Genomic DNA, 56,452 nt, shown 5'->3' on the forward strand with positions numbered 1-56,452 from the left:
CCAGCCAGTCGAACACGTCGGTGAGGACGTTGCGATAGCCGGGGCGGGCATGGCCCCCGCTTTGCGGGTCGGGCGAGTGCATCAGCACCACCGGGCAGCCGGCGCGCGCCACCACCTCCAGCGCGCGGGGGTCGAACAGCAGCGCCGCCACGTCGTTGACGATGTGCGCGCCCGCGGCGAGCGCCGCCTCCATGACTGCGGCCTTTCGGGTGTCGATCGAGACGGGGGTGCCGCTTGCCGCCAGGCGTTCGATCACGGGCACCACGCGGGCGATCTCGTCCCCTTCCCAGACGGTGGCGGCGCCGGGACGGGTCGACTCGCCACCGACGTCGATCAGCGCGGCGCCGGCCTCGGCCATGCGGTGGCCGGCTGCGGCGATCGCTTCAGGATCGCTGCCGTGCGTGCCGCCGTCGGAGAAACTGTCGGGTGTGCAGTTGAGGATGCCGGCCACCAGCGGCTGGTCGAGGCGCAGCACGCGATTGCCGCAGGCGATGGGCGCGCGGGGGGCGGTGATGCGGGTGTGGAGCAGTTGCAGGCGGTCGGCCTGGGCGCTCGATACCCGCTCCAGCAGGGCCGGGAAGTCGGCCAGCGGTACGGTCGTGCGGAGCTTGGGCGCCAGTAGCTCGTAGGCGGCGAACCATTGCATACCCCCCGCCAGCCGTGCGGCCTGGCCGTCGAGGCCGACCGGCGTGTCCACAAGCTGGACGGGCCGTAAGTGGAAGTGGGCGTCGGGCGGGGGCAGGCTCATGTCCCTGCTTTCGCGCAGTGGCGAGCGGGCTGCAACCGGGAGGACGCCATCCATGATCGTGCTCCTGCGCAAGCAGGAGCACTGCTCTACCGGGAGAAGCCTTACGGCTGCGTCGCCAGCAGGTACGTCTGGCGCAGCGTGTCGATCGCCTGGAGCCGGCCCTCATGCTCGTGGTGCCAAAAGGTCCAGCCGTTGCACGAGGGCGCACCCTGGAGGGTGGCACCCAGCTTGTGGATCGAGCCGCTTTCCACGCCGCAGGCGAGCGAGCCGTCGGCGCGCACCACCGCCTGGAAGCGGCGCTTGGCATCGGTCAGCACCATGCCGGGTGCTACCATGCCGTTTTCGACCAGCGTGCCGAACGCGACGCGCGGCGTGCCCTTGGGGGCCTGCATCGTGCGCAGCGAGGATTCGTCGAGCGGCAGCGCCTCGGCGATGCGCTGGGTGGCGGCGTCGATGTAGACGCCCTCGCGCTCGATGCCGATCCAGCGCCGGCCCAGGCGCTTGGCGACCGCACCGGTGGTGCCGGTGCCGAAGAACGGGTCGAGCACCACGTCGCCTGGATGGGTCGCGGCCAGCAGTACGCGGTAGAGGAGCGCTTCCGGCTTCTGGGTGGGATGGACCTTGTGGCCGTCCTTCTTCAGCCGCTCCGGCCCGCCGCAGATCGGGAATTCCCAGTCGGAGCGCATCTGGAGCTCGTCGTTGAGGGTCTTCATGCTGCGGTAGTTGAAGGTGTACTTCGACTTCTCGCCCATCGACGCCCAGATCAGCGTCTCGTGCGCGTTGGTGAAGCGGGTGCCGCGGAAGTTCGGCATCGGGTTAGCCTTGCGCCAGACGATGTCGTTGAGGATCCAGAAGCCCAGGTCCTGGATCGCAGCACCCACGCGGAAGATGTTGTGGTAGCTGCCGATCACCCAGATCGTGCCGTCGGGCTTCAGGATGCGGCGCGCCTCGGCCAGCCAGTCGCGGGTGAAGCGATCGTAGCTCGCGAACGAATCGAACTTGTCCCATGCGTCGGTGACCGCGTCGACGTGGCTGCCGTCCGGACGGTTGAGGTCGCCCCCCAGCTGGAGATTGTAGGGCGGGTCGGCGAAGATCATGTCGACCGACGCGGTCGGCAGCGCGCGCATGTGCGCGATGCAGTCGCCTTGCAGGATGGTGTCGAGCGGCAGCGCCGCGCGCGGTTCCGCCGCCGTCTTCGGCGACCGCGCCCGCACTTTCTCCAGCACCCCCATCGATTCACGCCCCCTTGTTGTTGCGCGCGATCCTGCGGATCGGCGGAGTCGGGTCAAGCAAACATTTGTTTACCAGATTCCCCCGCGATTCCGCGGAGATGCGCGGCAACGCGCCCCGACCGAAGATGTTGAGTCCATATCCGCCGCCACGCCCCACCACTGGTGGGTGTGGCGCAAAGGACTCAGCCGACGCTTTCCAGCGGCAGCCAGGCCTGAGCCACCGGCGCGAACGAGCGGCGGTGCAGCGGCGTGGGCCCGAGCGCCTTCAGCGCCTCCAGGTGCGCCTTGGCCGAATACCCCTTGTTCGACGCCCAGCCATAGCCGGGATGGCGGGCGTCGGCCTCGATCATGATGGTGTCCCGGTGGTGCTTGGCGACGATCGAGGCAGCCGCGATCGACAGGCACAGCGCATCGCCGCCGACCAGCGCCCGCGAGGGGTGCGGCCAGTCGGGGCAGCGGTTGCCGTCGACCAGCACCATGCCGGGCGCGACCCCCAGCGCATCCACGGCGCGGTGCATCGCCAGCATGGTCGCCCAGAAGATGTTGATGCTGTCGATTTCCTCGACGCTGGCGATGCCGATGCCGACCTTGGCGCAGGCGAGGATTTCCGCGCACAGCCGTTCGCGGCGCAGCGCCGTCAGCGCCTTGGAATCGTCGATGCCGTCGGGGATGCATTCGGGGTCGAGCACCACCGCGGCGGCGACGACCGGGCCGGCGAGCGGGCCGCGGCCGGCCTCGTCCACGCCCGCGACGGGGCCGGGATGCAGGCGTTCATGAGAGTAATCAGGCATTTGCGATGCGCCATGGCGGAAACCGCCGCATCTCGCCAGCCTGGTAGAGACAGACGGCATTGCCCGCGGGATCGGTGAGGCGCGCCTCGCGCCAGCCCCAGGGCTGCTCGACCGGTTCCTGGGTGAAGGCGATGCCCTGCTGGCGCAGGTAGCGCACGGCGATGTCGAGGTCGCCCACCTCGAAATAGACGGTCGGGCGGTCGGTGCCCTCCGCCATCTCGATCGAAAAGGTCGCGCCCCCCTCGCTCTCGAACCGGGCATAGCGCCGGCTGGACCGGACGATCTGGCGGAGGCCGAGCATGCGGTAGAAGCGCTCGCTTGCCGGAAGATCGGTGGCGGGCACCGTGACCTGGTTGAGCATCGGCGACCAGCGGCTGGCGTTGAGATCGAGCCGGACGCCCTGCTGCGCCATCGGGCCGTGGCCGTCGCCCAGCGGCTCCGCCCCCAGCATCGCGATCCGCACGAAGCGGCGGGCGCGCGCGACCGATTCGGCAAGGTTCCACTCGCCGGCGAGGCCGCAGGCGATGGCGGTGGAGAGGGTGCAGCCGGTGCCGTGCGTCGCAGTGCTGTCGATGCGGGGATCGCTCCATTCCAGCACCGGCGGGGCGCCGCTTTCCGCCGGGTACAGCCGGTCGATCACCGTCGGCCCGTTGTCATGGCCGCCCTTGGCCAGCACGGCACAGCCGTGGGTCGCCGCGAGCCGGCGCGCGGCGTCCGCCCGCGTCTCAACGGTCGGGAGGGCCGCGCCGGCGAGCGCTTCCAGCTCGGGGATATTGGGTGTGACCACCGTGGCGCGGTCCATCAGCCGCTCGAACGCGGCGATGGTTGCGGTGTCCGCCAGTCGGGCGCCGCTGCTCGCCACCATGACGGGGTCGAGCACCACCGGCACGCCGGGCAGCTGCTCGAGCCGTTCCGCGAGCGCGAGCGCGGTGCGGGCCGAGCCGATCATACCGATCTTGATCGCGTCGACGCCGATGTCGGCAACGACCGCGTCCATCTGTGCGAGCACCATCTCGGTCGGGATCGGGTGGACGCCGTCGACGCCGAGCGTGTTCTGGGCGGTGATCGCGGTGATCGCGGTCATGCCGTGGCCGCCGAGCATGGTGACGGTCTTCAGGTCGGCCTGGATGCCGGCGCCGCCGCCCGAATCGGAACCGGCGACGATCAGGATGCGTGGCATCGTCACGCGCGGTGCCGCCGCTCGGTGGAGGCAGGATTTTCCTTCAGCGCCCTGCCGACGCGGGCGGGCCGGTCGAGCAGCTCGCCGCCGCAATTGGGGCAATGCTCGTCCAGTGCGTCCGCGCATTCGGCGCAGAAGGTGCATTCGAACGAACAGATGAACGCGCCGCCCTGGTCGGCGGGCAGGTCCGCGCCGCAGCGCTCGCAATCGGGGCGCATCTCCAGCATCAGGCGGCCGCCTTCTGCACGGCGTCGCAGATGCGCGTCACCACCGCCTCCACCTGCGCGCGATCGTCGCCTTCGGCCATCACCCGGATCACCGCTTCGGTGCCCGACGGGCGGATCACCAGCCTGCCGCGACCGGCCAGTTCGGCCTCGGCCGCGGTGATGATGTCCGTGACGCGCACGTCCTCCAGCGGCTTGCCGCCCGCGAAGCGGACGTTGCGGAGCAGCTGGGGCAGCGGGTCGAAGCGGTGCAGAACCTCGCTGGCCGGGGCGCCGGCGCGGGTAACCTCGGCGAGCACCTGGAGCGCTGCCACCAGCCCGTCGCCGGTGGTCGCATAGTCGGACAGGATGATGTGGCCGGACTGTTCGCCACCGACATTGTAGCCGGATGCGCGCATCTTCTCGAGGACGTGGCGGTCGCCGACCTTGGTCCGCACCATGCCCAGCCCCTGTGCGGCGAGATGGCGTTCGAGGCCGAGGTTGGACATGACGGTGGTGACGAGGCCGCCGCCCTTGAGTCGGCCCTGGCGCGCCCAGCCGGCGGCGATGGTCGCCATCAGCTGGTCGCCGTCGATCACGCGCCCGGTCTCGTCGACCACGATCAGCCGGTCGGCATCGCCGTCGAGCGCGATGCCGATCGCGGCACCGGACCCGATCACGGTTTCGCTGAGCGTGGCGGGTGCGGTCGAGCCGACGCCGTCGTTGATGTTCTTGCCGTTGGGCGTGACGCCGATCGCCACCACCTCGGCCCCCAGCTCCCACAGGGCGGAAGGGGCGACCTGATAGGCGGCGCCGTTGGCGCAATCGACCACGACCTTCAGCCCGTCGAGGCGAAGTTCCTCGGGAAAGGTGGACTTGGCGAAGTGGATGTAGCGGCCGCGCGCGTCCTCGACGCGGCGGGCGCGGCCGATCTCGGCCGAAGGCGCGAGCGGGACCTCTCCGTCGATCAACGCCTCGATCGCCGCCTCGTCGGCGTCGGAGAGCTTGAAGCCGTCCGGTCCGAACAGCTTGATGCCGTTGTCGGCGTAGGGATTGTGGCTGGCCGAGATCATCACACCCAGGTCGGCGCGCATCGAGGTGGTGAGCATCGCGACGGCCGGCGTCGGCATCGGCCCCACCAGCACCACGTCCATGCCGACCGAGGTAAAGCCCGCGACCATCGCGTTTTCGAGCATATAGCCCGACAGCCGCGTGTCCTTGCCGATCACCACGCGGTGGCGGTGGTCGCCCCGGCGGAAGTGCGCGCCGGCGGCCATGCCGACCTTCATCGCCATCTCGGCGGTCATCGGCGACCGGTTGGTGGCGCCGCGAATGCCGTCAGTGCCGAAATATTTTCTTGCCATCGGCTCAGCTGCCCTCAGGTTGTGCCGCTCGTGATCGGCGTGGATAGCGCGCGTTTTGACGAAGGGCGAGCATGTCGCAAGCGGCGCGTATTCTGACCGGACTGGTGGCGGGGCTGGCGCTGGGGGTGATCCTCGCCGCCCAGGCGCCCGGCACCGCGGTCGCGGGCATCGCCTGGGCGGAGCCGATCGGCACCGCCTGGCTCAACGCGCTGCGCATGACGATCGTCCCGCTGGTGGTCGCGCTGCTGGTGACCGGCGTCGCCCAGACCGCCGAGGCGGCGCGCGCCGGCCGGATCGCAACCCGGTCGATCCTGCTGTTCGTGGTGATCCTCTGGACCTCCTCGGCACTGGGCGCAGGCGTCACCCTGGGGCTGCTCGACTGGTTCCCGCTGTCGGACACGGCAGCCGGCGCGTTGCGCGGCACCTTCGGCCAGGCCGGCCCCACAGCGGAGGTTCCGCCCTTCACCCAGTTCCTGGTCGCGATCGTGCCGACCAACCCGATCGCGGCCGCGGCCAACGACCAGTTCCTGCCCCTGATCCTCTTCACCCTGGTGTTCGCCTTTGCGCTCACCCGGCTCTCGGGCGATCCGCGCCAGCTGCTGGTGCGGCTGTTCCAGGGGCTGGCCGACACGATGCTGATCGTCATCCGCTGGGTGCTGTGGCTGGGGCCGCTCGGCGTATTCGCGCTCGGCTATGTCGTCGGCGCGCGGGCGGGTACCGCCGCCTTCGGCGCGCTGGTGCACTATGTGCTGATCGTGATGGCGGTGGGAATGGTGGTGTGGCTGCTCGCCTATCCGCTGGCGATGCTCGGCGGACGCGTGTCCCTGGGCCGCTTCCTGCGCGCGACCGCGCCGGCGCAGGCGGTGGCGATCAGCACCCAGTCGTCGCTCGCCTCGCTGCCGGCGATGCTGCGCGGATCCGAAGAGGCGGGGGTGCCCGTCGCCACCTCCGGCGTGGTGCTGCCGATGGCGGTCGCGCTGTTCCGCGCGACCGGCCCGGCGATGAACGTCGCGGTCGCGGTCTATGTCGCGCACGTCTTCGGCGTGCACCTGGGCGCCGGGCAGATCGCCGCGGGCATCGCCGCCGGAGCGATCACGACCATGGGTGCGGCGAGCCTGCCGGGCCAGATCAGCTTCGTCTCGTCGATCGCGCCGATCGGCATCGCGATGGGCGTGCCGGTCGAGCCGCTCGCGCTGCTCGTCGCGGTGGAGACCTTCCCCGACCTGGTCCGCACGCTCGGCAACGTGACGATGAACCTGGCCGTCACCAGCGTGATCTCCGAGCGGGTCGCCGGCGGTGCGGTGCGGACGGAAGCGGACGCGCTGCTCGCCGGCGAGGTGGTTTCGGGGCGGTAGCACCCAGGCAGCTTTCCGTGCTTCCGCGAAGGCGGGAGCGCGGGGCTTCAGGATCCGGCCGTGGTTCTGGCTGGGCGCTGGATCCCCGTCTGCGCGGGGATACGGTAGCGGGCCAGGAGGCGCCGCCTCAGCGCATCAGCACCAGTTCCTCGGCCATGCTGGGGTGCAGCGCGACGGTCCGGTCGAAGTCGTCCTTGGTCAGCCCGGCCTTCACCGCGATGGCGGCCGCCTGCAGGATCTCGGGGGAGTCCGGGCCGATCATGTGCAGCCCCACGACCCGGCCGGTCTCGCTCTCGCAGATCATCTTGTAGAGCGCCCGCTCGTTGCGGCCGGCGAGCACGTTCTTCATCGCGCGGAAGTCCGACTGATAGACCTTTACCGAGCCGAGCTTGGTCTTGGCCTGTGCCTCGGTCATGCCGACGCCGGCCATCGGCGGATGGCTGAACACGGCCGCCGGGATGTTCTCATAGTCGACGCGGTGCGGCTTGCCGCCGAACTGGGTGTCCGCAAACGCCTGCCCCTCGCGGATGGCGACCGGGGTCAGCTGCACGCGGTTGGTAACGTCGCCCACCGCATAGATGCTGTCGCAGGTCGACCTGCTGTCCTCGTCGACCTTGATCGCCCCCTTGTCGTCCAGCGCGACTCCGGCCGTTTCCAGCCCCAGCCCGTCGGTGTTGGGAACGCGGCCGGTGGCGAACATCACGCAGTCGACGGTGATCGGCTCGTGGTTGGACATGGTGACGGTGAGGCAGCCGTCCTCGCCCTTCTCGATGCCCTCGAACTCGGCGTGGAAGCGGAAGTCGATGCCCTTGAGCATCGAGATCTGGAGCAGCCGGTCGCGGATCGACTCGTCATAGCCGCGCAGGATCACGTCGGTGCGGTTGATCAGCGTCACCTTGCTGCCGAACTCGTTGAAGATCCCGGCGAATTCGTTCGCGATATAGCCGGCGCCCGCGATCAGGATGCGCTTGGGCACCGCATCTAGGTGGAACGCCTCGTTGGAGGTGATGCCATGCTCATGGCCGGGGCAGGCGGGGATCGCCGGACGTGCTCCCACCGCAATCAGAATCCTGCCCGCGGTGACGGTACGGCCGGACGCGAGCGTTACCTGGTTGGGGCCGGAGACCGTCGCCCGCTCCTCGAGGATCTCGACGCCGTGATTGGTCAGCGTGGCGGTATAGGCGCCGTTGATCCGGTCGACCTCGCGCAAGACGTTGTCGCGCAGCCGCGGCCAGCTGAAGTTGCACGGCTCCGGCACGTCCCAGCCGAACTGCTTGGCATCGCGCAGGTCCTCGGCGAAGTGCGCGCCATAGACCAGCAGCTTCTTGGGCACGCAGCCGCGGATCACGCAGGTGCCGCCGACGCGATACTCCTCGGCGATCGCCACCTTGGCGCCATGGGCGGCGGAGACGCGCGCGGCGCGCACGCCGCCGGAGCCGGCACCGATGACGAAGAGGTCGTAGTCATAGTCTGCCATGATGATCGCCTGCAGGAAGGTGCGCGCAAGGGCGCGAAGAAACTGCCTCTATAACGCGGGATCGGCGCAAGGGTGGCGCAACGCCTCCCTCACGCCGATCGCCTGGTTCGATCAGTCGGCGAGCCCTGCGCGCCGCAGAAGATCGGTGGTCGAAGCGTCGAACGCCTGGCCGCCCTTGTCCGCCGCCTTGGCCATTTCCTTGCCGAGCTCGACACCGAACTGGTCGAACGGGTTGATGCCCAGCAGCGCCGCGCTCACGAAGGTGCGGTGCTCGTAGAAGGCGATCAGCGCGCCCAGCGTGCGGGCGTCGACCCGGTCGAGCAGCAGCGTCGACGACGGACGGTCGCCCGGATAGGCGCGCGCCTGGTCCTCGTTGTCGCGCCCGGCCATCAGCGCCGCACCCTGGGCGAGCGCGTTCAGCAGCAGCTGGCGGTGGTGCGCCTCGCTGAGCGCATCGCCCGGCTCGATCGCGGCGACGAACTCGACGGGCACCAGGTGGGTGCCCTGGTGGAGCAGCTGGAACACCGCATGCTGCGCATCGGTGCCGACGCCGCCCCAGGTGATCGGCGCGGTCGGGCGGGTGACGGGCTGCCCTTCCGCGGTCACGCGCTTGCCGTTCGACTCCATCTCAAGCTGCTGGAGATAGGCGGGGAGCAGGCGTAGCCGCTCGTCATAGGCGAAGGTGGCGCGGGTCTCGGCCTTGCGGACCTGGCTGTAGTAGAGGTCGGCGAAGGCCGCGAGCACCGGGGCATTGCGCAGCGGCTCGGCCAGGCGGAAGTGGCGGTCCATCTCGGCCGCGCCCTCCAGCAGCTCCTCGAACACGTCCCATCCAAGGCCGATCGCGGCCGGGAAGCCGATCGACGACCACAGCGAATAGCGGCCCCCGACGCTTTCGGAGAAGGGCAGCACGCGGGTCTCGTCGACACCCCATTCGATCGCCTGCTCGGGATTGGCGGTCAGCGCGATCACCTTGCCATAGGGGTCGGCGACGCCACTCTCGGTCATCCAGCCGATCGCGCTCTCCGCGTTGAGCATCGTCTCGGTGGTGGTGAAGGTCTTGGACGCGATCACCAGCAGGGTCGCATCGGGATCGAAGTCCTCGATCGCTTCCTCCAGCGCCACGCCGTCCACGTTCGAGACGATCGCCACGTCGTAGCGGTCCGAATCGCGGCCGAGTGCGTCCATGAGCAGGTCGGGACCGAGCGCCGAGCCGCCGATGCCGATGTGCAGCACGTGCCGGATCGGCCCCAGGGCATCCGCCTCGATCGCATCGATCAGCGCGCGCATGCGGGCGTGGAAGCCGCGGGCCTGGGCGACGCTCTCCGGATGGCCTTCTCCGCGTTGTGCTGCGTGTTCGGCGGCGCGGCCCTCGGTCACGTTGACCGGCTCGCCCGCGAACAGCGCGTCCCGGCGCGCGGCCAGGCCCGCGGCGTCGGCCAGCTGTGCGAACGCCTGCAGCCCCGCTGCATCGAGGTGGGTCTTGGACCAGTCGAAATGAATGCCGGCGACGTCGAGCGTCAACGCCTCGAGCCGGTCGGGCTCGGCCGCGAACAGCTCGCTCAGGCGCTTGGGCGCCAATGCCTCCACGGCCTGCCAGGCGGTGTCCGTCATGCGTTTTCTCCTTCAAGCCGTACGTGTCGCGCGACCTAGCGCGGCACAGGCCGCTCCGCTACTCCCCAACAGCCTGGGTTGACGTGGGCAGGAGTCGCCCGCAGAGCAGGCGCCATGGCCAGCAAACCCGCCGCCCGTCACCAGCGCTCCGAACTGCGCGAGACGGTGCTGTTTTTCGTGAAGCTCGCGATCTTCGTGTTCGTGATCCGCAGCTTCTTCTTCTCGCCCTTCAACATCCCGTCGGGCTCGATGCTCCCGCGGCTGCTGATCGGCGACTATCTGTTCATCACCAAGTGGAACTACGGCTATTCGCGCCACAGCCTGCCGTGGAGCCTGCCGCTGATCCCGGGCCGCATCTTCCCGAGCACGCCCGATCGTGGCGACGTGGTGGTGTTCAAGGCGCCGCCGACGGCCGAGGACAATTGGGTCAAGCGCGTGATCGGCCTGCCCGGCGACCGCGTGCAGATGCAGCACGGCCAGCTGTTCCTGAACGGAAAGCCGGTCCCGAAGCAGCGCATCGCCGACTTCGTGCTGCCGGTGTCGCCGAACTTCGGCTGCCAGTTCGAGTTCCAGGACGAGGACGCGGCCGGCAAGCCGATCTGCCGCTTTCCGCAGTTCGAGGAGACGCTCCCCAACGGCAAGCGCTATCGCGTGCTCGATCAGGCGGAGACACCGGCCGACGACACCGGCGTCTACACCGTTCCTGCGGGACATGTCTTCCTGATGGGCGACAACCGCGACGACAGCGCCGACAGCCGCTTCCCCACGATGCCCAACCAGGGCATCGGCTTCGTGCCGATGGAGAATCTGGAGGGCAAGGCGGTGGTCAACTTCTGGTCGACCGACGGCAGCGCGCAATGGCTGCTGCCCTGGACCTGGGTCAGCGCCGCGCGCTTCGATCGGATCGGGGAAGGCTTCTGAGCACGCCCCCGCTCGCCCCCTGGATCGCCGCCACCTTCGGCCGCGACGACCTGCCGCTGCCGCTGTTCGAACGGGCGGTCACGCATGGCAGCCATGCCGGCGAGAGCTACGAGCGGCTGGAGTTCCTGGGAGACCGCGTGCTCGGTCTGCTGATGGCGGAGTGGCTGTTCGAGCGGTTCCCGGACGAGCCGGAGGGCAAGCTGTCGCGGCGGATCAACGCGCTGGTGACGGGTGCCGTATGCGCCGAACTGGCGCGCGAACTGGGCACGGTGCCGCACCTGCGGCTGGGCAAGCAGGCGCGCGACGACGGCGCGACGCAGAGCGACAACGTGCTGGGGGACGTGATGGAGGCGCTGATCGGCGCCTTCTACCTGGAGGCGGGGCTGGAGGCGACGCGCGGCTTCGTGCGCCGGATCTGGGCCGATCGCATCGAGACGCAGGTGCGGGCGCCCAAGCACCCCAAGTCCGCGCTTCAGGAATGGGCCGCCGCAAACGACCGGCGCCCCCCGGAATATACGGTGGTCGACCGCTCGGGACCCGGCCACGCGCCGCGATTCACGGTCAAGGTGTCCATCGGCAAGCTCGCCGAGGCATCCGCGCAGGGTACGTCCAAGCAGGAGGCGGAAACCGCCGCCGCCAAGGCGCTGTTGCGCCAGCTGGAGCGTTGACACGACAGCGGCGGCTTGCACGGCCCGGCCTTGCGGCCCACAATTTCTCTCTTAGCATTTAGGCTCGCATATGAACTCCTCCACCCAACGCTGTGGCCTCGTTGCCGTGGTCGGCGCCCCCAATGCGGGCAAGTCGACGCTCGTCAACGCGATGGTCGGCCAGAAGGTCGCGATCACCAGCGCCAAGGCGCAGACCACGCGCACCCGCCTGATGGGGATTGCCATCGGGGGCGACACGCAGCTGCTGCTGGTCGACACGCCCGGCATCTTCGATCCCCGCCGCCGCCTCGACCGCGCCATGGTCGCCGCCGCCTGGGAAGGCGCGGAAGGTGCGGATGCTATCGCCTTCGTGGTGGATGCGAAGGGGGGGCTCGGCCCCAAGATCACCGACATCGCGGAGCGGCTCGCCCATCGCCGCGAGCCCAAGCTGCTGATCCTCAACAAGGTCGACATCGCCGACAAACCGCGCCTGCTGACGCATGCCGCGCGGCTGAACGAACAGCTCGGCTTCGACGAGACCTTCTTCGTGAGCGCCCAGACCGGCGACGGCGTGCCGGAGCTCAAGGCGGCGCTCGCCGCGCGCATGCCGGAAGGGCCCTGGCATTTCCCGGAGGACCAGGTCTCCGACGCGACCGATCGGATGCTGGCGGCGGAGATGACCCGCGAGCAGATCTACCACCAGCTCCATGCCGAGCTGCCCTATGCGATCGCGGTCGATACCGAGCTCTACAAGGAGCGCGACGACGGCTCGGTCGAGATCCACCAGCAGATCCTGGTCGGCCGCGAGAGCCAGCGCGCGATCGTGCTGGGCAAGGGCGGGACCCGCATCAAGGAAATCGGCGCCAAGGCCCGTGCCGAGCTCCAGACGCTGATGGGCGTGCGCGTCCACCTCTACCTCCACGTCAAGGTCAAGCCCGACTGGGAGGAGGACCGCACCCTCTACCGCGACATCGGCCTCGACTGGGTGGAGTGAGGCTCAGCGCCCGGCGAGCACTTCCTCCACCCATTCGGGCACCAGCCGCGTCGCCGGGCCGCGGCGGCTTTTCTCGAACCAGTGGCTGCCGGACGAGGGCTCGAGGTTGAGCTCCAGGGTGGCGGCGCCGAAGTGCGCGGCCATCTGGACGAAGCCGGCGGCGGGATAGACCGCGCCGGAGGTGCCGATCGAGACGAACAGGTCGGCGTCCGCGAGCGCCGCCTCGATGCGATCCATGCCGTACGGCATCTCGCCGAAGAAGACGATGTCCGGGCGCAGCGCCGCCGCCCCGCAGCTCGGGCAATCGGTGCCCGGAGGCAGCGAGCCGGCGTGCGGCATCCGCGTGCCGCAGGCGGCGCACAGGGCAGAGCGCAACGCGCCGTGCATGTGGAGCAGCCGTTGCGCACCGGCGCGCTCGTGCAGGTCGTCGACGTTCTGGGTGACGATCAGCAGCTCGCCCGGCCATCGGGCATCGAGCCGTGCCAGCGCCTGGTGCGCGGCGTTGGGCCTCACCGTGTCGAGCGCCTCCCGCCGCATGTCGTAGAAGCGGTGGACCAGCGTCGGATCCTGCGCCAGCGCCTCCGGCGTGCAGACATCCTCGACCCGATGTCCCTCCCACAGGCCGCCGGGTCCGCGGAAGGTCGCGAGGCCGCTTTCGGCGGAAAGGCCGGCGCCGGTGAGGACGACGATGGTGCGGATGGCGTGCATGGGGCGATCTAGCCCCGGGACGGGACAGCCGCCAATCCACAAAGCCGCTTGAAGCGGTGGCGGCGTACGACTAGCTGCGTGCCGCAATGCAACAAATGCTTGAACTAGCCCGTTCCACCCCCGTGAGCGACACCCAAGAAGACCGCGCGAGCATCAGCGACATCCTGCGTTTCGCGATGATGCAGCGCATCTGCGTGTCGGTGGTGTACAACAACATGGACATGCTGCTGGCGCCCCACATGCTGTGGACCAAGCATGGCGACCTGCACGTCGATGCCGTCACGGTGGAGCGTGCCGGCGGCGCGCCCAAGGTGGCGAAGCTCGGGACCTTTAAGCTCGCCGGGCTGAACGGCGTCGCGCTGACCTCGCGCCTGTTCACGCCGTTCCCCGAGTTCAATCCTGACGATCCGAAATACGCCGAAGCACCGGTCGCGCACGTCGCGGCCTGATCCGATTCGCCGCGGCTTCCGCTTGTCGGGGGCGGCGCCTTTCTGCCATGAGCCGCGAACCGGCCTGAGCCGGAGCCGGTGCTCCCGACGCGCGTTGGGCAGCCGGGCACAGCAAGGCGGAGCAGAATGGCAAGCATCGGCATCTATGGGCGGCTCGGTCGCATGGGACAGGCGATCGCCGCCGTCATCCCGGAACTGGGCGCGACCTTTGCCGGTGGCGCGGATGCCGGCGAGAACCCCGAGGGCATCGCCCGCAAGGCCGACGTCCTGGTGGATTTCTCCGCCGCCGTCGCCGTGGATGCCCACATCGCGGCCGCCCGCGCTACGGCGACCCCGATCCTGATCGGCACCACCGGCCTGTCGCGCGCGCAGCACGCGCTGATCGACGCGGCAGCCGAGGAGATCCCCATCCTGCAGACGGGCAACACCTCCCTGGGCGTGGCGTTGCTGTCGCGGCTGGTCCGGGAGGCGGCCGAGCGGCTCGGGCCCGACTGGGACATCGAGATCGTCGAGATGCATCACCGCATGAAGGTGGATGCGCCCTCGGGCACGGCGCTGATGCTGGGCGAGGCCGCGGCCAAGGGCATGGGCGTCGAGATGTCGGAAGTCGGCGTCGTCGGCCGCGCCGGACTGGTGGGCGCACGGGCGCAGGGCACGATCGGCTTCGCGGCGCTGCGCGGCGGGCGCGTGGTGGGCGACCACCAGGTGATCTTTGCGGGGGAGGGCGAGCGGATCGAACTGGGCCATCGCGCCGACGACCGCGCGATCTTTGCGCGCGGTGCGGTGAAGGCGGCGCAGTGGCTCGTGCAGCAGGCGCCGGGGCGCTACAGCATGGATGCGGTGCTGGGTCTTTGAAGCGGGCGGACGTCTTCGAGTTCTGCCGGCGGCTGGCCGAGGCCAATCCGCATCCCGAGACCGAACTGGAATCGGTGAACGACTTCACCCTGCTGGTGGCGGTGGTGCTCTCGGCACAGGCGACCGACGCGGGCGTCAACAAGGCGACGCGCCGGCTGTTCGCCGAAGTCGACACGCCGGAGAAGATGGTGGCGCTCGGCGAGGCGGGGCTGAAGGAGCACATCAAGACCATCGGCCTGTTCAACACCAAGGCCAAGAACGTCATCGCGCTGTCGCAGGCGCTGATCGCCGACCACGGCGGCAAGGTTCCGGCGAGCCGCGAGGCGCTGGAGAAGCTGCCCGGCGTCGGGCGCAAGACCGCGAACGTGGTGATGAACGTCGCCTTCGGGGCCGAGACGTTCGCCGTGGACACCCATATCTTCCGCGTTGGCAACCGCACGGGCCTGGCCAAGGGCAAGACGCCGCTCGCGGTGGAACTGGTGCTCGACCGGGTGACGCCGCAGCCGTTCCGGCTGCACGCGCACCACTGGCTAATCCTGCACGGGCGGTATGTGTGCAAGGCGCGGACCCCGGAATGCTGGCGCTGCCCGGTGGTCGACCTGTGCGCCTACAAGCCCAAGACGCCGCCGCCCGCGAACCGCAAGGCCGTCGCTGCCGCCTGAGCTTTCGGAGCCCCACTCGGCTGCCGGTCCGTGCAGACCGGCAGCCGGGGCTCTCCCAAGCTCGTCAGAAGCTGTAGGCCAGGCCGACCGAGCCCAGCCACTGGTCGCGGTCGCCCGCGATGCGGGTGACGGGGCTCTGGGCGAAGTCGTTGAGCATGCGGCGATAGACGACGCCGCCGAACGCCTGCAGGCCGTTGCGCAGGTCGCCCGTCAGCGACACGGCTCCGGCGCCGCCCAGCGTCCAGTTCTTCCAGCCGCCGCGCGCGTTGAAGACGGGAAGCCCGCTGTCTTCGCTCTGCTGCGGGTTGATGCCGAAGTAGCTGCGCGCGTAGCCGCGCTCGGCGCGCTCGGCCGAGACGAAGACGCTGACGATCGACTTCGTGCTGAGCGGGGTCAGATAGCTGACCGTCGGGGTGAAGATGCCGGCCGAATGTGCTCCCGTCACGCCCTTGCGATAGCTGGCGGAGAAGGAAACGCGGTCGAACTCGCTGGTGATGACGCCGGTCTTGGCGATGCCGAGATAGCCGCCGAGCTCGATCGCGGCCTTGCGCTTGCCGAGTGCCTTGATGCGATCGTCGTCGATCCCCTTGGTGCTCGCGCGGTTGAGGTTGAGCGCGGCGACCGGACCCGCCTGGAAATCGATGCCGGGACCGAAATTGTCGGGGATCAGGTCGACGCTCAGCCGGTTGCCGGCGAGCATGAAGTTGAAGCCCGAGACGCGGCCGATCGCGGCGGGGATCGGCGAGACGCTGTAGTCGTCCGAGCCTTCATAGTCCGGAAGGATCGCGGCCCCCAGGCCGACCATCGCGAAATCGCCGCCGTCATCGGTGTTCCGGATGGCCGCGGGATCGCCGTCCTGCGCCAGCGCGGGGGCAGTGGCGAGGGCGCAGAGGGAAAGTGCCAGCGCGGCAGAGGCGGTGCGGAAGGTCGTGACCAAGGACAGGTGCCTTTATGGAATGTTGCCGCAGCGTAACGCTGTTCCCGGGCCTTGGCTCCCGCGGCTCGGCTCAAAACAAATATCGGATCTTCACCTGTTGCCGATCGGCATCACCGGCGAGCGAGAACTGCGCCGCGGCGAAGCGCGGCGGCCCGAAGCCGAGCCCCGGGTTGTTGGAAAAGCCGAAGCCTTCGCGCGGGATGCCGGCAAAGGTGTCGAGCTTGCCGTTGCCGTTCTCGTCGTGGATCACCGACACCGCATAGGTGCCCGGCACAAGCCCCTGCACCCGAATCACCTGCTCGCTGGCCGGAACGGAGCGCGTGACGGCATGCGCGTCCTTGGCACAGCCGGGGAAGCTCTTGGGGTTCGCGGTCACGCATAACCGGATCATGCCCTTGGAAGACCGCAGGTGGCTGAGGGTGACTTCAAGCTCGGTGATCGGCGTGGCCCCCGTCAGCAGCAGCAGCGCCGCTGCCCCCGTGCCGAACCGCATCGCCGCTGCGTGCGCCTGAATGATCATTCCTCGTCTTTCCAAAGCTGCCCAGTCCGTCATCGGTCCCGCAGAGCCGATCCCAGAAGCGGAAGTACAGGCCGAAATTGCAGCCGTAGCGCTGATGATGGCGTTGATGGTGGCTGGCCGTGATCAGCCAGCCGCCGAGTGGCCCTGCCCAGACGGCGCGGGGGAAGATCTCCCACCCCATGTGATTGGTCACGCCCATCACCGTCATCACCGTCAGTACCACTGCCAGGGCGCCGACATGGATCGGGATCAGGAACACCAGCAGTGGGATGACGAAGGCGCCGGTCAGCGCCTCGATCGGGTGGAACGCCATCGCTGCCCAGGCGGTCGGCGGGCGGCTGGCGTGGTGGACCGCATGCGCCACCCGGAACACGCGAGGGCGGTGCATCCAGCGATGGCTCCAGTAGAACCAGGTGTCGTGCGCGAAGAGATAGAGCAGCACCGACAGCGGCAGCCACCACAGGGGGCGGTCGTGCACGTCGGTGTAGATCCGCGTCCAGCCGCGGTTCTGCCAGCCCCAGGCGACGATGCCGGCGGGGATGCCGTAGATGGCGGCCGAGATCAGGCTCCAGCGGATCTCCTTGGCGATCTGCCGGTCGAGTCCCCGATAGAGGCCGGGCTGGCGCAGCCGGGTCGCGAACGCGAAGCCGCCGGACGCCAGCAGATAGCGCACGCCGACGATCGCGGTCATCGCGAGCGCGGACAGCAGGATGGCGAGGGCGATCGACATGGGCGGGCTGTAGCGGTTCCGGCGTCCCGGCGCCATGGCGCGCGCAGTCCGATCGGGTGCCGCGCGCCCTTTCACCGCGCCGGAAGCTCGGCTAGGCGAAGGGCATGCCGACCCATCATCACTGCGACCTGGCGATCCTGGGCGGGGGACTCGCCGGCGGGCTGATCGCGCTGGCGCTGGCCGAGCGCCGGCCGGAGCTGTCGCTGCAGCTGGTGGAGGCGGGCGAACGGTTCGGCGGCAACCACCTCTGGTCGTTCTTCGACAGCGACGTCGCGGCAGGGGATCGCTGGATCCTGGAGCCGGTCGTGGGGCACCGCTGGCAGGGCTATGACGTCGCCTTCCCCGGCCACGCCCGCACGCTCGACGCCGCCTACAACAGCGTGGAGTCGGAGCGGCTGGACGCGGTGCTGCGGGCGGCTCTGCCGGCAGAGGCGCTGCTCACCGGCCGGCGCGTGCTGGAGGCGAGTGCGACGGGCGTCGTGCTGGACGACGGCGCGCGGATCGAGGCGGGGGCGGTGATCGACTGCCGCGGACCCGGCGACCTGTCGCTCCTGAAATGCGGGTGGCAGAAGTTCGTCGGGCAGGAGCTGGTGCTGGAACGGCCGCACGGGCACACCCGCCCGACCGTCATGGACGCGCGCGTCGAACAGCTGGACGGCTATCGCTTCGTCTACTGCCTGCCGCTCGCCCCCGACCGGATGTTCGTCGAGGACACCTATTACAGCGACGGGCCCGAGATCGACGCGGCGGTGCTGCGCGAGCGGATCCGTGCCTATGCCGAGGGGCAAGGCTGGCGCATCGCCGAGGTGGCGCGCGAGGAGCGCGGCGTGCTGCCGGTCGCGTTCGGGGGTGACTTCGACAGCTATTGGAGCTCCACCCCGCCGGTCGCCAAGGCGGGGATGCGGGCCGGGCTGTTCCACCCGCTGACCGGCTATTCGCTGCCCGACGCGGTGCGCATGGCGTCTGCCGTGGCGGCGGCGCCCGATCTCTCCGCCGCGGCCCTGGCCGAGTTGACGCACGGCCTTGCGCGCACGACATGGGGCGAGCGGGGATTCTACCGCATGCTTACCGCGATGTTGTTTCGGGCAGCGAAGCCGGAGGCGCGCTATCGCGTGCTGGAACGCTTCTATCGGCTGGACGCGGGGCTGATCGGCCGCTTCTATGCCGGTCGGTCGAACTGGACGGACAAGGCACGTGTGCTCGCCGGCAAGCCGCCGGTCCCGGTGGCACGCGCGATACGGGCGATTTGGGACATGCAGGCTGGCGGCCGGGAGAAACGGACTTGAGAACGGCAACGGTGATCGGCGCAGGATTCGGCGGCTTGGCGCTCGCCATTCGCCTGCAATCCGCCGGGGTCGAGACGACGCTGATCGAGGGCCGCGAAAAGGCCGGCGGGCGCGCCTATGTGTTCGAGCGCGACGGCTTCACCTTCGACGCGGGGCCGACCGTCATCACCGATCCCGACTGCCTGCGCGAGCTGTGGCAGCTGTCGGGCCACGAGATGGCGTGGGACGTCACGCTGGAGCCGGTGACGCCCTTCTACCGGCTCAACTGGGCCGACGGCACCAACTTCGACTATTCCAACGACGATGTGTCGCTGCGTTCCGAGATCGCCAAGCTCGATCCGCAGGACGTCGAGGGCTACGCGCGCTTTCTGGAATACGCCAAGGGCGTGTACGAGGAAGGCTATGTGAAGCTCGGCGCCAAGCCGTTCCTCGACTTCCGCTCGATGCTGAAGGCGGCGCCGGCGCTGGCGAAGTATCAGGCGTGGCGATCGGTCTACGCGATGGTCTCGACCTTCGTGAAGAACGAGAAGCTACGCCAGGCGCTGAGCTTCCACACGCTGCTGGTCGGCGGCAACCCCAGCACCACCAGTGCGATCTATGCGCTCATCCACAAGCTCGAGCGCGACGGCGGCGTGTGGTTCGCCAAGGGCGGTACCAACCAGCTGGTGTCGGGCATGGTCGCGCTGTTCGAGCGGCTGGGCGGCACGCTGATCCTGGGCGATCCGGTGACCGAGATCGAGACGCTGGGCGACCATGCGACCGGCGTCGTCACCCGCAGCGGCAGGCGCATCGCGTCGGACGCGGTGGCGAGCAACGCCGACCTGATGCACAGCTACAAGGAGCTGCTGCGCAACTCCCGAAGCGCGCGGCGGACGACGGCACGGCTGGAGAAGAAGCGCTTCTCGCCCTCGCTGTTCCTGGTCCACTTCGGCATCAAGGGCACGTGGCCGGGCATTCCGCACCACATGATCCTGTTCGGCCCGCGCTATCAGGGGCTGTTGTCCGACATCTACGACCACGGCGTGCTGTCGGAGGATTTCTCGCTCTACCTCCATCACCCGACCGTCACCGACCCGAGCCTGGCGCCGGAGGGGCATTCAACCTTTTATGCGCTGGCGCCGGTGCCGCACATGGGCAAGCTGCCGATCGACTGGGACACCATCGGCCCGATGTACGAGAAGCGCATCCTGGACGAGGTCGGCCGCCGGCTGATCCCGGACATCCACGAGCGGATCGTCACCAAGTTCAGCTATGCGCCGCCCGATTTCGCAAAGGACCTCAACGCGCATCTGGGCTCGGCCTTCTCGCTGGAGCCGATCCTGACGCAGAGCGCCTTCTTCCGCGCGCACAACCGCGACGACCATATCCCCAACCTCTATTTCGTCGGGGCGGGCACGCATCCGGGCGCCGGCATCCCGGGGGTGGTGGGAAGCGCGAAGGCGACCGCCTCGCTGATGCTGGAACGCGGCCGCTGACGCGCGGCTGCGTCGACATTCCAAGGACAAATCACGTGAAGCGACTGGCCATCTATTGCGGTTCGGCGACCCCGTCGGACCCCGTCTACATCGACAACGCGCGCTTCGTCGGCCGCACCCTCGCCGAGCGCGGCATCGGCGTCGTCTATGGCGGCGGCCGGCTGGGGCTGATGGGCGCGGTCGCCGACGGCGCGCTGGAGGCGGGCGGCGAGGTGATCGGCGTGATCCCGACCGCGCTCGTCAATGCCGAGGTCGCGCACCGCGGCTGCACCGAGCTCCACGTCGTCGAGACCATGCACCAGCGCAAGCAGGCGTTCACCGACCTGTCGGACGGCTTCGTCACCATCCCCGGGGGCACCGGCACCATGGACGAGCTGTGGGAGGCCATGAGCTGGGCGCAGCTCGGCTACCACAGCAAGCCGGTAGGGCTGCTCAACGTGGCGGGCTATTACGACGGGCTGATCGCCTTCGTGGATAAGATGGCGGAGGTCGGTTTCCTGCGGCCGATGCACCGCGACATCCTGCTGATCGACGACCAGCTCGATGCGCTGCTCGACCGCATGGCCGGGCACAAGGTCGCGCGGCCGATCTTTTCCATGTCGAGCAGCGAGCTGTAACTTCCGTGTCCGTCGCGGCGCATCCCGACCGTCCGAGCCGCGATGCGATCGTCGCCACTGCGCGCGAGACGATTGCAGGGGGATCGAAGAGCTTCGCGGCCGCGAGCCGGCTATTCGATCGGCGGACGCGGGAACGCGCCTGGCTGCTCTATGCCTGGGCGCGGGCGTGCGACGACCTGGCGGACGGGCAGGAACTCGGCCACGGCATGACCGCGGTTGCGGATGCTCCCGAGCGGCTGGCCGAGATCACCGCGAAGACGAACGCAGCGCTGGCCGGCGAATGGGTCGGCGACCCGGCATTCGACGCGCTGCGCATTGTGGCCGCCGAGGCACGGCTGCCGCATGCGCTGATCCGCGACGTGATCGCCGGCTTCGCGCTCGATGCCGAGGAGTGGCGCCCGCGCAGCGAGGACGATCTCTACCGCTATTGCTACCATGTCGCTGGCGCAATCGGATGCCTGATGGCGGTGGTGATGGGGGTCGATCCGGCCGACCAGGACACGCTCGACCGGGCCTGCGACCTCGGCATCGCGTTCCAGCTGTCCAACATCGCGCGCGACCTGGCGGAGGATGCCGCGGCCGACCGCTGCTACCTGCCGGTCGAATGGCTGGTCGAGATCGACGTGCCGCCCGGCGAGCATATGAAGCCGCCGTTCCGGCCGCGCGTCGCGATGCTGGCGCGCCGGCTGGTCGACCAGGCCGAACGCTATGAGGCGAGCGCGCGCGAGGGGACGCCGGCGCTGCCGTTCCGCGCCGCTTGGGCAGTGCTGGCGGCGGCCGACATTTACGGCGGCATCGGCCGCGCGGTGCGCGCGCGCGGCGAGCATGCCTGGGATCACCGGGTGACCACCTCCAAGGCCGAGAAGCTGGGTGCGATCGCGCGCGCCTTTGCGGCGGCGCAGGGGCGGGCGCGGCGCTACCCGCGACGCCCGCGCGATCCGGAGCTGTGGACGCGTCCGCGCCAGGGGTGAGGGGGCTGATGCCGCCGGTGTCGATCCGGAGCCCCTGCGCAGGAGCACGGCTGAGGCGACGGATTCGCGCCTCTCCTCAACGTCCGTACCTCATCGCGCGTTGATCGGCGCTGTTGGACCACAGCGGATCATCGTCGGACTTGCCCACATCCTTGTCATGCCAGCAACGGCTGGCATCCAGATGCGCACCGTTCGCGACCCCAGCCGCAGCGGCAATGGATCCTGACTTCCGTCAGGATGACGATGGTTGCTCTAGGAGAAGGAGAGCTGCCACCCGGTTCCCGGCCTGAGCCTGGGAACCGGAGCAGTTGTGGTGCGGTCGAGAAGACTCGAACTTCCACGGCCTTTCGGCCACAACGACCTCAACGTTGCGCGTCTACCAGTTCCGCCACGACCGCACATGAACACCGTGGGGAGAACCCCCGGCTGGTAGGCGAGCGCCCCTAGCAGTCGATTCGGCGGCATGCAACCGACTTCGCGATTTTCCTGCAGCGGATGGTGCACCGGAGCATCTTTTTGACGGACGCAGACGGGGCGCCGGGCGTTCCGCTTTGCCGAACCCGCCGCTAGGACTTCGTCCGTCGCCTCTTGCCCTCGAGTAGCTTGTGCCCCTGATCCCCGCTGCCGCCCCCAATGCTCTTGCGCCAAGTTCCGAGGTTCGCCGGCTGCTGGCGCTCGCCTGGCCGGTGATGCTCACGAGCCTCAACTGGACGCTGCTCCATGTGACGGACGTGGTCGTCGTCGGCCTGGCGGGCACGGAGGAGGTGGCGGCACTGGGGGCGAGCCGGTCGTTGACCTTCGTCGGCATCGTCGTGGTCCTCGGCTGGCTGTCGGGCGTGCTGGTGTTCGCCGCCCGCGCGGATGGTGCCCGCGACCTGCCCGCGACCGGCCGGGTGCTGCACGAGGGGCTGCTGGCGGCGCTGCTGCTCGGCCTCGCCAGCGGCGGCGTGCTGCTCGCCTTTGCCGAGCCGTTGCTGCGCCTGCTCGGGGTCTCGCCCGATCTTGCGCCGGCAGCGGCGGCGGTGGTGCGCGCCATGGCGTTCGCCTATCCCTTTCAGCTGCTCACCATCGCCGCGAGCTTCTTCCTGGAGGGTATCAGCCGCCCCCGAGTGGTGACCGCGGTGAACCTGGGCGTGCTGCCGATCAACGCGCTGCTCGCCTGGGCGCTGGTCGGCGGGCATCTGGGGCTGCCGGCGCTGGGCGCGGTCGGCGCCGCGGCGGCCACCGCGATCGCCTCGGCGATCGGGGCGATCGTCCTGCTCGCATGCGTCCTGCGGCTGCCGGACGGGGCGGTGCGCCACGTCGGCCGCTGGCGCGGAGAGGCGGCGCCGCGCTGGTCGGGCGTGCGCGCGCTGCTCGGCTTCGGGCTCGTGCCGGCGATCGCCTCCGGATTGGAGCTGGTCGGCTTCGCGGTGCTGATCGGCCTTTCGACCCAGCTTGGCGCGGCGACGGCCCACGCCTTCCAGATCGTGTTCTCGATCCACAACGTCACCTTTGCGGTGGCGCTCGGGCTGGGCTCGGCTGCAGGCGTACGCGCCGGCAACGGCGTGGGGGAGGGGGTGCCGCACCGCGCCATCCGGCGGGGCGTGGTCGCTGCCCTTCTGGCCGCCGCCGCGACCGGGCTGCTCGCGCTGGTGCTGCTCTTGTCCGCGGGCTGGATCACCGGGCTGTTCCCGGCGACGGGCGACGTGCACCTGCTGGCGGGCGCCATGCTGCTGCGCTGGGCGCCCTTCATCCTGTTCGACGGGGTGCAGGTGGTGCTGGTCTATACGCTGCGGGCGCTCGGCGATCAGGTGATGGCGGGCGCCAACAGCATCCTCGCCTTCTTCGTGGTCACCGGCGGTGCCGGCTGGCTGCTGGTCGCGGCCGGCGTCGGCCCGTTGGCGCTCGCCTGGGCCTCGGGCCTCGGCATGCTGGTGGCGGCGCTGCTGCACGGCGCGCGGCTCGCACAGCTCGCGCGCCGTATGGTCGAGGCTCCGGGACCGTCGCGGCCCGGCGGCGTTCCCTAGAGGCCGTTCACGAAGCTCAGTTCGAGCATCTTGGAGTTCGCCGGGACGTCGAGCTTTGCCGAGTTGAACAGGATGGTGCCGCTGGGCCCCAGTTCGCGCTGCGACGGCGTGATCGTCCAGCTGTAGACGACGCGCTCCTGCTGATCCTTCAGGTCGACGCGGATATCGGGCACGCGCTGGCGCTCGCCGGTGGGGTTCACGACCTTGCCGGAAATGGCGAACAGCTCGTTGCCGCTCGACAGGTTGCGGCGCTCGATCTGCTTGTCGGCGAACAGCAGCGGCGTTTCGATCTTGCCGATCGGGAGACCGACCTTGGCAGCGATCCCGGGCGTGCCGAGATAGAGGATGGCGGCGATGCCGATGAGCATCGCGAGGCTGGCGGCGACGGCGGCCGCGGTCCAGCGGCGGAACGGGTTGCGGCGCGGCCGGAACGGCGGGCGCGGCGCAAAGGCGTCGTAGCGGCGCGGCTCGCCCCGCTCGGCACGCTCGCCCTCCGGATCGACGTAGCGGTGCGAAGGCTGAACGGCCGCGGGCGGGGTCGCTTGCGCTGCGGGTGCGGGTGCGGATGGTACGGCCGGTGCGGGGGCGGCGACCGGCTCGGCCACCGGGGGGGACGCTGCCGCGGCTGGTGCTGGGTCCTGTTCGGGAAGTGCATCCGCCGCGGCCAGGTCCAGCAGCGGCGGGCGCTGGAACCAGCTGTGCTTGCAGCTGGCACAGCGCACGGTGCGTCCGTCCGGCCCGATCGCATGGTCGGGCACCACATAGCGCATGTGGCATTGGGTGCACTCGAGGATCATCGACGCGGCAATTCCGATCTGGGCATAGCGATCCTAAGCATGCGGAAAGCCGTGCTGGCAAGGGTGCAGCAGCGTCCCCGGCTTGAGCAGGTCCGGCGGCTGTGCGATGGCGGCGCCCGCGAAGCTTCAGACGGGGTGGCCGGCGCCGGCGATGGCCAATATCGTACAGTTTGAGAATGTCGGCCTTCGCTACGGCAACGGGGCAGAGACGCTGTCGGACGTGAGCTTCACGCTGACGACGGGCTCCTTCTATTTTCTCACCGGCCCGTCGGGTGCGGGCAAGACCTCGCTGCTGAAGCTGCTCTACCTCGCCCAGCGGCCGAGCCGGGGCGTGATCCGTCTGTTCGGCGAGGATGCGGTGACGCTGCCGCGCGCGCGCCTGCCCGGCTTTCGCCGGCGGATCGGCGTGGTGTTCCAGGACTTCCGCCTCGTCCCGCACCTGTCGGCCTATGACAACATCGCATTGCCGCTGCGCGTCGCGGGCGTGCCGGAGGCGGACGTGGCGGTGCCCGTCAACGAGATGCTCGCCTGGGTCGGGCTTTCCGACCGGGCCGACGCACCGCCCCCGACCCTGTCGGGCGGCGAGCAGCAGCGCATCGCGATCGCGCGCGCCGTGATCGGCCGGCCCGAGATCCTGGTGGCGGACGAGCCGACCGGCAACGTCGATCCCGACATGGCCGAGCGGCTGTTGCACCTGTTCGACTCGCTCAACCGGCTGGGGACCACGGTGGTGGTGGCGACCCACGACTATGAGCTGCTCCAGCGGATCCCGGCTGCGCGCATGATGCGGCTGGAGCGGGGCAAGCTGATCGACCCGACCGGCCAGATGCGCTTCCCGCCCGCTTCCGACGGGGCGCGCTGATGGCGATGCGCGCAAGCGATCGGCGCCTGCTGGGCGACCGGCAGGGACGGCGCACCATGGTGTGGATCATGGCCATCATGATCTTCCTGACGGTGCTGGCGGCAGCCATGGGCCTGTCGGTCGCAAGTGCCGGCAGTGCGCTGGACCGGCAGCTCGCCGGCCGGCTGACCGTGCAGGTGGTGGAGGCGGACGCCGCTAAGCGCGATGCCGCGGTCGCACGGCTGCTCGCCGGGCTGCGCACCGCGCCGGTGGTGGCGCGGGCCGTGGAAGTGGACCGGACCGAACTGGCCGAGCTGATGCGGCCGTGGCTAGGGGACGCGGGGCTGGATGCCGACCTGCCGATCCCGGCGATGGTGGACGTGGACCTGCGGCAGAGCGACGACACGGCGGTTGCGGCGGTGACGCGCATCGCCCACGCCGCCACGCCGGCTGCCCGGGTCGACTGGCACGCGAGCTGGCTGGCACCGGTGCGGGGGTTCCTGCGCACGCTGGGATGGGTCGCGTTCGGCCTGGTGGCGGTGATGGCGACCGCGACGGCTGCGGTCGTGCTGCTTTCCGCGCGTGCGGGACTGGACACGCACCGCGGGACCATCGACATCCTCCACATGCTCGGCGCCACCGATGTCCAGATTGCCCGCCTGTTCCAGCAGCGGATCGCCGTCGACACGCTGACGGGCGGGCTGATCGGTACCGTCGCAGGTCTCGCGGTCGTGCTGGTGGTGGGGCTGCAGATCGGCGGGCTGGAGTCGCAGGTGCTCGCCGGGCTCGCGCTGTCGACGGCCGACTGGCTGCTGATCGTCGCCACGCCGATCGCCTTCATGCTGCTGGCGATGGTCGCCGCGCGCATCGCGGTGCTGCGCGCGCTGGGGCAGGTGCTGTGATCTGGCGGCTGTTCTCGGTGGTGCTGATCGCCTGGGTGCTGGGCTTCGCGCTGTTCACCGTCGCGCTGCCCCGCCCGGCACCGGACGGGCTGGTGACCGACGCGGTGGTCGTGCCGACCGGCGCGCCGGGCCGGATCGACCGCGGCCTTGCGGTCGTGCGCGCGGGCAAGGCCAAGCGGATGCTGGTCACCGGCGTCGACCCGGACGTACGGCCGGGTGAGCTGGCGGCCGCGTACAAGGTGCCGGCCCGGGTGTTCGCCTGCTGCGTGGACTTGGGCCATGAGGCGGTCGATACCCGCTCCAACGCTGACGAGACCGCCAACTGGGTCCGGACCCACGGCTATGGCACCGTGCGGCTGGTGACGTCCGACTGGCACATGGCACGCGCCGCACTGGAGCTTCGCCACGCCTTGGACGATCGGGTGGAGGTGATCGCCGATCCCGTTCCGGGCACGCCGCGCTTCGGCATCCTGTTCGACGAGTACAACAAATATCTGGTTCGGCGCGTGGTCCTGTGGCTGGGGCTGGGCATATGATCGCGCGGCTGCGGACGCTTGCGTTCAACCTCCTCTTCTATGGCCTCACGATCCCCGTCGTCCTCGCCGCTCCGCTGGTCGCGCTGGCGGGGCCACGGGCGCTGCGGCGCCATGCGGAAGGGTGGGCGCGGGCGCAGGGCGCACTCGCCCGCTGGCTGCTCGACATCCATGTCCGGATCGAGGGGGAGATCCCCCACGGGCCTTTCCTGTTCGCGGCCAAGCACCAGGCGATGTTCGAGACGCTGGAGCTTGCCTGGCGGATCGGCGCGCCGGTGATCGTGATGAAGCGCGAGCTGACCCAGATCCCGCTCTGGGGCCGGGCGGCGCAGCGCTATGGCAGCATCGGCATCGACCGGGCGGGCGGCGCCGACGCGCTGCGCGCGATGCTGCGCGAGGCCAAGGAAGCGCGCCGCGCCGGCCGCGCGGTGCTGATCTTCCCGGAGGGGACCCGCGTCCTGCCCGGCGAGACGCCGCCGCTGCGCTCGGGCTTCGCGGGGCTCTACAAGGCGCTGGCGATGCCCGTGGTGCCGGTCGCGCTCGACAGCGGGCCGCTGTGGCCGCGCAAGGGTGTGAAAGGGGCGGGCACCATCACGATTCGCTTCGGCACGCCGATCCCGGCCGGCCTCTCCCGCGCCGAGATCGAGGCGCGGGTCCATGCGGGCATCAACGCGCTGGAGCCGGCGTTCTCGGCCGGTTGAGCCGTCAGATGCCGGCGTACCAGTCGTAGTCGGCCATGTCCTCCCACAAGCCTCCCTTGCCGCCGGCGATGCCGTCGAGGCTCGCCACCGCCTCGATCCGCTCGACGTATTTGGCGTGCTTGTAGCCGAGCTGGCGCTCGACCCTGAGGCGCAGCGGCGCGCCGTTGGGGACCGGCAGCAGCGCATCGTTCATCGCCCAGGCGAGGATCGTCTGCGGGTGAAAGGCGTCGACGAGGTCGATCGACTCGTAATAGGGGCGCCCGCCCAGCCGGTCGGCGCAGTGGAAGACGAGATAGCGGGCCTGGTCGCGAAGGCCGGCGAGGTCGAGCAGGCGTGACAGGCGGGGGCCGCTCCACTTGCCGATCGCGCTCCACCCTTCCACGCAGTCGTGGCGGGTGATCTGGGTGCGCGCCGGCATGGAGCGGATCTGCGCCAGCGAGAGCGACAGCGGCCGCGCGACCAAGCCGTCGATCGTCAGCCGCCAATCGGCGAAGCCGCTGGCCGCGTGCGTGGCATAGGCCGGCGTGTCGGGTCGCGCGGTGCCGTTGGAGCGAAAGATCGGCGAGCGCTGGTCGGGCCGGTATTCGGGAGCCAGCGCGTTGCGCGCGGTGAGCCCGCGCTGGAGCCAGCGCTGCGCGTCCTCGCCCTTGAACAGCAGGCGGCGGACGGTGGGAGACTCGCCCAGCTGGTCGCAGCCGGACACGAGGCCAGCGGCGCCCACGGTCATGCCGGCCAGCACCCGGCGCCGGGTGAGGATGCGGCTCATGGCTGTTCGTCCTCGGGCACGCGCCACCAGCCGGTGATCATCGAACGGACCTCGTTGACGGGGCCGGCCAGGATCACCAGCACCATGTGGACCACCGTGAAGAGCGTGATGGCAGCGGCGGCCAGGAAGTGGATCGAGCGGGCCGAGGCGCGGCCGCCGAAGAGGTCGAGCAGCCAGGGCGAGGCCGCGTTCATGCCGGGCGACAGGGTGAGGCCGGTCAGGATGACCAGCGGCAGGGCGACGAACAGGATCGCGATGTAGCTGAGCTTCTGGAAGCTGTTGTAGTCGCGCGGCGCTTCGGGATCGTGGAAGCGGAAGGCGAGGTGGGCGCGGAAATCCGCCCAGAGGTGCCGGCGCGACAGCTCGCCGCGGCGAATCGCGAGGTCGCGAAGGAGGTGGCGGTTGAGGAGGCTGCCGATCAGGAAGATCAGCAATCCGAACGCGAGCACCAGCGCGAAGAACAGGTGCCAGCGGCGCGCCAGCGCGAGATTGTAGGTGGATGGGATGGTGATCCACCCGGGAAACCGATCGAAGCGAATCCAGGCATGGTCGAAGTTCGCACCATATTCGCCCCAATAGAGCTGGGGGTGCGCGTTCAGGATCATGAGTCCGCTGCCGATCATCACGAAGATCGTCACGGCGTTGACCCAGTGCCACAGCCGGGTGAGCGGACGGTGGCGGTAGACGGCGCGGGGCGGCTGGTGGCTCACCCGCCGGACGATAGAGGGTGCGGGCACCTGCGGGTAGCCCCCCGGCCACCTCGCGCGTTAGGGGCGACCATGACCGACTTCCACTTCTACGAGCCCGCTGACGGGCATCGCCTGCCGCATGACCCCTTCAACGCGATCGTCGCGCCTCGCCCGATCGGCTGGATCAGCACCCTGAGTGCGGACGGTCGGCGCAACCTCGCGCCGTACAGCTTCTTCAACGCGTTCAACTATCGCCCGCCGCTAATCGGCTTCGCGTCCCAGGGCCGCAAGGACAGCCTCGCCAACTGCGAGGCGACGGGCGAGTTCGTCTGGAACCTGGCGACCCGCCCGCAGGCGGAGGCGATGAACGCGAGTTCGGCGTCAGGCGATGCGGACGAGTTCACCCTGACGGGCCTCGACGCCCTGCCCTCCCGTCTGGTGGCGCCGCCGCGGGTGGCGGGCAGTCCGGTGCAGTTCGAATGCAAGGTGACCCAGATCGTGCGGCTGGAGACGAAGGAGGGGCAGGCGCTGGACCAGTGGCTGGTGCTGGGCGAGGCGGTCGGCATCCACATCGACACGGCGTTGCTTGAGGACGGCATCTACCAGACCGCCAGCGCGCGCCCGATCGTACGGGGCGGCGGCCCGGCCGATTACTTCGAGATTGCCCGAGACGCGCTGTTCCAGATGCGGCGACCGGGCTGATCAGCCGTAGGCGCGCCAGAAGAAGACGGCGGTGGTGACGCCGGTGACGGCCATCGTCCAAAGCCGGATGGTGCGCGCGGACAGGCGGTCGCCCAGCCAGGCGCCGCCCCAGCCGCCGATGATTCCCCCCAGGAGCATCGGGATGCAGGCTGCCCAGGCGACCATGCCGAAGGCTGCGAACACGCCGGCGGCGGCCAGGTTGGCCGTGGCGAGGATCAGGGTGCGGGGCGCGGCCATCCGCTTGGGATCGGTGCCGACGAGCAGCCCGAACACCGCCGTCACCATCATGCCGATGCCGCCCCCGAAATAGCCGCCATACACGCCGAGCAGCAGCTGGGCCGCGATCAGGGTTCGCGGGCCGATCGTGGCGTGGGCCCGCAGCCAGGCGGCGCCACGCTGGCCCGCGGCGATTGCCCCGAACGCGAAGAACAGGAGCCAGGGGACGATCACGTCGAACGCCGTCGGCGGTGTCGCGACCAGCAGAGAGCTGCCGATCAGCGCCGCCACGAAGTTGACGCTGTTGAGCAGCCGGATCGAGAGGCCGCCGAGCGGTTCGAGGCCGCGGCGGTAGGCCCAGGCGCTCGCCATGGCGGCGGGCTGCATCGCGACGTTGCTGGTGGCATTCGCGATCGTGGCGGGAAGCCCGATCCCCACGAGCGCCGGCATGGTCGCAAAGGCACCGCCGCCCGCGAGGGCGTTCATCGCGCCGCCGACGCAGCCGGCCACGGCCGCAAGCGCGATGACACCCCAATCCACGACCCGATCAGCCGAGCGCCGCGAGCTTCTCCTCGGCCTCGCGGTCGATCTGCGCGCGGCTCTTCTTCTCGGCGGCGGTCTTCAGCTGGCCGCAGGCAGCGTCGATGTCGCGGCCACGCGGACGCCGCACCGGCGCGGAAATGCCCGCCTCGAACACGATGTCGGAGAAGGCGTTGACCCGATCCGGCGTCGAGCATTCGTAGGGCGCGCCCGGCCATGGGTTGAACGGGATCAGGTTGACCTTGGCGGGCAGCTGGTACTTGCGCAGCAGCCGGACGAGCTCGTGCGCGTCGGCGTCGCTGTCGTTCTTGTCCTTGAGCATCACATATTCGAAGGTGATGCGGCGCGCATTGTTGGCGCCGGGATAGTCGGCGCAGGCCTGCAGCAGCTCCTCGATGCCGTACTTCTTGTTGAGCGGCACGATCTCGTCGCGCACCTCCTTGGTCACCGCGTGGAGCGAAACCGCGAGGTTGACGCCGATCTCCTCGCCCGCGCGAGCCATCATCGGCACCACGCCCGAAGTGGAGAGGGTGATTCGCCGCTTCGACAGCGCCAGGCCGTCGCCGTCCATGACGATCTGAAGCCCGGTCTTTACCTCGTCGAAGTTGTAGAGCGGCTCGCCCATGCCCATCATCACGATGTTGGTAAGCATGCGCCCCTCGGGGCTCGACGGCCATTCGCCGAGCGCATCGCGCGCCAGCATCACCTGGCCAACGATCTCGCCCGCGGTCAGGTTGCGCACCAGCCGCATCGTCCCGGTGTGGCAGAAGCGGCAGTTGAGCGTGCAGCCCACCTGGCTCGAGACGCACAGCGTGCCGCGGTCGGCGTCCGGGATGAACACCATCTCGTAATCCTGCCCGTCCGGCGAGCGCAGCAGCCACTTGCGCGTGCCGTCCGATGAGACCTGCGCCTCGACCACGTCCGGCCGGCCGACGACGAATCGCTCGGCGAGCCACGGATGCTGCGCCTTGGCGATGTCGGTCATCTGGGTAAATTCGGTGGCGCCGCGATTGTAGATCCAGTGCCACAGCTGCTTGGCGCGAAGCTTCGCCTGCTTTGGCTCCATGCCCGCAGTCTCCAGCGCCTCGCGGATCGCCGGCTTGGACAGCCCGACCAGGTCGACGCGGCCGTCGGGGCGCGGCGCCTTGGCCGTCGCGCGGGGCACGGGCACGGGATCGATGTGCCCCGGAATGGGCATCGGCGGCGTCGACACTGTCAGCATGGGCGCGCATATAGTCGAATCTGCAGGCAATTTCCATGCCCGGCGCCAGCGCCGTTTCGGGACAGGCTACGCGGGCAGGCAGGCGAGTGCCGCCGCGTCGATCGCGGTCGCTGCGCCCTTCAGCGCATAGACGTCCACGAACGGCCGGCCGCCCTCGGCCAAGCTCTCCACGCTCATGCTGCGCGCGGAGCGCATCGCGGACACGATCGCGCGATCGGCGGCGGCGTCCGGCGCCCAGGCGTCGAGCGTGCCGGCGCGCAGCGGAAAGCGGCGATCGCCGACGGAAAGCGTCACTTGCGCCGAGGGCGCACGCCGGCGGCTGAGCCGGAGGTGGAGCTGGTTGCGGGCGTGGGCACCGGGCCAGGTCGCGACGCTGGCGAACGGATACAGCGCGGTCCGGCGCGAGATCGGCTTGGCGATCGCATAGCAGCGCCGCGGAGCGGCATCGGCGAAGGCGCCCCAGCGCTCGAAGATGCCGAGGGTGCGCCGCGCCGGCGGCGTGGCAGCCGGGGCCTGCGCGAGCGCGACTGCCGCCAGCAAGGCCGCGATCATGCCGGCGCCGAGTGCGAGATGTCGCCGGTGCCGAGGTGCACGACCGTCTCGACGCCGTGCTCGATCCGGACGATGGAACCCTGCGGCAGGTCGGGCGCTACGGGAGCGGCGAACTGCGGCAGTACGTCCAGGCCGGTCATGACCCCGCGCAGCACGCGGCTGGACATGCCGTGCATGATCACCAACCGGTCGCCCGGATCCTCGTCGGTGTCGGCGAGCCAGCCGGAGACGCGGGCCGCAATCGCGTCGTACCACTCTCCGCCCGGCGGCGGCCGCCGGTAGAGGCGATGCTCCTCGTCCATGAAGTCGGGCGACTCGGCCGCCACGTCACGATAGTAGCGGCCGGTCCACGCGCCCATGCCGATCTCGATCAGCCGCGCGTCGGTGCGAGCCTGGTGCCAGTCGAGCTCGAGATGCTCGGCGATGATCGCCAGCGTCTGGAGGGCGCGGCCCGCAGTCGAAGCCCACAGCGTCAGCTTCGGCTTCGGCCCGAGCAGCGTCCGAAGCGCCGCCCCCATCGCGTCCGCCTGGGCAAAACCGGCGCGGGTGAGTGGGATGTGGAGGTGGTCGCCCTGCATGCGCCGGGCCACGTTGTAGACCGTCTCGCCATGCCGCGCGATGAAGTCGCGCCCCTGCCGTGCCTTGTTTACCATCGCCCTGCTTTCAAGCCCCTGTTGCGCGAATGCAACGAAAATCCCTGTTTAGCTGGGGTTCATGAAACCTGGCGCCGCGTTGCCTATTTGAGCGCTGTGCCCGGCGTACCTCGGGCAGCAATTCAGGAGTGTGTTATGCGTTACGTCGCTCTGGGCCTGCTGGCCGCTTCCTCCGCATTCGCCGCACCGGCGATGGCGCAGGACGTCAACCCGAACTTCACCGGCCCGCGCGTCGGCGTGGTCGCCGGCTATGACGCGGTTCGTCCGGGCAGCAGCGAGGATTCGGACATCGACGGCGACGACCAGACCGTCGATGGTTTCCTCTATGGTGTGGACGTCGGCTATGACTTCGCCGTTTCCGGCGCCGTGCTGGGCCTCGAGGCGGAACTGACCGACTCGACCGGCAAGGTGAAGGCCGATCGCAGCGATCCGAACTACTTCGGTTATGGCCGCGTGAGCCCGGGCCGTGACATCTACGTCGGCGTGCGCGCCGGTGTGCTCGCGACCCCGCAGACCCTGGTCTACGCCAAGGCCGGCTACACCAACGCCAAGCTGAACGTCGTCGGGTACAACGGCAACGTCGATGTCGATCGCAACTACGAACTCGACGGCTATCGCGTCGGCGCCGGTGTCGAGCAGGCGATCGGCACCAACACCTACGCGAAGCTCGAGTATCGCTACTCGAACTATTCGAGCGCGGATTTCCGGTTCGGCGATGGTTCGACCACCGACAGCTTCGATGTCGATACCGATCGCCACCAGGTGCTGGTCGGCGTGGGCATGCGCTTCTAAGCGCTTCCGGTCGGCCGTCTACGCCGGATGCCCGTCGTATCCGGCTTGGCGACGTCGATCGGGACAAGGAGGGCCGGAGCAGCTTGCTCCGGCCCTTTTTTGCGCGCTAGAGGTGGGACAACGGACCAATCCCACCCGACCGGGTGGCCAGGACTAGGGCGGGCGCCCGGGGGTTTTGAAAAGATGAAGGCGACGATCGAACGCGCGACCCTGTTGAAGGGGCTGAGCCACGTCCAGTCCGTCGTCGAGCGGCGGAACACGATTCCGATTCTGTCGAACGTGCTGATCGAGGCGGCGGAGAACGGCTCGATTCGGCTGATGGCGACCGACCTGGATCTGCAGATCGACGAGACGATCGCAGCGGCAGTCGACCAGCCGGGCGCGATCACCGTATCAGCGCACACGCTGTTCGACATCGCGCGCAAGCTGCCCGAGGGCGCGCAGGTGCAGCTGTCGGCGGCCGAGGGCCGGCTGACGGTGGTCGCGGGCCGCGCCCGCTTCAATCTGGCCACGCTGCCGCGCGACGACTTCCCGGTGATCGCCGAGGGCGAGCTGCCGACGCAGTTCGAGCTGCCGGCGGAGATGCTCAAGCAGATCATCGACAAGACGCGTTTCGCGATCTCGACCGAGGAGACGCGCTACTATCTGAACGGCATCTTCCTGCACGTGTCCGAGGACGGCACCGGCGAGCCGGTGCTGAAGGCGGCGGCGACCGACGGTCACCGGCTGGCGCGTGTCACGCTGCCGCGCCCGGAAGGCGCCGAGAAGATGCCGGACGTGATCGTGCCGCGGAAGTGCGTGGCCGAACTGCGCAAGCTGCTGGAAGAGGTCGACGGCTCGGTCGGCGTGTCGCTGTCGGGCTCGAAGATCCGCTTCGACCTGGGCCAGGCGATCCTGACCTCCAAGCTGATCGACGGCACCTTCCCGGATTATTCGCGCGTCATCCCGACCGCTAACGACAAGCTGCTCAAGCTCGATCCCAAGAGCTTCATGGAGGGCGTCGACCGTGTGTCCACGATCGCCACGGAGAAGACCCGCGCGGTGAAGATGGCGCTGGACCGCGACAAGATCACCCTGTCGGTGACCAGCCCGGAGAACGGCGCCGCTGCCGAGGAAGTGCCCGGCGACTATAGCGCGCTGCCGTTCGAGATCGGGTTCAACAGCCGCTACCTGCTCGACATCCTGGGCCAGATCGAGGGCGACCTGTGCGAAGTGCACCTGGCCGACGCGGCAGCCCCGACGCTGATCCGCGAGAACGACAAGTCGCCGGCGCTGTACGTGCTGATGCCGATGCGCGTGTGAGGAAGGCGTTCGCGTTCCTCTGACCTGACCTGTCCGCTACCCCGGCGAAGGCCGGGGTGCCAGTTGCGGCGCACTGCGGACCGTGGCGCACCCTCGCGGCTTCGTCCCGACCCCGGCCTGTGCCGGGGTACGGGGCCGGGATGGTGACGAACGCCGATCGTCGTAGGACCCGGCGGCCCTGCCGCTATTTCGCCAGCGCGGCGCTGGCGCGGGCCTTTCCCTCGTCGCGCACGGCGCGGGCCCTTGCTTCGGCCTGTTCCTCGACCAGCTTGGCCTCACGCTCCCGGGCTTCGGCGCGGACCTGGAGGCGCTGGGCGTCATAGCCGCCGCCCTGGCCTGCCTGCTGGCGCAGCTGCTCGGCCTCCGCCTTCATCCCGGCCGCCACGTTGCCGGCCTCCGCCTCGATCGCGTCGGCCTGCGCCTCTGCCGCGTCGCGCAGCTGGTCGGCCTCGCGCTCCTGCGGCGTCTGCGTCCCGCAGGCCGCAACTGCCAGTGCTGCCGCCGCAATCCACCATTTCCGCATCACCATCCCCTTTCATCGTTCCGCTGGAGGCAATTCCCTGCGGGCCGGAAGGTTGCGTCGCACTGGGGCGCGGCTTGCGCTACAGCGGCGCCAACGATGCTCGCGCGCCTGTCCCTTACCGACTTCCGCAACCATGCCGACGCGGTGCTCGCACCCGGGCCGGGCTTTGTCGTGCTGTCCGGGGACAATGGGGCGGGCAAGACCAACGTGCTGGAAGCGGTGTCGCTGCTGGCGCCAGGACGTGGCCTGCGCCGTGCGCCCTTGTCCGAGATGGCGCGCCAGGGCGGCAGCGGCGGCTTCGGTGTCGCGGCGACGCTGGCGGACGAGACCGCGCTCGGCACTGGCACGCGGTCCGAGGCGCCCGAGCGGCGGCTGGTGCGGATCAACGGCGCGCCGGCGACCGCCATGGCGCTGGCCGAGTGGCTGACGGTGCTGTGGCTGACCCCGGCGATGGATCGGCTGTTCGTCGAGCCTGCGGGCGAGCGTCGACGTTTCCTGGATCGCCTGGCGCTGGCGCTCGCACCGGCCCATGCCGGCCACGCCAGCCGCTACGAAGCGGCGATGCGCGAACGCAACCGCCTGTTGGCGGACGAGCGTCCTGCGGATCCGGAATGGCTGGCGGCGCTGGAGAGGCGGATGGCGGAGCATGGCGCTGCAGTGGATGCGGCGCGCCGGGCGACGGTGACCATGCTTGCCGAGCGGATCGCGGCAAGCCCTGCGGGCGCCTTCCCGCGGGCCGGGCTGGCGATCGAGGGGTGGGGCGGCGATGCCGAGCGACTGCGCGCGGAACTCGCCGCCGGCCGCACCCGCGATGCGGCGGCGGGGCGGACGCTGGCGGGGCCGCACCGGTCGGACCTGGCGGTGGTGCACCTGGAGAAGGGGCAGGCGGCGCATCGCTGCTCGACGGGCGAGCAGAAGGCGCTGCTGCTGGGGCTGGTGCTTGCCCATGCCGCGCTGGTCGCGGAGCGGGCCGGGCGGCCGCCGCTGCTCCTGCTGGACGAGGTTGCAGCACATCTCGATCCGGGCCGCCGGGCGGCATTGTTCGAGCGTCTGGCGGGCGGTGGTCAGGTCTGGTTGACCGGCACCGAGCCGGGCTTGTTCGATGCGATCGGGACGGACGCGACGCGGTTCCACGTCGCCGATGGACGGGTGGTCGGGCCCGAACCTTGACTTTTGCGGGCTTCGGGCGCATCTGCCGCACCGCAGCGACGCTTCAAACAAGCAGCGTGATCCGGCCTTGCGGCCGAGGCTCGCGTCGCGCTCACCGGCTTCCCAAGTCACGCGGGTCGCATTTTTGCCCCGCCTTCCCGTGCGTGCCGCCTGGCCGCGCGTGCCGGCTACACACAGGTTTCCATGTCCTTCCAGTCCCTTGGTCTTTCCAAGCCGCTTCTCGATGCCCTGGCCGAGAAAAACTATTCCGAACCCACGCCGATCCAGCGCGACGCGATCCCGCTGGTGCTGGAGCAGCGCGACCTGCTCGGTATCGCCCAGACCGGCACCGGCAAGACCGCGGCCTTCGTGCTGCCGTCGATCGATCTGCTGGTGAAGGCGAACGTCCGCCGCAAGCCGATGCGCTGCCGCATGCTGGTGCTGGCGCCGACCCGCGAACTGGCGAGCCAGATCGCCGACAATGCGCGCACCTATGCCAAGTACACCAAGCTGAACGTCGCGACCGTGTTCGGCGGCGTGCCGGTCAACCGCAACATCCGCGACGTCGCATCGGGCGTCGACATCCTGGTGGCGACGCCGGGCCGCCTGCTCGACCTGGTCGACCAGAAGTGCCTGGCGCTGAACGAGCTCGAGATCCTGGTGCTCGACGAGGCCGACCAGATGCTCGACCTGGGCTTCATCCACGCGCTGCGCCGCATCGTGTCGATGGTGCCCAAGGATCGCCAGACCCTGTTCTTCTCGGCGACCATGCCCAAGGATATCCGCGACCTCGCCGACAAGTACCTCACCCACCCGGCCGAAGTGAAGGTGGCGCCCGTCTCCTCCACCGCCGAGCGCGTGGAGCAGTATGTCACCTTCGTGCAGCAGCAGGAGAAGCAGGCGCTGCTGACCCTGTTCTTCCGCAACAACAAGATCGACCGCTCGCTGGTGTTCACCCGCACCAAGCATGGCGCCGACCGCGTCGTGAAGCTGCTGGGCGCCAACGGCATCGCCTCCAACGCGATCCACGGCAACAAGTCGCAGCCGCAGCGCGAGCGCGCGCTCGGCGAGTTCCGCTCGGGCAAGGTGCCGATCCTGGTCGCGACCGACATCGCCGCGCGCGGCATCGACGTGTCGGGGGTCAGCCATGTCGTGAACTTCGAACTACCCAACGTCGCCGAGCAGTACGTCCACCGCATCGGCCGCACCGCGCGCGCGGGCAACGACGGCATTGCCTTTGCGTTCTGCGCCGAGGACGAGCGTCCGTACCTGCGCCAGATCGAGAAGCTGACCCGCCAGAAGATCGAGGTGGTGCCGCTGCCGGAGAATTTCCTGGCCGAGGCGGCGAACATCAAGGCGACGCGCGCGCCGCACGCGCCGGACCGGCCCGAGCGTGCTCCCGGCGAGCGCCAGCTGCCGCGTCCGCGCGCCACGCACAGCGCCAAGCCGGCAGGCTCGGGTCGCGGCCCGGTCGGCAATCCGTCGCGCGGGGGTCAGGGCAAGCCGGCGGGCGACCGGCCTGCAGGCGAGCGTCCGGCCGGTGCGCGTCCCGGTGGCCAGCGTCCGGGTGGCCAGCGCTCGGGTGGCCCGCGTCGGGGTGGCCGTGGTGGCCGTCCTGGCGGCGGCGGCGGCCAGGGTGTCGCACGCTGAGGCGCATTCTCTAGATCGGTTGCGTGAACAGGACCCGTTCGTCCTGAGTAGCCATGACGCGAAGTCGAAATCGCGTGTCGAAGGGCTGCCACCGGTGCTTCGATATGCGTCTTCGGCACGCGCAGCCCCTACCCGGCACGAACGGATTCCCAGGAGCGGGGCTGGGGGCGAAGGCACCGATCCGCCGCGGCGGCGTTGATGTGCGCATGCGGCGCTGCCCCCACGACCTGACCCCGCGGGCACGCTGATGCCGGTCTGGCTCGAAGCCGGCCTCTGGGGCCTGCTCGGCGGCTCCGCGCTGCTGATCGGGGCGGCGATTGCCTGGATCGTGGAGCTGCCGCAGCGGCTGGTCGCCGCCGTGATGGCGATCGGGTCGGGCGTGCTGATCTCGGCCGTCGCCTTTGACCTGATGGACGAGGCCTTTGCGCGCGGCGGGCTCGATTCGACCGCGGCCGGCTTTGTCGGGGGTGCGGCGCTCTACACGCTGGGCAACCTCTGGTTGTCGCGCCGCGGTGCCCGGCACCGCAAGCGATCCGGCTCGGAACGCACGGAGGCACAGCCGCAGGCGAGCGAAGGCGGCGGTGCGGCGATCGCCCTGGGCGCGCTCCTCGACGGCATTCCCGAATCGATCGTCATCGGCATCAGCCTGATCGGCGGAGCGGGGGTGAGCACCACCGTCGTCGTCGCGGTGTTCCTGTCGAACATTCCCGAAGGCCTGTCGTCCGCCGCTGGCATGAAGAAGGCGGGGCGCTCCGCTGCCTATGTGTTCGGCGTATGGGGTGCGATTGCGCTTGCGAGCGGGATCGCGGCGCTGCTCGGCAACCTGCTCCTGGCGGGGGCGAGCGCGGACGGGGTCGCGCTGATCACCGCGGTCGCGGCGGGGGCCATCCTTGCCATGCTGGTCGATACCATGATCCCGGAGGCGACCGAGAACACGCATGAATATACCGGCCTGATCGCGGTCGCCGGTTTCCTGGCCGCATTCTGGTTGAGCAAGGCCGGCTGAGGGGCACCCGGCCGCCCGCATTTTGCTTCCGTTCCGGGGGGTGAATCCCTATATCCTCGGTATGGCGACGAACCCCAACTCCAACGAATATGGCGCGGAATCGATCAAGGTCCTGAAGGGCCTGGACGCGGTTCGCAAGCGCCCCGGCATGTACATCGGCGACACCGACGACGGCTCGGGCCTCCACCACATGGTGTTCGAGGTGAGCGACAACGCGATCGACGAGGCGCTTGCCGGCCATTGCGACCGGGTGCTCATCACGCTCAATCCCGACGGATCGGTGTCGGTCGAGGACAATGGCCGCGGCATTCCGACCGGCATCCACCCGGAGGAGGGCGTTTCGGCGGCCGAGGTCATCATGACCCAGCTGCACGCCGGCGGGAAGTTCGAGAACACGTCCGACGACAACGCCTACAAGGTGTCGGGCGGCCTCCACGGCGTGGGCGTGTCGGTGGTGAACGCGCTCTCCGAATATCTCGACCTGACCGTCTGGCGCGACGGCGAGGAGCATTACATGCGCTTCCGCCACGGCGATGCCGAGGCGCCGCTCAAGGTCGTGGGCAAGGCCGAGGGCAAGCGCGGCACGCGCGTCACTTTCCTGCCGTCGACCGAGAAGGTGCCGGGCGACGGCGGCACGTTCAAGAACCACACCGAGTTCGACTTCGACAAGCTGGAGCATCGCTATCGCGAGCTGGCGTTCCTGAACTCGGGCGTGCGGCTGGTGCTGGCGGATGCCCGGCACGAGGAGCGGCGCGAGGTGGAGCTGTTCTACGAGGGCGGCATCGCCGCGTTCGTGAAGTGGCTTGACCGCAACAAGCAGCCGCTGATGCCGGATCCGGTAGCGATCACCGGCCACCGCGACGACGTCGGCATCGACGTCGCGCTGGAGTGGAACGACAGCTATTACGAGAACGTGCTGTGCTTCACCAACAACATCCCGCAGCGGGATGGCGGCACGCACCTGGCGGCGTTCCGTGCGGCGCTGACCCGCACGATCAACAACTATGCCGACAAGTCGGGCGCGCTGAAGAAGGAGAAGGTCACCCTCACCGGCGACGACATGCGCGAGGGGCTGACCGCGATCGTCTCGGTCAAGCTGCCCGATCCCAAGTTCAGCTCGCAGACCAAGGACAAGCTGGTCAGCTCCGAGGTCCGCCAGCCGCTCGAAAGCCTGATGGCCGATAAGCTGGCCGAGTGGCTGGAGGAAAACCCCGCGGTCGCGCGCCAGATCATCCAGAAGGTGATCGACGCCGCCGCCGCGCGTGAGGCCGCCAAGAAGGCGCGCGAGCTCACGCGGCGCAAGGGCGTGATGGACATCGCCTCGCTGCCCGGCAAGCTTGCCGACTGCCAGGAGCGCGACCCCGCCAAGTCCGAGCTGTTCCTGGTGGAGGGCGACTCGGCCGGCGGCTCCGCCAAGCAGGGTCGCGACCGCCATTTCCAGGCGATCCTGCCGCTGCGCGGCAAGATCCTGAACGTCGAGCGCGCGCGCTTTGACCGGATGCTGTCGAGCCGCGAGATCGGCACGCTGATCCAGGCGATGGGCACCGGCATCGGCCGCGACGACTTCAATCTGGAGAAGCTGCGCTACCACAAGATCGTCATCATGACGGACGCGGACGTCGACGGCGCCCACATCCGCACGCTGCTGCTGACCTTCTTCTACCGGCAAATGCCGCAGATCATCGAAGCTGGGCATCTCTATATCGCCCAGCCGCCGCTCTATAAGGCGACGCGCGGCCGGTCCGAGGTGTACCTGAAGGACGACGCCGCGCTGGACGCCTATCTGGTGGACGCGGGAGTGGCCGCGCAGGTGCTGGAGACGCCGGCCGGCGGCCGCAGCGGCAGCGACCTCAAGACGCTGGTGGACCATGCGCGCCGCATGCGTACGCTGATGCGCTACGTCCCGCGCCGCTATGCGCCCGAAATCGTCGAGGTGCTGGCGTTGTCCGGCACGCTCGATCCCGAAGCGTCGCGCGCCGACCGCGAGACGCGGCTGGCCGATGCGGTTCGGCGGCTCGACAGCACCGATGGCGATGCCCGCTGGAGTGCCAGCATCTCCGAAGAGGGCGCGCTGCACTTCCGTCGCGTGTGGCGCGGGGTCACCGACCACCATGTGATCGAGGCCGCGTTCCTGACCTCGGCCGAGGGGCGCAAGCTCCACGCGCTGACCGCCGAGGAGGCCGAGAGCTATGCCGCCACCGGAAAGCTGATGCCGGCGCGCGGTGCCCATGCGAGCGACGCGGACAATCCGGTCGCCGACCTGGAGGAGAGCGAGGCGGCGCCGGTCACGGCGGCGAAGGGCGAGGTGCTGATCGCCCGCCCGAGCCAGCTGCTCGACGCGATCCTCGCCGCCGGGCGCAAGGGCCTGTCGATCCAGCGCTACAAGGGGCTGGGCGAGATGAATGCGGAGCAGCTGTGGGAAACCACGCTCGATCCGCAGAACCGCTCGATGCTACGCGTCGCGATCGAGCAGGCGGACGTCGCGGACGAGATCTTCACGCGCCTGATGGGCGACGTGGTGGAGCCCCGCCGCGAGTTCATCCAGGAAAACGCGCTGAGCGTCGCCAACCTCGACGTGTGATCTCCGGGAGGCGGGCGCCGCCTCCCGGTACCGGCTGCCGCTGCACCGCGCCTGCGGCAGCTATTAGCGCCATAACGGACATAGAACCGCGTCACCCGAACCGGCGTAGGTAGTTTCGGCGACTGCGACAGCGCCTGCTCCCGCTATACTCCTGCCGAAGTGGTTCGAGTGAGCGGGGGGACAGGTGGGGGAGGCGGCGTCTTCCATTCCGCTTCCACGGCGAGCGCCTTGCCGTCGGAAATGCGCCTCCGGGCCACTCAGGACGTGCCGGGAGCCACCGTTCGGTCGCTCGCGGCGTCCTCTGGTCCTTTGGGAGGAACAGGATGCCGTCGCATGCCACGACCGACAACGGGTCTGACGTGCCCGTCGAAACCCCGGACCGGCGAAGGCGTCGCGCGACGCCCGCGCCTTCGCCGATCCCGTCGAGAGGCGGTGATGCCCCGCCGATGTCCGAAGAGCAGCGGCTGGTGTGGCTGGATCTGGAGCAGTCGTCCAACCCGTGCATCTACAACGAGACCTGCACGCTGCACTGCCTGGGGATCTACGACCATGGCGTGATGACGCGCAGCCTGCACGCGCTGCTGCTGCGCCACGAAGTCCTGCGAACCACCTTCAGCGCGTCCGCGGGCGCCGACCCCGTCCAACGGATCCATGCCGATGCCGAGGTCGCCTTTCCCTTTCACGACCTGTCGGACTTGCCTGCGGACGAGCGGAGCGCCGAGGCCGGGCGCATCGCGGCAGTGGACGCCGAAACGCCGTTCGGGCTGTCGGACGTGCCGTTGTTCCGGGCGCGTGCGTTCCGCATCGGCGAGGGGGATCACCGTCTGTACCTGACGATCCACCACCTGCTCTTCGACGGGGACTCGCTCCAGCGCGTGCTGATGCCCGAACTGGTGGAGCTGTACGAAGCCGCGCTGGAGGGGCGCGATCCCGATCTCAAGCCGCTGCCGCTGCAATATGGTGACTATGCCGCGTGGCAGGCGAGCGAGCCGGCGAGGAGCCGCCACGGCGGGCAGCTCGCCTATTGGCAAGGCCGGCTCGCCGGCGAGCTGCCTGTGATCGACCTGCCGGCGGATCGCCCCAGGCCTACCCGCCGAAGCGGTGCGGGTGCGGTGGAGACGGTCGTGGTCCCGGCGGATCTGCTCGCCCGGCTTCGAGAGGCCGGCCGAGCGGCCGGTGTCTCCCTCTACATGGTGGTGCTGGCGTCCTATGCGACGGTGCTGCACCGGTGGAGCGGCCAGGACGACCTGACGATCGGGGGCATCGTCTCGACGCTGCGACGGCCGGAGTTGCGGCGTACGGCCGGCCTCTTTCTCAACACCGTCGTCCTCCGGCTCGCCCCCTCGGCAGACCTCTCCTTCCGCAGCCTTCTCATCCAGGTGCGGGACTGCGTGCTGGAGGCCATGGAGCATTCGGAGGTGCCGTTCGGGCTGGTCGCGCGCAGCCTTTCCGGCGGCGGACGGGGCGGACGCGACGGGCTGTTCCAGGCCGCGCTGTCGATGCAGCCGCCGCCTCCGCCGCTCCGCAGCGGTTGGCGCCTCACTGCCATCGACGTACCGGTGACGACGACCAAGTTCGACCTCTATCTGGAGGTGGAGGAGCGGGATCGCGAGCTGGATGCGCGGCTGATCTACAGCACGGACCTGTTCGACACCGACACGGTCCGCCGCATGATCGGGCATTGGCAGCGGCTGCTGCGGGCGATGGCCGAGGACGTGGACGGGACGATCGGCGGCGTCGTCCTTCTGGCCCCGGACGAGGAGGAGGCGGTCCTTCGTGCGTCCCTCGGGCCCGTGGAACCGATGGGGGAAGCCACACTCCACGAGCGGATCGCCCGGACGATCGCGGCCAGCCCGGATGCCGTGGCGGTCGTTCATGGCGACACCCGCTGGAGCTACGCCGAGCTCGATGCGCGTGCCAATGGGCTGGCGCAGGCGCTGGTGCAACGGGGCGTGCGGGCAGGGGATATCGTCGGGCTGCTCGTGGAGCGCTCGAAGGAAATGGTCGCGGCGATCCTCGCGATCCTGCGGACGGGGGCGGCCTATCTGCCGCTGGACCCCTCCTTCCCGTCGGCGAGGCTGGCAGAGATCGAGGCGGACGCGATGCCAAGGCTGATCGTCACACAGCGATCGTTGCTGGGAAAGGTGCAGGGCGCACCGGTTCTTCTGGAGGACGTCCCGGCATCGGCGGAGGCCTTTGAGGCGGTGGCGGGTCACCCGGACGACTTGGCCTATATCATCTACACCTCGGGCTCTACCGGCGTTCCCAAGGGTGTGGAGATCGCGCACCGCGGGGTCGTCAACGTGATGGAGGCGCTGGCGCAGGATCCAGGCTTCGGGCCGGGGGACCGGCTGCTCGCAGTGTCGCGGCTGACGTTCGACATGTCGGTGCCCGACCTGTTCCTGCCGCTGATGCGGGGCGGTACGCTTGTCGTCGCGGACGAGGGCGCCGTCACCGACCCCGACCTGCTACGGCGCCTGATCGAGGCGCACGACTGCAGCTTCATGCAGGCGACGCCGGCGACCTGGCGCAGCATGTTCGCGTCGGGCTGGAAAGGACATGCGGGCCTGCGCATCCTGTGCGGCGGGGAGGCGCTGCCGCGGGATCTCGCCGACCGGATCCTGGCGTGCGGGATGCGGCTGTGGAACGGCTATGGCCCCACCGAGGCGACGATCTACACGACCATCGCGCCCGTGCCGGTGGAGGGCGGGATCACCATCGGCCGCCCGATCCGGAACCTTCAGGCGGTGGTGCTCGACGATCGCGGGGGACCCGTCCCGTTCAACGTGCCGGGGGAACTCCATATCGGCGGGGTGGGGCTGGCGCGGGGCTATCGCGACGCGGAACTGGACCGGCGGTCTTTCGTCCGGCTTCCGGCTCTCGGCGGGAACCGCTTCTATCGGTCCGGGGATGTCGCACGGACGCGGACGGACGGCCGCATCGAATGGCTCGGCCGACGCGACGGGCAGATCAAGATCCGCGGCTTCCGGATCGATCTGGGCGACGTCGAGGCGGCACTGCTGCGCCATCCGGACGTCGCGGCATCGGTGGCGAACAGCTTTCGCGCGTCATCCGGGCTGAACGAACTGGCGGCCTATCTGGTGGCGCACCCTGGGCGATCGATCGACCCGGCAGAGCTGCGCGATTTCCTCCTGGGTTTGCTCCCCGCCTATATGGTGCCGACCCGCTATGTGCCGCTCACGGCGTTGCCGACCACCTCGAGCGGCAAGGTCGACCGAAGGGCCCTTCCGCCACCGGGCGACTGCCACATGGTCGCCACGGGCGAGCCCGGCGCATTCGCAGACGAGCACGAACGGCGTCTTGCGGCGATCTGGGCGGACGTGCTCGGGGTCGACGCGGTGGGGCCGCAGGACGATTTCTTCGATCTGGGCGGCCATTCGCTGCTGGCGGCGCGGATGTTCGGGCGGGTGGCCGAGGAGTTCGGGCGGCGCCTGCCCATGTCGGCGCTGTACGAGGCCGCAACCGTCCGGCGGCTGGCCGCGCTTCTCCGGAGCGAGGGAGCGGAGCCGGTACCGTCGCGCCTGCTCACGGTACAGGCGGGCGCGGACCTGCGTCCGCTGTTCTGGATCGATGCGGTTCCGAATTTCCGTCAGGCGCTGTTCCGGCCACTTGCCCGCGCGCTGGGGGCCGAGCGTCCGGTGATCGGGCTCTCGATCGATCTGGAGCGGCATCGCGACCTCCAAGGCGCAGATCTGGCGACCGTCGCCCGCGACATGGCCGGGAGCATGCTCGCCTCCGGTGCCCAGCCGCCCTTCCTGATCGGCGGCTATTGCAACGGCGGCGCTTGCGCCCTGGCCGTCGCGGACCTGCTGCGAAGGGAAGGGAAGGAAGTCGCGGTCGTCATCATGGTCGATGCGTCGAACCAGGCGCAGACCCGAAGCCGTCTGGGTCGGTGGCGCCGGGACGTTCTGCACATCCGCCGGCTGAAGGGCGCCGCACGGGGGGCGTTCCTCCGCGAGATCCTGTCCGACCGCTTCGCGCGCGTCCGCCGCCGCCTCTTCGGGGTGCGCGACGACGTGGACCGCCACCTGGAGGTGAACGACCGGATGAACCGCATGGACCGGGCGTTCGATCCTTCGCCCTATCCGGGGCGGGTCGTGCTGTTCCGGACCGAGGAATATGATGGCGCCTCGGTTGCGGGATGGAGCGCGGCGATTCCGGACGCGCTGGAGGTGCATCCCGTCCGGGGGGGCCATGTCACCGTGCTCCACAGGCCCGCGGTCGAGGAACTGGGAAGCGCCATCGCGGAACTGCTGGCAGAGCTCGAGCGGCCGGATGGAACGAAAGTCCTGCCAATCCGACCTGAAGTGGTTGCGCAATAAACCACTATTGAAGGGCGCTCTGACGCACGAAAAGGCGAGGCGTGGTTGACCTGCGCGACATTGCAGCGCAGCAGGCGCACATGGCAAGCCTCCCCTCGATCACCAACAATCCCGATGTTCGCTTCCTCGGCCGCCTGCTCGGCGACGTGATCCGCGCCTATGGCGGGGAGGACCTGTTCAAGCGGATCGAATACATTCGTGCCACGTCGGTCGACCGGCATCGCGGGGTCGCCGGAGCGGAGGCGATCGATCCGGGGCTCGACCGGCTGACGCTGGACGAGACGATCGCATTCGTGCGTGGGTTCATGCTCTTCTCGATGCTCGCGAACCTGGCCGAGGATCGCCAGGGCGTCGCGGCAGAACAGGGCGGGGACGTCGCCCATGCGCTCGAGCGGCTGGCCGAGCACGGCATCGGCCGCGATGCGGTGCTGGCGCTGCTCGACGACGCGCTGGTGATGCCGGTGCTCACCGCCCATCCGACGGAGGTGCGGCGCAAGAGCATGATCGATCACCGCAACCGGATCGCGGAGCTGATGGTGCTGCGCGACGGCGGCGTGGAGGAGACCGAGGAGGGGGATCGGGTCGAGGAGGCGATCCTGCGCCAGATCGCGCTCCTGTGGCAGACGCGCGTGCTGCGGCGCGAGCGGCTGTATGTGGCGGACGAGGTCGACACCGCGCTCAGCTATCTGCGCGACGTGTTCCTGCCCACGCTGCCCGCGCTCTATACCCGCTGGGAGCGGGTGCTGGGCGCGCGGCCGGCGTCGTTCCTGCGGCCGGGCAGCTGGATCGGCGGCGACCGAGACGGGAATCCGTTCGTTACGGCGGACTCGCTCAAGCTGGCGCTGTCGCGTTCGGCCGAGGCAGTGCTGGGCTATTATCTCGATGGGGTGCATGCACTCGGCGCCGAGCTGTCGATCTCGACCGAGCAGGCGGAGGTCGAGGCTGCGGTCGCCGCGCTGGCCGAGGCGAGCGGCGACAAGGCGGCGAGCCGGGCGGACGAACCGTTCCGCCGGGCGCTGTCGGGGATCTACGCGCGGCTGGCCGCCACCTACCAGGCGCTGACCGGCAAGGCGCCGCCGCGGCCCTCGGCGCTGCGTGGTGAGCGCTATGCGGACCCAGCCGCGTTTCGCGACGACCTGGCCGCGATCGCCCATGCGCTCACCACCGGCGGCAACGGACCGCTGGCGACCGGCGGCGCGCTCGGGCGGCTGATCCGGGCGGTCGAGACCTTCGGCTTTCATCTTGCCACGCTCGACATGCGCCAGAACAGCGCCGTGCACGAGCGCGTTGTCGCCGAGCTGCTCAAGGCCGGCGGGGTCGAGGACGACTATGCCGCGCTGGACGAGGACGCCCGCGTCGCGCTGCTGCGCCGCGAACTCGCGAGCCCGCGGCCGCTGACCTCGCCCTATCTCGGCTATTCGGACGAGACCGAGTCCGAGCTGGCGATCCTGCACGCCGCCGCCGACGCGCATGCCAAATACGGCCGCGCCTGCATCCGCCATTACATCGTGTCGATGGCGGAATCGGTGTCCGACCTGCTGGAGGTGAACCTGCTGCTCAAGGAAGCGGGGCTCTATGTGCCGGGCGAGCCGCCGGAAGCGCATATCATGGCGATCCCGCTGTTCGAGACGATCGGCGACCTGCAGGCCGCCCCCAACATCATGCGCGCCTGGTTCGCGCTGCCGGAGGTCGCGGCGGTGGCGAGCGCGCGCGGCCATCAGGAAGTGATGATCGGCTATTCCGACAGCAACAAGGACGGCGGCTATCTCACCTCGACCTGGCAACTCAGCCGCGGCTCGACCGCGCTGCAGCCGGTGTTCGAGGACGCAGGCGTCGGCATGCAGCTGTTCCACGGCCGTGGCGGTGCGGTGGGACGCGGCGGCGGATCGTCGTTCGCGGCGATCCAGGCACAGCCGCCCGGCACCGTCCAAGGCCGCATCCGCATCACCGAACAGGGCGAGGTGATCGCCGCCAAATACGGGACGCGGGCGAGCGCCACCACCAACCTGGAGGCGATGGCCTCTGCCACGCTGCTCGCCAGCCTGGAGCCCGAGCGGCTGGCGCCGGCCGATTACGAGCGCTTCGCGCGGGCGATGGACACGCTGTCGGACACGGCCTTCCACGCCTATCGCGACCTGGTCTACGGGACGGAGGGCTTCCGCACCTTCTTCCGCCAGATGACGCCGATCGGCGAGATCGCCGGCCTCAAGATCGGATCGCGCCCGGCGAGCCGCAAGAAATCGGACGCGATCGAGGATCTGCGCGCGATTCCGTGGGTGTTCAGCTGGGCGCAGGCGCGCGTGATGCTGCCGGGCTGGTACGGCGTCGGCCAGGCGATCGCCGCGTTCGGGGACAAGGGGCTGCTGCGCGAGATGGCGAGCGGCTGGCCGCTGTTCGCGGCGACGCTCGCCAACATGGAGATGGTGCTCGCCAAGTCCGACATGGGCATCGCCGCGCGCTATGCCGGGCTGGTCGAGGACCGGGCGATCGGCGACGCGATCTTCGGGCGCATCCGCGACGGCTGGCAGGCGACGCATGACGGGCTGCTGACGGTCACCCGCCAGACGCGGCTGCTGGAGAAGCATCCGCAGCTCGAGACGTCGATCCGGTTGCGGCTGCCGTACATCGAGCCGCTCAACCTGCTCCAGATCGAGCTGCTGAAGCGCCACCGCGCGGGCGAGGACGATGCGCGCATCGGCGAGGGGATCCTGCTGTCGATCAACGCGATCGCGACGGCGCTGCGCAACAGCGGCTGAGGGACGGCGGGACCAATCCAGCACCCTGGCCTCTCGTCATCCTTACGGAAGTCAGGATCCATTGCCGCACCGGCAGGAAGCGTGAGCGCTGCGGGAATGGATGCTGACTTTCGTCAGCATGACGGAGAGGCGGGCTGCGTTTGCGAGCCTCACCACCTCACCACCTCACCTCCGTTCGCTTCGAGCTTGTCGAGAAGGCCACACGCACCGCTCGCCAGCGCTTCTCGACAGGCTCGAAGCAAACGGGAGGGTTCCGTGCTCCCGCGCAGGCGGGAGCCCAAGGTTTCAGGCGCAGCTGCTGTTCTGCTTGGCCCTGGGCTCCTGCCTGCGCAGGAGCACGGGTTCTACCGTCCGTTCGGCAACTTACCGCTCGCGCGTCGCCGCGAACCGCACCTTGGGATAGCGATCCGCGACATAGCCCACTTCCCACGCAGACTTGGCGAGGAACACCGGGTTGCCGTCGCGGTCCTTGGCCATCGCGGTGCGGTTGAGGTCAGCGAAGGTCTTGAGGTCCGCCGAATCCTCCGACGACACCCAGCGCGCGGTGTCGAACGGCGCCGGTTCCAGCCCGGCGGCGACCTTGTACTCGGCATCCAGGCGGCTGAGCAGCACCTCGAGCTGGAGCTGGCCGACCACGCCGATGATCCAGTTGGAGCCGATCTCCGGATAGAAGACCTGGGTCACACCCTCCTCGGCCATGTCGTCCAGCGCTTTCCGCAGCTGCTTGGTCTTGGTCGGATCCTTGAGCGCCACGCGGCGCAGGATTTCCGGCGCGAAGTTGGGGAGGCCGGTGAAGCGCACATCGGCGCGCTCCGACAGCGTGTCGCCGACGCGCAGCGTGCCGTGGTTGGGGATGCCGATGATGTCGCCCGGAAACGCCTCGTCCGCCAGCTCGCGCTCGCGCGCGAAGAACAGGATCGGCGAGTGCACCGCGATCGGCTTGCCGTGGCCGGTCGGCGTCAGCTTCATGCCGCGCTTGAACGTGCCCGAACACAGCCGCATGAACGCGATGCGGTCGCGATGGTTGGGGTCCATGTTGGCCTGGACCTTGAACACGAAGCCGGTGACTTCCGGGTTGCTCGGGTCGACGGGCGCCGGCTCGGCCGGTTGCGGGCGCGGCGGCGGCGCGTGCTCGGCAACCGCCTTGATGAGCGAATCGACGCCGAACTCCTTGAGCGCGGAGCCGAAATAGACCGGCGTCAGGTCGCCGTTGCGGTACGCCTCGCCATCGAACTCGGCATAGCCGGCCATCGCCAGCTCCGCGTCCTCGCGCAGCTTGGCGACGCCCTCGGCCGATAGCAGTTCGTCGAGCTTGGGATCGTCCAGGCCGGTCGTCTCCACCACCTTGCCCTGGAACTCGCGGCTCGGGCCCTCGGGCAGCAGCAGGCGGTTGCTGCGCAAGTCATAGATGCCTTCGAACGCGCCGCCCATGCCGACCGGCCACGTCATCGGCGTGACGTCGAGCTGGAGCAGGTCGGCCACCTCGTCCAGCGTCTCGAACACCGCGCGCCCTTCGCGATCGACCTTGTTGACGAAGGTAATGATGGGGACGTTGCGCAGGCGGCAGACCTCGAACAGCTTGCGCGTCTGGCTCTCGATGCCCTTGGCGACGTCGATCACCATCACGGCCGAGTCGACCGCGGTCAGCGTGCGATAGGTGTCCTCCGAGAAATCCTCGTGGCCCGGGGTGTCGAGCAGGTTGAAGGTCACGCCCTCGCGCTCGAACGTCATCACCGACGAGGTGACGGAGATGCCGCGCTGCTGCTCGATCTTCATCCAGTCGGAGCGCGCGCGCCGGGCGGCGCCGCGCGCCTTGACCTCGCCCGCCAGGTGGATCGCACCGCCGAACAGCAGCAGCTTTTCGGTGAGCGTGGTCTTGCCGGCGTCGGGGTGGGAAATGATCGCAAAGGTGCGGCGGTCGGAAGCGGTGGGCATCGGGAATCCAGGAAAGGGGTTGCGGCACGCCCTGCCCTGCTTTTGGCTGGGCGTCAAAAAGGGGGGGACGGAGCTGGGCACTCCCTTACCTCCTCCTCCCGTTCGTGCCGAGTAGAGATCGAGTAGCTGCGCAAACAGCGTATCGAGAACTCGTATCGAGGTACGGTCCCGCGCGGCAACCCTCCCTCGATACGCCGTCTCGATACGCGGCTGCGCCGCTCCTCGACGGCTACTCGGGATGAACGGCGTGGGGGAGGGGAGAGGGAGAGGAGGAAGGGCAGAAGGCGCCCACCTACCGCCGCACACTCCGTGCCGCCGCGACCGCGACATTTGCTGTCAGCACGTCCCCCGCGCTCGCCCCTGACATGGTGGCGCGCTCGGTCTGCCGCAGCCGGTCGATCGCGCGGGCGAGTTGGGGCGCGCTCCAGCGGCGCAGCGCGTCCATCGTCGGCTGCTTCTCGCGGAAGAACACGCGGTGGCGCTCGATCACGTCGGCGGGGCGGCCGCCGGCGTCGATCTCGGCGCGCATCTCGGCGAGCGACAGCAGCTTGCGCACGGTCATGCGCAGCAGCGGCACCGAATGGTTGCCGCCGGCCTCCAGCGCCGCGACCTCGGCACCGGCGGTGGCGGCATCGCCGCCGACGATCGCGGCGATCGCGCCGAACATCTCCGCCTCGCCCAAGTCTGCGCCGATCGCGTCGAGTGCGGGCAGGCCCGCGTCGCGCGGCTGGTCGGGGGCGGCGTCGAGGAACAGCGCCAGCTTCTCTATCTCGCGTGCCAGGATCGCGCGGTCGCCGCCGCTCGCCACCGCCAGCCGCTCGGCCGCCTCGTGTGAGAGGCGCAGGCCGTGGTCGCGCGCGAGCGCGGTGGCGAGCCGCCCCGCCGCCTGCGCATCGGGCACGTAGCAGGCGCATTCATAGGCGTTGGACACGGCCGAGACGAGCTTCACCAGCTTGCCCGTGCCCTTCACCGAGGGCGCGAGCGCCACCACCGGGTTGCCGGCGCGCTCGGCCGAGAGCAGCAGCGTCACCGCCTCCAGCGACTCCTCGCCCATCGCATTGACGCGTATGTAGCGGGCACCGCCGAAAAGCGAGAGCGACGCGGCCTCGTCGGCAAGCGCGCCGGGGCGGGCCTTGAGCCCGCTGCCCTCGAACTCGATGCGTTCGGCCTCCGGACCCATCGCGCGCGCGAGCCGCTGCGCGAGTTCGGCCGCACCCGCCTCGTCGGGGCCGTGCAGCAGGTAGAGGCGGATGTCGGGGGCGGGTTTGTCGAGCCGCGGCCCCAGCGTGTCGGGCTTGGCCTTCACTGCCCGGCGGGGGCGTCGGTCCGCTGCGCGTAGAGCGCGAGGCGGGCGATGATCTGGTCCGCGACGATGCCGGACAGCCGCTCCAGCGCCGACTGCTCGGCGGCGATCGTGGCATATTCGGAGCTCACCACGTCGATGCCCACGTCGGAGCCCGCGGTGGCGTCGAGCACCGTCTCGCCGCTCGCGGCGTCGACCAATTGATAGCGCGCGCGCAGGGTGCGGCGCTCGCGCGTCACGGCATCGTCGCGGCGGACACCCAGGCCCGTGATCTCGTCGTCCAGGACGATTTGCAGCCGGTAGCGCGGAGCGCCCTCGGCCCGCAGCCGGTCGCGCAGCGCGGTCGACACCAGCCAGCCGTTCTGGCCGGGGATCGGTGCCACCTCGACGCCGGAAAGCAGCGCGCGCACCGGCCCGGACTCGCCGCCCGCATAGAGCGGCCGCAGGCCGCAGCCGGCGAGCAGCGGCAAACAGGCGATCAGCAGCAGCGGGGCGGCGCGCCGGATCATGCGACGATGTTCACCAGGCGATCGGGAACCACGATCACCTTGCGCGGCGGCTTGCCCTCCATCGCGCGCTGGACGTTGGCCGAGGCGAGCGCCGCGGCTTCCGCATCCTCGCGCGAGGTACCCTTGGCCATCGTCAGCGTATCGCGCAGCTTGCCATTGACCTGCACCGCGACGGTGACCTCGTCCTCGACCAGCAGCGCCGCGTCGACCTCGGGCCAGGGCGCGTCGGCGATCAGCCCGTCGCCGCCGTTGGCGGCCCAGGCTTCCTCGGCGATGTGCGGCACCATCGGCGCCACCAGCCGCATCAGCGTGCGGATCGCCTGGGTGCGCGAGGCGGAAGGGCCTGCCTTTTCGATCGTGCCGGTGAGCTCGTAGAGCTTGGCCACCGCCTTGTTGAACGCCAGCGCCTCGACGTCGGCGGCGATGCCGGCGATCGTCTGGTGCAGCTTGCGGTCGATCGCCTTGTCGGACCCTTGCGCGTCCGCCTGCTCGGCCAGGCCGTCGAACAGCCGCCACAGCCGCTGGACGAAACGCCACGAACCCTCGATGCCCGCCTCGCTCCACGGCAGGTCGCGCTCGGGCGGGCTGTCGGACAGCATGAACCACCGCACGGCGTCCGCGCCATATTGATCGACGATCGGACCCGGATCGACGGTGTTCTTCTTGGACTTGGACATCTTCTCGACGCGGCCGACCGTGATGGCCTCGCCCGTCGCGATCTCCACGCCGTCCTGCACTTCCGCCGGGCCCAGCCAGCGGCCGTCCGAAGACTTGTAGGTTTCGTGCGTCACCATGCCTTGCGTGAACAGGCCGGTGAACGGCTCGGCCACGTCGATCAGGCCGGTGCGCTTGAGCGCGCGCGTCCAGAAGCGGGCGTAGAGCAGATGGAGGATCGCATGCTCGACGCCGCCGATATACTGCCCGACGGGCAGCCACTGGGCGACGACATCCTTGTCGAACGGCTTGTCCTTGGGCTGGCTGGCGAAGCGGATAAAGTACCAGGACGAATCCGCGAAGGTGTCGAGCGTGTCGGTCTCGCGCCGCGCCGGCTTGCCGCAGTTCGGGCAGTCGACGTGCTTCCAGGTCGGATGGCGATCGAGCGGATTGCCGGGCACGTCGAAGCTGACGTCCTCGGGCAGCACCACCGGCAGCTGGTCCTGCGGGACGGGGACGGCACCGCAATCCTCGCAGTGGATGATCGGGATCGGCGTGCCCCAATAGCGCTGGCGGCTGACGCCCCAGTCGCGCAGGCGCCAGACGGTGGTGCCTTCGCCCCAGCCATCGGCTTCGCCGCGTGCGATCACCGCGGCCTTGGCGGCGTCCACGTCCATCCCGTCGAGGAAGTCGGAGTTCACCAGCGGCCCGCCGCCGGTATAGGCCTCGTCCCCGGCGAACAGCGGATCGCGGTGCTCGCCGTCGGCGACCACGCGGCGCACCGGCAGCTGGTACTTACGCGCGAAGTCCAGGTCGCGCTGGTCGTGCGCCGGCACGCCCATGACGGCGCCGGTGCCATATTCCATCAGCACGAAGTTGGCGATGAACACCGGCATCGGCAGCCCGGTGAACGGGTGCGTCGCGGTGGCGCCGGTGTCGTAGCCGAGCTTTTCCTGCGTCTCGATCTCGGCCGCGGTGGTGCCGCCCTGCTTGCAGCGATCGATGAACGCCTGTGCTTCGGGATCACGCGCGGCGGCGGCCTGGGCGATCGGGTGGTCGGCGGCGACCGCCACGAAGCTCGCGCCGAAGATCGTGTCGGGGCGCGTCGAGAAGACCTCGACCGGCTGGCCGTCCGACACCTGGAAGCGGATCTTCATGCCGCGGCTCTTGCCGATCCAGTTCTCCTGCATCAGCTTGACCTTGTCGGGCCACTGATCGAGCGTCTGGAGACCGTCGAGCAGCTCGTCGGCGAAGTCGGTGATCTTCAGGAACCACTGCGAGAGCTTGCGCTTCTCCACCAGCGCGCCCGATCGCCAGCCGCGGCCGTCGATCACCTGCTCGTTGGCAAGCACGGTCATGTCGACCGGGTCCCAGTTGACCGCCGATTCCTTGCGATAGACGAGGCCCGCCGCATAGAAATGCAGGAACAGCGCCTGTTCGTGGCCGTAATAGTCGGGCTCGCAGGTGGCGAGCTCACGCGTCCAGTCGAGCGCGAAGCCCAGGCGCTTCAACTGCGCCTTCATCGTGGCGATGTTGTCGCGCGTCCAGCCGCCGGGATGCACGCCCTTTTCCATCGCCGCGTTCTCGGCCGGCATGCCGAACGCATCCCAGCCCATCGGGTGGAGCACTTCATGGCCGGTCATGCGGCGGAAGCGCGCGAGCACGTCGCCCATGGTATAGTTGCGGACGTGGCCCATGTGGATGCGCCCCGACGGATAGGGGAACATCTCGAGCACATAGCTCTTGGGACGCGGGCTGTCGTCGCGGGCAGCGAAGGTGCGGCGTTCTTCCCACAGCTTCTGCCAGGCCGCATCCGCCTTCAGTGCATTGAAACGCGAGGCCATTGGACGGGTGCTTGCCTCAGCCGATCAGCGCGCCGCGGCGCAGGTCGCGCGCACGGGTCAGGATGATGTCTTCCAGCTTCTGGACGGTGGCGGCCTGGACGGGCGCCTCCACCCACTGGCCGTTCTGCTGCACCTGGCGCAGGGCGGCCACGCGCAGCGCATCGGCGCGCAGATCCTGGTCGAGGATGCTGACGGTCACCTTCATCCGCTCGGTGGGCGTGGCCGGATTGACGTACCAGTCGGTGACGATCACGCCGCCGTTCGAATCGGTCTGGAGCAGCGGCATGAAGCTCAGCGTGTCGAGGCTGGCACGCCACAGATAGCTGTTGACGCCGATGGTCGTCACCTGGGAGGCGGCGAGATCGGCCTTCAGATCGTCCTTGCGGCTGCCGCAAGCGGTGAGCGTGAGGGCAATCGCGAGCGGACCCAGGATCGCGGTGCGCAACGGGCGGATCATCGGCGTTTCCTTGGAAGAACGGAACATCGGCTGCTTCTATAGAGGGTCGCGGTGGCGCCGCAAGCGGCGTGGCCCCGGAGGCAGTACCGGGCGGCATGTGGGCGGATTGCAACAGTTCGCCGGAATCGTGTCCGGCCGGTGGCGACATGCAACCGAATCATGCTAGCGCACTTTTGAAGCGGGAGGAGAAACGGGGTGCTTACGATGCGCGCCATGGCTGGATTGGGGATCGGGGTGCTGAGCGCCGCCGGAGCCTTGATCGCGCCTGCGCTTGGTGCGCCGGAAGGCACACGTGCCGTGGCTTTCCGCCGTGCGGCCCCCGTCAGCAGCATCGGCGGCTTCACGCCCTCGTCCGCCGACCCCAAGCTCGCTGCAGTTCTCGCGCGCAGCGGGATCGACGGCAGCAGCTTCCGCTTTACGCCTTCGGAAGGCCAGCGCATCAGCAAGCGTGCCGTGACGGTCGCGGTGCGTGCGCGCACGCAGCCGGCTTCTGCTTCGGAACATGCGGCGGTTGACACCAACGTCGGCCCCACGCTGGCGCCTATCGCCTATAACCTCGGGACTTCGGTCGGCTGGAAACGTTTCGCCGCCGCCGGCGATCTCGCCAAGCTCGACCTGGGCGTGCAGCCGGGCAATCGCGATCGCATCGGTGCTGCGGTCGGCAAGGCGGCCCGTCGTACCAGCAGCGTGACCGTGGGCGGCGAAAAGCCGCTCGTCGATCAGGCCAAGCTGGTGGCGGATGTACCCAGCGCCTCGATCGACGTCGGGGGCTCCTATTCGCTGACTCGTCAC

51 protein-coding genes and 1 tRNA gene (2 of these 52 cut by a window edge) are annotated in these 56,452 nt (G+C 69.6%); 26 read left to right on the forward strand and 26 right to left on the reverse strand.

Features of this window, described 5'->3' with window-relative positions; all coding sequences use genetic code 11:
• From folP to glmM, 6 genes are all read right to left on the reverse strand, one after another.
• On the reverse strand, window positions 1-748 hold the 5' portion of the coding sequence (gene folP, locus EO081_RS14685; protein ID WP_129342931.1) for a dihydropteroate synthase. 347 nt of this gene lie to the left of the window's left edge; 748 of the gene's 1,095 nt are visible here — the first part of the coding sequence; it begins with the start codon at window positions 746-748; its stop codon lies off the left edge, out of view.
• A gap of 101 nt (window positions 749-849) precedes the next feature.
• On the reverse strand, window positions 850-1,980 hold the full coding sequence (locus tag EO081_RS14690) for a site-specific DNA-methyltransferase (protein ID WP_129342933.1): 1,131 nt from the start codon (window positions 1,978-1,980) through the stop codon (window positions 850-852).
• A 182-nt stretch (window positions 1,981-2,162) separates the two neighbouring features.
• Complete coding sequence (locus EO081_RS14695; protein WP_129342935.1) at window positions 2,163-2,771, reverse strand: ribonuclease HII; 609 nt, start codon at window positions 2,769-2,771, stop codon at window positions 2,163-2,165.
• Window positions 2,764-3,951 carry a bifunctional hydroxymethylpyrimidine kinase/phosphomethylpyrimidine kinase gene (thiD, locus tag EO081_RS14700; protein WP_129343324.1) on the reverse strand — a complete coding sequence of 396 codons (1,188 nt, stop codon included), beginning with the start codon at window positions 3,949-3,951 and terminating at the stop codon, window positions 2,764-2,766. Before thiD ends, EO081_RS14695 begins: the two co-directional genes overlap by 8 nt.
• Before the next feature lie 2 nt (window positions 3,952-3,953).
• A complete protein-coding gene (locus tag EO081_RS14705) occupies window positions 3,954-4,178 on the reverse strand; it encodes a DUF1272 domain-containing protein (RefSeq protein ID WP_129342937.1) in 225 nt (74 codons plus the stop codon).
• Window positions 4,178-5,518, reverse strand: coding sequence for a phosphoglucosamine mutase (gene glmM / locus EO081_RS14710; protein WP_129342939.1), 1,341 nt, complete (start codon window positions 5,516-5,518; stop codon window positions 4,178-4,180). The genes EO081_RS14705 and glmM overlap by 1 nt, the downstream gene beginning before the upstream one ends.
• 71 nt (window positions 5,519-5,589) lie before the next feature.
• Between glmM and EO081_RS14715 the strand changes: the two genes are divergently transcribed.
• Window positions 5,590-6,873, forward strand: a complete 1,284-nt coding sequence (locus EO081_RS14715) for a dicarboxylate/amino acid:cation symporter (protein ID WP_129342941.1) — start codon at window positions 5,590-5,592, stop codon at window positions 6,871-6,873.
• Between the two features lie 127 nt (window positions 6,874-7,000).
• On the opposite strand, the gene gor is transcribed toward EO081_RS14715, so the two are convergent.
• Together gor and pgi are read right to left on the reverse strand one after the other, a co-directional pair.
• Window positions 7,001-8,350, reverse strand: coding sequence for a glutathione-disulfide reductase (gene gor / locus EO081_RS14720; protein ID WP_129342943.1), 1,350 nt, complete (start codon window positions 8,348-8,350; stop codon window positions 7,001-7,003).
• Between the two features lie 111 nt (window positions 8,351-8,461).
• Window positions 8,462-9,961: a glucose-6-phosphate isomerase gene (gene pgi, locus EO081_RS14725; RefSeq protein ID WP_129342945.1), complete on the reverse strand. Its 1,500-nt coding sequence runs from the start codon at window positions 9,959-9,961 to the stop codon at window positions 8,462-8,464.
• Window positions 9,962-10,075: 114 nt separating this feature from the next.
• Here pgi and lepB point away from each other — a divergent pair, with 114 nt between their 5' ends.
• From lepB to era, 3 genes are all read left to right on the forward strand, one after another.
• A complete protein-coding gene (gene lepB / locus EO081_RS14730) occupies window positions 10,076-10,882 on the forward strand; it encodes a signal peptidase I (RefSeq protein WP_129342947.1) in 807 nt (268 codons plus the stop codon).
• Window positions 10,819-11,550 (forward strand): ribonuclease III, encoded by a 732-nt coding sequence (rnc, locus tag EO081_RS14735; RefSeq protein WP_129342948.1) that lies wholly within the window; start codon window positions 10,819-10,821, stop codon window positions 11,548-11,550. Before lepB ends, rnc begins: the two co-directional genes overlap by 64 nt.
• A gap of 70 nt (window positions 11,551-11,620) precedes the next feature.
• Window positions 11,621-12,523 (forward strand): GTPase Era, encoded by a 903-nt coding sequence (era, locus tag EO081_RS14740; RefSeq protein WP_129342950.1) that lies wholly within the window; start codon window positions 11,621-11,623, stop codon window positions 12,521-12,523.
• Between the two features lie 3 nt (window positions 12,524-12,526).
• Here the strand turns inward: era and EO081_RS14745 are convergent, their stop codons facing one another.
• The gene (locus EO081_RS14745; protein WP_129342952.1) at window positions 12,527-13,231 is read right to left on the reverse strand and encodes an NAD-dependent deacylase; all 705 of its coding nucleotides are present in this window, start codon (window positions 13,229-13,231) and stop codon (window positions 12,527-12,529) included.
• A 122-nt stretch (window positions 13,232-13,353) separates the two neighbouring features.
• On the opposite strand from EO081_RS14745, the gene EO081_RS14750 reads away from it, so the two are divergent.
• The 3 genes from EO081_RS14750 (at window position 13,354) to nth (ending at window position 15,197) form a co-directional block, all read left to right on the forward strand.
• Window positions 13,354-13,680, forward strand: a complete 327-nt coding sequence (locus tag EO081_RS14750; RefSeq protein ID WP_240697700.1) for a hypothetical protein — start codon at window positions 13,354-13,356, stop codon at window positions 13,678-13,680.
• Between the two features lie 126 nt (window positions 13,681-13,806).
• Window positions 13,807-14,535 carry a 4-hydroxy-tetrahydrodipicolinate reductase gene (dapB, locus tag EO081_RS14755; RefSeq protein ID WP_129342954.1) on the forward strand — a complete coding sequence of 243 codons (729 nt, stop codon included), beginning with the start codon at window positions 13,807-13,809 and terminating at the stop codon, window positions 14,533-14,535.
• Window positions 14,532-15,197 carry an endonuclease III gene (nth, locus tag EO081_RS14760; RefSeq protein ID WP_129342956.1) on the forward strand — a complete coding sequence of 222 codons (666 nt, stop codon included), beginning with the start codon at window positions 14,532-14,534 and terminating at the stop codon, window positions 15,195-15,197. Before dapB ends, nth begins: the two co-directional genes overlap by 4 nt.
• A gap of 64 nt (window positions 15,198-15,261) precedes the next feature.
• On the opposite strand, the gene EO081_RS14765 is transcribed toward nth, so the two are convergent.
• The 3 genes from EO081_RS14765 to EO081_RS14775 all read right to left on the reverse strand — a co-directional run bounded on the left by EO081_RS14765 (window position 15,262) and on the right by EO081_RS14775 (window position 17,384).
• A complete protein-coding gene (locus EO081_RS14765) occupies window positions 15,262-16,134 on the reverse strand; it encodes a MipA/OmpV family protein (protein ID WP_240697701.1) in 873 nt (290 codons plus the stop codon).
• Window positions 16,135-16,204: 70 nt separating this feature from the next.
• Window positions 16,205-16,627 carry a DUF2141 domain-containing protein gene (locus EO081_RS14770; protein WP_129343330.1) on the reverse strand — a complete coding sequence of 141 codons (423 nt, stop codon included), beginning with the start codon at window positions 16,625-16,627 and terminating at the stop codon, window positions 16,205-16,207.
• Complete coding sequence (locus EO081_RS14775) at window positions 16,560-17,384, reverse strand: sterol desaturase family protein (protein WP_221215123.1); 825 nt, start codon at window positions 17,382-17,384, stop codon at window positions 16,560-16,562. Before EO081_RS14775 ends, EO081_RS14770 begins: the two co-directional genes overlap by 68 nt.
• A gap of 104 nt (window positions 17,385-17,488) precedes the next feature.
• Here EO081_RS14775 and crtY point away from each other — a divergent pair, with 104 nt between their 5' ends.
• From crtY to EO081_RS14795, 4 genes are read left to right on the forward strand one after another with little or no spacing between them, the layout of a single operon-like run.
• Entirely contained in the window at window positions 17,489-18,670 is a 1,182-nt protein-coding gene (crtY, locus tag EO081_RS14780) for a lycopene beta-cyclase CrtY (RefSeq protein ID WP_129342958.1), read from the forward strand.
• Window positions 18,667-20,145, forward strand: a complete 1,479-nt coding sequence (locus tag EO081_RS14785) for a phytoene desaturase (RefSeq protein WP_129342960.1) — start codon at window positions 18,667-18,669, stop codon at window positions 20,143-20,145. The genes crtY and EO081_RS14785 overlap by 4 nt, the downstream gene beginning before the upstream one ends.
• Before the next feature lie 35 nt (window positions 20,146-20,180).
• A complete protein-coding gene (locus EO081_RS14790) occupies window positions 20,181-20,762 on the forward strand; it encodes an LOG family protein (RefSeq protein WP_129342962.1) in 582 nt (193 codons plus the stop codon).
• A gap of 5 nt (window positions 20,763-20,767) precedes the next feature.
• Window positions 20,768-21,733 (forward strand): phytoene/squalene synthase family protein, encoded by a 966-nt coding sequence (locus tag EO081_RS14795; protein WP_129342964.1) that lies wholly within the window; start codon window positions 20,768-20,770, stop codon window positions 21,731-21,733.
• A gap of 311 nt (window positions 21,734-22,044) precedes the next feature.
• On the opposite strand, the gene EO081_RS14800 is transcribed toward EO081_RS14795, so the two are convergent.
• Window positions 22,045-22,131: transfer RNA gene (locus EO081_RS14800), tRNA-Leu, on the reverse strand.
• A gap of 207 nt (window positions 22,132-22,338) precedes the next feature.
• Here EO081_RS14800 and EO081_RS14805 point away from each other — a divergent pair.
• On the forward strand, window positions 22,339-23,742 hold the full coding sequence (locus EO081_RS14805; protein ID WP_375781669.1) for an MATE family efflux transporter: 1,404 nt from the start codon (window positions 22,339-22,341) through the stop codon (window positions 23,740-23,742).
• Here the strand turns inward: EO081_RS14805 and EO081_RS14810 are convergent.
• Window positions 23,739-24,539 (reverse strand): MJ0042-type zinc finger domain-containing protein, encoded by an 801-nt coding sequence (locus tag EO081_RS14810; RefSeq protein ID WP_129342965.1) that lies wholly within the window; start codon window positions 24,537-24,539, stop codon window positions 23,739-23,741. The genes EO081_RS14805 and EO081_RS14810 overlap by 4 nt on opposite strands.
• 151 nt (window positions 24,540-24,690) lie before the next feature.
• On the opposite strand from EO081_RS14810, the gene ftsE reads away from it, so the two are divergent.
• From ftsE to EO081_RS14830, 4 genes are read left to right on the forward strand one after another with little or no spacing between them, the layout of a single operon-like run.
• Window positions 24,691-25,401, forward strand: a complete 711-nt coding sequence (gene ftsE / locus EO081_RS14815; protein WP_129342967.1) for a cell division ATP-binding protein FtsE — start codon at window positions 24,691-24,693, stop codon at window positions 25,399-25,401.
• The gene (locus EO081_RS14820; protein WP_129342969.1) at window positions 25,401-26,282 is read left to right on the forward strand and encodes a cell division protein FtsX; all 882 of its coding nucleotides are present in this window, start codon (window positions 25,401-25,403) and stop codon (window positions 26,280-26,282) included. Before ftsE ends, EO081_RS14820 begins: the two co-directional genes overlap by 1 nt.
• Window positions 26,279-26,818: a YdcF family protein gene (locus EO081_RS14825; RefSeq protein ID WP_129342971.1), complete on the forward strand. Its 540-nt coding sequence runs from the start codon at window positions 26,279-26,281 to the stop codon at window positions 26,816-26,818. The genes EO081_RS14820 and EO081_RS14825 overlap by 4 nt, the downstream gene beginning before the upstream one ends.
• The gene (locus EO081_RS14830; RefSeq protein ID WP_183947985.1) at window positions 26,815-27,516 is read left to right on the forward strand and encodes a lysophospholipid acyltransferase family protein; all 702 of its coding nucleotides are present in this window, start codon (window positions 26,815-26,817) and stop codon (window positions 27,514-27,516) included. The genes EO081_RS14825 and EO081_RS14830 overlap by 4 nt, the downstream gene beginning before the upstream one ends.
• Window positions 27,517-27,520: 4 nt before the next feature.
• On the opposite strand, the gene EO081_RS14835 is transcribed toward EO081_RS14830, so the two are convergent.
• Together EO081_RS14835 and EO081_RS14840 are read right to left on the reverse strand one after the other, a co-directional pair.
• Window positions 27,521-28,282, reverse strand: coding sequence for a molybdopterin-dependent oxidoreductase (locus tag EO081_RS14835; protein WP_129342973.1), 762 nt, complete (start codon window positions 28,280-28,282; stop codon window positions 27,521-27,523).
• A complete protein-coding gene (locus EO081_RS14840) occupies window positions 28,279-29,019 on the reverse strand; it encodes a cytochrome b/b6 domain-containing protein (protein WP_240697702.1) in 741 nt (246 codons plus the stop codon). Before EO081_RS14840 ends, EO081_RS14835 begins: the two co-directional genes overlap by 4 nt.
• 42 nt (window positions 29,020-29,061) lie before the next feature.
• Here EO081_RS14840 and EO081_RS14845 point away from each other — a divergent pair, with 42 nt between their 5' ends.
• A complete protein-coding gene (locus EO081_RS14845; protein WP_129342975.1) occupies window positions 29,062-29,673 on the forward strand; it encodes a flavin reductase family protein in 612 nt (203 codons plus the stop codon).
• Here EO081_RS14845 and EO081_RS14850 read toward each other — a convergent pair whose 3' ends face one another.
• From EO081_RS14850 to EO081_RS14865, 4 genes are all read right to left on the reverse strand, one after another.
• Window positions 29,674-30,429 (reverse strand): sulfite exporter TauE/SafE family protein, encoded by a 756-nt coding sequence (locus EO081_RS14850; RefSeq protein WP_129342977.1) that lies wholly within the window; start codon window positions 30,427-30,429, stop codon window positions 29,674-29,676.
• A 7-nt stretch (window positions 30,430-30,436) separates the two neighbouring features.
• Window positions 30,437-31,651 carry a dual-specificity RNA methyltransferase RlmN gene (gene rlmN / locus EO081_RS14855; RefSeq protein WP_129342979.1) on the reverse strand — a complete coding sequence of 405 codons (1,215 nt, stop codon included), beginning with the start codon at window positions 31,649-31,651 and terminating at the stop codon, window positions 30,437-30,439.
• Between the two features lie 66 nt (window positions 31,652-31,717).
• Complete coding sequence (locus EO081_RS14860; RefSeq protein ID WP_129342981.1) at window positions 31,718-32,203, reverse strand: hypothetical protein; 486 nt, start codon at window positions 32,201-32,203, stop codon at window positions 31,718-31,720.
• On the reverse strand, window positions 32,200-32,856 hold the full coding sequence (locus tag EO081_RS14865) for a histidine phosphatase family protein (RefSeq protein ID WP_129342982.1): 657 nt from the start codon (window positions 32,854-32,856) through the stop codon (window positions 32,200-32,202). The genes EO081_RS14860 and EO081_RS14865 overlap by 4 nt, the downstream gene beginning before the upstream one ends.
• A gap of 135 nt (window positions 32,857-32,991) precedes the next feature.
• Between EO081_RS14865 and EO081_RS14870 the strand changes: the two genes are divergently transcribed.
• The gene (locus EO081_RS14870) at window positions 32,992-33,648 is read left to right on the forward strand and encodes an outer membrane protein (protein ID WP_129342984.1); all 657 of its coding nucleotides are present in this window, start codon (window positions 32,992-32,994) and stop codon (window positions 33,646-33,648) included.
• 183 nt (window positions 33,649-33,831) lie between these two features.
• A complete protein-coding gene (gene dnaN / locus EO081_RS14875; RefSeq protein WP_129342986.1) occupies window positions 33,832-34,950 on the forward strand; it encodes a DNA polymerase III subunit beta in 1,119 nt (372 codons plus the stop codon).
• 184 nt (window positions 34,951-35,134) lie between these two features.
• Here dnaN and EO081_RS14880 read toward each other — a convergent pair whose 3' ends face one another.
• A complete protein-coding gene (locus EO081_RS14880) occupies window positions 35,135-35,473 on the reverse strand; it encodes a hypothetical protein (RefSeq protein WP_129342988.1) in 339 nt (112 codons plus the stop codon).
• Window positions 35,474-35,569: 96 nt separating this feature from the next.
• On the opposite strand from EO081_RS14880, the gene recF reads away from it, so the two are divergent.
• From recF to ppc, 6 genes are all read left to right on the forward strand, one after another.
• Complete coding sequence (recF, locus tag EO081_RS14885) at window positions 35,570-36,643, forward strand: DNA replication/repair protein RecF (protein ID WP_129342990.1); 1,074 nt, start codon at window positions 35,570-35,572, stop codon at window positions 36,641-36,643.
• Between the two features lie 183 nt (window positions 36,644-36,826).
• Window positions 36,827-38,272: a DEAD/DEAH box helicase gene (locus tag EO081_RS14890; protein WP_129342991.1), complete on the forward strand. Its 1,446-nt coding sequence runs from the start codon at window positions 36,827-36,829 to the stop codon at window positions 38,270-38,272.
• 247 nt (window positions 38,273-38,519) lie between these two features.
• Window positions 38,520-39,278, forward strand: a complete 759-nt coding sequence (locus tag EO081_RS14895) for a ZIP family metal transporter (RefSeq protein WP_129342993.1) — start codon at window positions 38,520-38,522, stop codon at window positions 39,276-39,278.
• A gap of 61 nt (window positions 39,279-39,339) precedes the next feature.
• The gene (gene gyrB / locus EO081_RS14900; protein WP_129342995.1) at window positions 39,340-41,859 is read left to right on the forward strand and encodes a DNA topoisomerase (ATP-hydrolyzing) subunit B; all 2,520 of its coding nucleotides are present in this window, start codon (window positions 39,340-39,342) and stop codon (window positions 41,857-41,859) included.
• A gap of 446 nt (window positions 41,860-42,305) precedes the next feature.
• Window positions 42,306-46,202 (forward strand): non-ribosomal peptide synthetase, encoded by a 3,897-nt coding sequence (locus EO081_RS14905; RefSeq protein WP_165284654.1) that lies wholly within the window; start codon window positions 42,306-42,308, stop codon window positions 46,200-46,202.
• A gap of 80 nt (window positions 46,203-46,282) precedes the next feature.
• Entirely contained in the window at window positions 46,283-48,958 is a 2,676-nt protein-coding gene (gene ppc, locus EO081_RS14910) for a phosphoenolpyruvate carboxylase (RefSeq protein ID WP_129343339.1), read from the forward strand.
• Between the two features lie 363 nt (window positions 48,959-49,321).
• On the opposite strand, the gene EO081_RS14915 is transcribed toward ppc, so the two are convergent.
• The 5 genes from EO081_RS14915 to EO081_RS14935 form a co-directional block, all read right to left on the reverse strand.
• Complete coding sequence (locus EO081_RS14915) at window positions 49,322-50,893, reverse strand: peptide chain release factor 3 (RefSeq protein ID WP_129342999.1); 1,572 nt, start codon at window positions 50,891-50,893, stop codon at window positions 49,322-49,324.
• 292 nt (window positions 50,894-51,185) lie between these two features.
• Window positions 51,186-52,199, reverse strand: coding sequence for a DNA polymerase III subunit delta (holA, locus tag EO081_RS14920; protein WP_129343001.1), 1,014 nt, complete (start codon window positions 52,197-52,199; stop codon window positions 51,186-51,188).
• A complete protein-coding gene (gene lptE / locus EO081_RS14925; RefSeq protein WP_129343003.1) occupies window positions 52,196-52,705 on the reverse strand; it encodes an LPS assembly lipoprotein LptE in 510 nt (169 codons plus the stop codon). The genes holA and lptE overlap by 4 nt, the downstream gene beginning before the upstream one ends.
• The gene (gene leuS / locus EO081_RS14930) at window positions 52,702-55,203 is read right to left on the reverse strand and encodes a leucine--tRNA ligase (protein WP_129343005.1); all 2,502 of its coding nucleotides are present in this window, start codon (window positions 55,201-55,203) and stop codon (window positions 52,702-52,704) included. Before leuS ends, lptE begins: the two co-directional genes overlap by 4 nt.
• A gap of 16 nt (window positions 55,204-55,219) precedes the next feature.
• A complete protein-coding gene (locus EO081_RS14935; protein WP_125959444.1) occupies window positions 55,220-55,660 on the reverse strand; it encodes a DUF3576 domain-containing protein in 441 nt (146 codons plus the stop codon).
• Between the two features lie 297 nt (window positions 55,661-55,957).
• On the opposite strand from EO081_RS14935, the gene EO081_RS14940 reads away from it, so the two are divergent.
• Window positions 55,958-56,452, forward strand: the 5' portion of a protein-coding gene (locus EO081_RS14940; RefSeq protein WP_240697703.1) for a hypothetical protein. The gene runs 114 nt beyond the window's last position; 495 of the gene's 609 nt are visible here — the first part of the coding sequence; its start codon is at window positions 55,958-55,960; its stop codon lies off the right edge, out of view.

Source organism: Sphingomonas desiccabilis (assembly GCF_004135605.1).
Classification (GTDB): domain Bacteria; phylum Pseudomonadota; class Alphaproteobacteria; order Sphingomonadales; family Sphingomonadaceae; genus Sphingomonas; species Sphingomonas desiccabilis.

Coding starts and splice junctions, on each gene's coding strand:
- EO081_RS14690 (WP_129342933.1), bottom strand. CDS start 1,980: ATGGGGGTGCTGGAGAAAGTGCGGGCGCGGTCGCCGAAGACGGCGGCG.
- EO081_RS14695 (WP_129342935.1), bottom strand. CDS start 2,771: ATGCCTGATTACTCTCATGAACGCCTGCATCCCGGCCCCGTCGCGGGC.
- thiD (WP_129343324.1), bottom strand. CDS start 3,951: ATGCCACGCATCCTGATCGTCGCCGGTTCCGATTCGGGCGGCGGCGCC.
- EO081_RS14705 (WP_129342937.1), bottom strand. CDS start 4,178: ATGCTGGAGATGCGCCCCGATTGCGAGCGCTGCGGCGCGGACCTGCCC.
- glmM (WP_129342939.1), bottom strand. CDS start 5,518: ATGGCAAGAAAATATTTCGGCACTGACGGCATTCGCGGCGCCACCAAC.
- EO081_RS14715 (WP_129342941.1), top strand. CDS start 5,590: ATGTCGCAAGCGGCGCGTATTCTGACCGGACTGGTGGCGGGGCTGGCG.
- gor (WP_129342943.1), bottom strand. CDS start 8,350: ATGGCAGACTATGACTACGACCTCTTCGTCATCGGTGCCGGCTCCGGC.
- pgi (WP_129342945.1), bottom strand. CDS start 9,961: ATGACGGACACCGCCTGGCAGGCCGTGGAGGCATTGGCGCCCAAGCGC.
- lepB (WP_129342947.1), top strand. CDS start 10,076: ATGGCCAGCAAACCCGCCGCCCGTCACCAGCGCTCCGAACTGCGCGAG.
- rnc (WP_129342948.1), top strand. CDS start 10,819: ATGGCTGCTGCCCTGGACCTGGGTCAGCGCCGCGCGCTTCGATCGGAT.
- era (WP_129342950.1), top strand. CDS start 11,621: ATGAACTCCTCCACCCAACGCTGTGGCCTCGTTGCCGTGGTCGGCGCC.
- EO081_RS14745 (WP_129342952.1), bottom strand. CDS start 13,231: ATGCACGCCATCCGCACCATCGTCGTCCTCACCGGCGCCGGCCTTTCC.
- dapB (WP_129342954.1), top strand. CDS start 13,807: ATGGCAAGCATCGGCATCTATGGGCGGCTCGGTCGCATGGGACAGGCG.
- EO081_RS14770 (WP_129343330.1), bottom strand. CDS start 16,627: ATGCGGTTCGGCACGGGGGCAGCGGCGCTGCTGCTGCTGACGGGGGCC.
- EO081_RS14775 (WP_221215123.1), bottom strand. CDS start 17,384: ATGTCGATCGCCCTCGCCATCCTGCTGTCCGCGCTCGCGATGACCGCG.
- crtY (WP_129342958.1), top strand. CDS start 17,489: ATGCCGACCCATCATCACTGCGACCTGGCGATCCTGGGCGGGGGACTC.
- EO081_RS14810 (WP_129342965.1), bottom strand. CDS start 24,539: ATGATCCTCGAGTGCACCCAATGCCACATGCGCTATGTGGTGCCCGAC.
- ftsE (WP_129342967.1), top strand. CDS start 24,691: ATGGCCAATATCGTACAGTTTGAGAATGTCGGCCTTCGCTACGGCAAC.
- EO081_RS14820 (WP_129342969.1), top strand. CDS start 25,401: ATGGCGATGCGCGCAAGCGATCGGCGCCTGCTGGGCGACCGGCAGGGA.
- EO081_RS14830 (WP_183947985.1), top strand. CDS start 26,815: ATGATCGCGCGGCTGCGGACGCTTGCGTTCAACCTCCTCTTCTATGGC.
- EO081_RS14835 (WP_129342973.1), bottom strand. CDS start 28,282: ATGAGCCGCATCCTCACCCGGCGCCGGGTGCTGGCCGGCATGACCGTG.
- EO081_RS14845 (WP_129342975.1), top strand. CDS start 29,062: ATGACCGACTTCCACTTCTACGAGCCCGCTGACGGGCATCGCCTGCCG.
- rlmN (WP_129342979.1), bottom strand. CDS start 31,651: ATGCTGACAGTGTCGACGCCGCCGATGCCCATTCCGGGGCACATCGAT.
- EO081_RS14860 (WP_129342981.1), bottom strand. CDS start 32,203: ATGATCGCGGCCTTGCTGGCGGCAGTCGCGCTCGCGCAGGCCCCGGCT.
- EO081_RS14865 (WP_129342982.1), bottom strand. CDS start 32,856: ATGGTAAACAAGGCACGGCAGGGGCGCGACTTCATCGCGCGGCATGGC.
- EO081_RS14870 (WP_129342984.1), top strand. CDS start 32,992: ATGCGTTACGTCGCTCTGGGCCTGCTGGCCGCTTCCTCCGCATTCGCC.
- dnaN (WP_129342986.1), top strand. CDS start 33,832: ATGAAGGCGACGATCGAACGCGCGACCCTGTTGAAGGGGCTGAGCCAC.
- EO081_RS14880 (WP_129342988.1), bottom strand. CDS start 35,473: ATGCGGAAATGGTGGATTGCGGCGGCAGCACTGGCAGTTGCGGCCTGC.
- recF (WP_129342990.1), top strand. CDS start 35,570: ATGCTCGCGCGCCTGTCCCTTACCGACTTCCGCAACCATGCCGACGCG.
- EO081_RS14890 (WP_129342991.1), top strand. CDS start 36,827: ATGTCCTTCCAGTCCCTTGGTCTTTCCAAGCCGCTTCTCGATGCCCTG.
- EO081_RS14895 (WP_129342993.1), top strand. CDS start 38,520: ATGCCGGTCTGGCTCGAAGCCGGCCTCTGGGGCCTGCTCGGCGGCTCC.
- gyrB (WP_129342995.1), top strand. CDS start 39,340: ATGGCGACGAACCCCAACTCCAACGAATATGGCGCGGAATCGATCAAG.
- EO081_RS14905 (WP_165284654.1), top strand. CDS start 42,306: ATGTCCGAAGAGCAGCGGCTGGTGTGGCTGGATCTGGAGCAGTCGTCC.
- ppc (WP_129343339.1), top strand. CDS start 46,283: ATGGCAAGCCTCCCCTCGATCACCAACAATCCCGATGTTCGCTTCCTC.
- EO081_RS14915 (WP_129342999.1), bottom strand. CDS start 50,893: ATGCCCACCGCTTCCGACCGCCGCACCTTTGCGATCATTTCCCACCCC.
- lptE (WP_129343003.1), bottom strand. CDS start 52,705: ATGATCCGGCGCGCCGCCCCGCTGCTGCTGATCGCCTGTTTGCCGCTG.
- leuS (WP_129343005.1), bottom strand. CDS start 55,203: ATGGCCTCGCGTTTCAATGCACTGAAGGCGGATGCGGCCTGGCAGAAG.
- EO081_RS14935 (WP_125959444.1), bottom strand. CDS start 55,660: ATGATCCGCCCGTTGCGCACCGCGATCCTGGGTCCGCTCGCGATTGCC.